This window comes from Mesorhizobium escarrei (assembly GCF_935825525.1).
GTDB lineage: Bacteria > Pseudomonadota > Alphaproteobacteria > Rhizobiales > Rhizobiaceae > Mesorhizobium > Mesorhizobium escarrei.
This window is the reverse complement of the sequence record NZ_CAKXZT010000174.1, coordinates 1-55611: the sequence shown is the minus strand read 5'-3', so window position 1 is coordinate 55611 and position 55611 is coordinate 1. Positions and strand designations below refer to the sequence as shown.

The 55611-nt window shown below is 63.3% G+C and carries 57 protein-coding genes, 1 tRNA gene and 1 pseudogene (1 of these 59 only partly in view); 29 read left to right on the top strand and 30 right to left on the bottom strand.

Translation table 11 applies throughout. The features are described from left to right. The 5 genes from NMG80_RS34020 to NMG80_RS34000 all read left to right on the top strand — a co-directional run. Positions 1 to 603, top strand: partial view of an ABC transporter substrate-binding protein gene (locus NMG80_RS34020; protein WP_254022192.1) — the 3' end only. 702 nt of this gene lie to the left of the window's left edge; the window shows 603 of its 1305 coding nt (coding positions 703-1305); its start codon lies beyond the left edge, outside the window; the stop codon is at positions 601 to 603. Between the two features lie 232 nt (positions 604 to 835). Continuing rightward, positions 836 to 1717 carry a branched-chain amino acid ABC transporter permease gene (locus NMG80_RS34015; RefSeq protein WP_254022191.1) on the top strand — a complete coding sequence of 294 codons (882 nt, stop codon included), beginning with the start codon at positions 836 to 838 and terminating at the stop codon, positions 1715 to 1717. Then, positions 1714 to 2676 (top strand): branched-chain amino acid ABC transporter permease, encoded by a 963-nt coding sequence (locus tag NMG80_RS34010; RefSeq protein WP_254022190.1) that lies wholly within the window; start codon positions 1714 to 1716, stop codon positions 2674 to 2676. The genes NMG80_RS34015 and NMG80_RS34010 overlap by 4 nt, the downstream gene beginning before the upstream one ends. Continuing rightward, positions 2673 to 3398 (top strand): ABC transporter ATP-binding protein, encoded by a 726-nt coding sequence (locus NMG80_RS34005; protein WP_254022189.1) that lies wholly within the window; start codon positions 2673 to 2675, stop codon positions 3396 to 3398. The genes NMG80_RS34010 and NMG80_RS34005 overlap by 4 nt, the downstream gene beginning before the upstream one ends. Continuing rightward, positions 3395 to 4114, top strand: a complete 720-nt coding sequence (locus tag NMG80_RS34000) for an ABC transporter ATP-binding protein (protein ID WP_254022188.1) — start codon at positions 3395 to 3397, stop codon at positions 4112 to 4114. The genes NMG80_RS34005 and NMG80_RS34000 overlap by 4 nt, the downstream gene beginning before the upstream one ends. On the opposite strand, the gene NMG80_RS33995 is transcribed toward NMG80_RS34000, so the two are convergent. After that, positions 4115 to 5509 carry a sodium:proton antiporter gene (locus tag NMG80_RS33995; protein WP_254022187.1) on the bottom strand — a complete coding sequence of 465 codons (1395 nt, stop codon included), beginning with the start codon at positions 5507 to 5509 and terminating at the stop codon, positions 4115 to 4117. Between the two features lie 77 nt (positions 5510 to 5586). After that, positions 5587 to 6186 (bottom strand): bifunctional nicotinamidase/pyrazinamidase, encoded by a 600-nt coding sequence (pncA, locus tag NMG80_RS33990; RefSeq protein ID WP_254022186.1) that lies wholly within the window; start codon positions 6184 to 6186, stop codon positions 5587 to 5589. Positions 6187 to 6527: 341 nt separating this feature from the next. Between pncA and NMG80_RS33985 the strand changes: the two genes are divergently transcribed. The 6 genes from NMG80_RS33985 to NMG80_RS33960 all read left to right on the top strand — a co-directional run bounded on the left by NMG80_RS33985 (position 6528) and on the right by NMG80_RS33960 (position 13784). Beyond that, positions 6528 to 7391: an FAD binding domain-containing protein gene (locus NMG80_RS33985; protein WP_254022185.1), complete on the top strand. Its 864-nt coding sequence runs from the start codon at positions 6528 to 6530 to the stop codon at positions 7389 to 7391. Between the two features lie 80 nt (positions 7392 to 7471). Further along, entirely contained in the window at positions 7472 to 10330 is a 2859-nt protein-coding gene (locus NMG80_RS33980) for a molybdopterin-dependent oxidoreductase (RefSeq protein ID WP_254022184.1), read from the top strand. Continuing rightward, positions 10327 to 11868 carry a 6-hydroxynicotinate reductase gene (locus NMG80_RS33975; protein WP_254022183.1) on the top strand — a complete coding sequence of 514 codons (1542 nt, stop codon included), beginning with the start codon at positions 10327 to 10329 and terminating at the stop codon, positions 11866 to 11868. Before NMG80_RS33980 ends, NMG80_RS33975 begins: the two co-directional genes overlap by 4 nt. Next, the gene (locus tag NMG80_RS33970; protein ID WP_254022182.1) at positions 11868 to 12749 is read left to right on the top strand and encodes a UPF0280 family protein; all 882 of its coding nucleotides are present in this window, start codon (positions 11868 to 11870) and stop codon (positions 12747 to 12749) included. Before NMG80_RS33975 ends, NMG80_RS33970 begins: the two co-directional genes overlap by 1 nt. Continuing rightward, entirely contained in the window at positions 12742 to 13326 is a 585-nt protein-coding gene (locus tag NMG80_RS33965) for an amino acid synthesis family protein (RefSeq protein ID WP_254022181.1), read from the top strand. Before NMG80_RS33970 ends, NMG80_RS33965 begins: the two co-directional genes overlap by 8 nt. Continuing rightward, positions 13323 to 13784 (top strand): MarR family winged helix-turn-helix transcriptional regulator, encoded by a 462-nt coding sequence (locus NMG80_RS33960; RefSeq protein WP_254022246.1) that lies wholly within the window; start codon positions 13323 to 13325, stop codon positions 13782 to 13784. The genes NMG80_RS33965 and NMG80_RS33960 overlap by 4 nt, the downstream gene beginning before the upstream one ends. Before the next feature lie 131 nt (positions 13785 to 13915). Here NMG80_RS33960 and NMG80_RS33955 read toward each other — a convergent pair whose 3' ends face one another. The 3 genes and pseudogenes from NMG80_RS33955 to NMG80_RS33945 all read right to left on the bottom strand — a co-directional run bounded on the left by NMG80_RS33955 (position 13916) and on the right by NMG80_RS33945 (position 17785). Beyond that, complete coding sequence (locus NMG80_RS33955) at positions 13916 to 14884, bottom strand: substrate-binding domain-containing protein (RefSeq protein ID WP_254022180.1); 969 nt, start codon at positions 14882 to 14884, stop codon at positions 13916 to 13918. Further along, positions 14881 to 16205, bottom strand: a pseudogene (locus NMG80_RS33950) (ABC transporter permease). Before NMG80_RS33950 ends, NMG80_RS33955 begins: the two are co-directional and overlap by 4 nt. Further along, the gene (locus NMG80_RS33945) at positions 16202 to 17785 is read right to left on the bottom strand and encodes a sugar ABC transporter ATP-binding protein (RefSeq protein WP_254022245.1); all 1584 of its coding nucleotides are present in this window, start codon (positions 17783 to 17785) and stop codon (positions 16202 to 16204) included. Before NMG80_RS33945 ends, NMG80_RS33950 begins: the two are co-directional and overlap by 4 nt. A 219-nt stretch (positions 17786 to 18004) precedes the next feature. Here NMG80_RS33945 and NMG80_RS33940 point away from each other — a divergent pair, with 219 nt between their 5' ends. Next, the gene (locus NMG80_RS33940; protein WP_254022179.1) at positions 18005 to 19036 is read left to right on the top strand and encodes a LacI family DNA-binding transcriptional regulator; all 1032 of its coding nucleotides are present in this window, start codon (positions 18005 to 18007) and stop codon (positions 19034 to 19036) included. A 101-nt stretch (positions 19037 to 19137) separates the two neighbouring features. Here NMG80_RS33940 and NMG80_RS33935 read toward each other — a convergent pair whose 3' ends face one another. The 3 genes from NMG80_RS33935 to NMG80_RS33925 all read right to left on the bottom strand — a co-directional run bounded on the left by NMG80_RS33935 (position 19138) and on the right by NMG80_RS33925 (position 22750). Then, the gene (locus NMG80_RS33935; RefSeq protein ID WP_254022178.1) at positions 19138 to 20139 is read right to left on the bottom strand and encodes an LLM class flavin-dependent oxidoreductase; all 1002 of its coding nucleotides are present in this window, start codon (positions 20137 to 20139) and stop codon (positions 19138 to 19140) included. Positions 20140 to 20294: 155 nt separating this feature from the next. After that, positions 20295 to 21464, bottom strand: coding sequence for an AI-2E family transporter (locus NMG80_RS33930; protein ID WP_254022177.1), 1170 nt, complete (start codon positions 21462 to 21464; stop codon positions 20295 to 20297). A gap of 224 nt (positions 21465 to 21688) precedes the next feature. Then, entirely contained in the window at positions 21689 to 22750 is a 1062-nt protein-coding gene (locus tag NMG80_RS33925) for an LLM class flavin-dependent oxidoreductase (protein WP_254022244.1), read from the bottom strand. A gap of 231 nt (positions 22751 to 22981) precedes the next feature. Between NMG80_RS33925 and NMG80_RS33920 the strand changes: the two genes are divergently transcribed. Next, positions 22982 to 23410: a DUF6481 family protein gene (locus NMG80_RS33920; RefSeq protein ID WP_023801556.1), complete on the top strand. Its 429-nt coding sequence runs from the start codon at positions 22982 to 22984 to the stop codon at positions 23408 to 23410. 203 nt (positions 23411 to 23613) lie between these two features. On the opposite strand, the gene sugE is transcribed toward NMG80_RS33920, so the two are convergent. Both sugE and NMG80_RS37125 read right to left on the bottom strand, forming a co-directional pair. Further along, on the bottom strand, positions 23614 to 23928 hold the full coding sequence (gene sugE / locus NMG80_RS33915) for a quaternary ammonium compound efflux SMR transporter SugE (protein WP_254022176.1): 315 nt from the start codon (positions 23926 to 23928) through the stop codon (positions 23614 to 23616). A 188-nt stretch (positions 23929 to 24116) separates the two neighbouring features. Next, positions 24117 to 24242 (bottom strand): hypothetical protein, encoded by a 126-nt coding sequence (locus NMG80_RS37125; protein ID WP_023801558.1) that lies wholly within the window; start codon positions 24240 to 24242, stop codon positions 24117 to 24119. A gap of 212 nt (positions 24243 to 24454) precedes the next feature. Here NMG80_RS37125 and NMG80_RS33910 point away from each other — a divergent pair, with 212 nt between their 5' ends. Together NMG80_RS33910 and NMG80_RS33905 are read left to right on the top strand one after the other, a co-directional pair. Continuing rightward, on the top strand, positions 24455 to 25285 hold the full coding sequence (locus NMG80_RS33910) for a transglutaminase-like domain-containing protein (protein ID WP_254022175.1): 831 nt from the start codon (positions 24455 to 24457) through the stop codon (positions 25283 to 25285). 100 nt (positions 25286 to 25385) lie between these two features. Beyond that, positions 25386 to 25790, top strand: coding sequence for a GFA family protein (locus tag NMG80_RS33905; protein ID WP_254022174.1), 405 nt, complete (start codon positions 25386 to 25388; stop codon positions 25788 to 25790). A 4-nt stretch (positions 25791 to 25794) separates the two neighbouring features. Here the strand turns inward: NMG80_RS33905 and NMG80_RS33900 are convergent, their stop codons facing one another. Then, positions 25795 to 27069, bottom strand: coding sequence for a DNA recombination protein RmuC (locus NMG80_RS33900; RefSeq protein ID WP_254022243.1), 1275 nt, complete (start codon positions 27067 to 27069; stop codon positions 25795 to 25797). 105 nt (positions 27070 to 27174) lie between these two features. Between NMG80_RS33900 and def the strand changes: the two genes are divergently transcribed. The 4 genes from def to truA are packed head-to-tail and all read left to right on the top strand — an operon-like array spanning position 27175 to position 29948. Further along, a complete protein-coding gene (gene def / locus NMG80_RS33895; protein ID WP_128184966.1) occupies positions 27175 to 27720 on the top strand; it encodes a peptide deformylase in 546 nt (181 codons plus the stop codon). Positions 27721 to 27730: 10 nt separating this feature from the next. Then, positions 27731 to 28666 carry a methionyl-tRNA formyltransferase gene (gene fmt, locus NMG80_RS33890; protein ID WP_254022173.1) on the top strand — a complete coding sequence of 312 codons (936 nt, stop codon included), beginning with the start codon at positions 27731 to 27733 and terminating at the stop codon, positions 28664 to 28666. Further along, positions 28663 to 29172 carry a GNAT family N-acetyltransferase gene (locus NMG80_RS33885; RefSeq protein WP_254022172.1) on the top strand — a complete coding sequence of 170 codons (510 nt, stop codon included), beginning with the start codon at positions 28663 to 28665 and terminating at the stop codon, positions 29170 to 29172. The genes fmt and NMG80_RS33885 overlap by 4 nt, the downstream gene beginning before the upstream one ends. Before the next feature lie 17 nt (positions 29173 to 29189). Further along, positions 29190 to 29948, top strand: coding sequence for a tRNA pseudouridine(38-40) synthase TruA (gene truA, locus NMG80_RS33880; protein WP_254022171.1), 759 nt, complete (start codon positions 29190 to 29192; stop codon positions 29946 to 29948). Between the two features lie 5 nt (positions 29949 to 29953). On the opposite strand, the gene NMG80_RS33875 is transcribed toward truA, so the two are convergent. The 8 genes from NMG80_RS33875 to dapD form a co-directional block, all read right to left on the bottom strand. Next, a complete protein-coding gene (locus NMG80_RS33875) occupies positions 29954 to 30283 on the bottom strand; it encodes a type II toxin-antitoxin system RelE/ParE family toxin (protein WP_367186054.1) in 330 nt (109 codons plus the stop codon). Next, complete coding sequence (locus NMG80_RS33870) at positions 30280 to 30561, bottom strand: type II toxin-antitoxin system ParD family antitoxin (protein ID WP_254022170.1); 282 nt, start codon at positions 30559 to 30561, stop codon at positions 30280 to 30282. The genes NMG80_RS33875 and NMG80_RS33870 overlap by 4 nt, the downstream gene beginning before the upstream one ends. An 85-nt stretch (positions 30562 to 30646) precedes the next feature. Further along, positions 30647 to 31252 carry a transporter gene (locus NMG80_RS33865; protein WP_254022169.1) on the bottom strand — a complete coding sequence of 202 codons (606 nt, stop codon included), beginning with the start codon at positions 31250 to 31252 and terminating at the stop codon, positions 30647 to 30649. Between the two features lie 2 nt (positions 31253 to 31254). Continuing rightward, on the bottom strand, positions 31255 to 32454 hold the full coding sequence (gene dapE / locus NMG80_RS33860) for a succinyl-diaminopimelate desuccinylase (protein WP_254022168.1): 1200 nt from the start codon (positions 32452 to 32454) through the stop codon (positions 31255 to 31257). 225 nt (positions 32455 to 32679) lie between these two features. After that, on the bottom strand, positions 32680 to 33744 hold the full coding sequence (locus NMG80_RS33855) for a GGDEF domain-containing protein (RefSeq protein WP_254022167.1): 1065 nt from the start codon (positions 33742 to 33744) through the stop codon (positions 32680 to 32682). A 247-nt stretch (positions 33745 to 33991) separates the two neighbouring features. Then, positions 33992 to 34714 carry a hypothetical protein gene (locus NMG80_RS33850; RefSeq protein ID WP_254022166.1) on the bottom strand — a complete coding sequence of 241 codons (723 nt, stop codon included), beginning with the start codon at positions 34712 to 34714 and terminating at the stop codon, positions 33992 to 33994. Positions 34715 to 34735: 21 nt separating this feature from the next. After that, positions 34736 to 35107 carry a DUF805 domain-containing protein gene (locus tag NMG80_RS33845; RefSeq protein ID WP_301943413.1) on the bottom strand — a complete coding sequence of 124 codons (372 nt, stop codon included), beginning with the start codon at positions 35105 to 35107 and terminating at the stop codon, positions 34736 to 34738. 27 nt (positions 35108 to 35134) lie between these two features. Further along, positions 35135 to 35989: a 2,3,4,5-tetrahydropyridine-2,6-dicarboxylate N-succinyltransferase gene (gene dapD / locus NMG80_RS33840; protein WP_254022164.1), complete on the bottom strand. Its 855-nt coding sequence runs from the start codon at positions 35987 to 35989 to the stop codon at positions 35135 to 35137. 158 nt (positions 35990 to 36147) lie between these two features. Between dapD and NMG80_RS33835 the strand changes: the two genes are divergently transcribed. Continuing rightward, positions 36148 to 36987 carry an LOG family protein gene (locus NMG80_RS33835; RefSeq protein ID WP_254022163.1) on the top strand — a complete coding sequence of 280 codons (840 nt, stop codon included), beginning with the start codon at positions 36148 to 36150 and terminating at the stop codon, positions 36985 to 36987. A gap of 42 nt (positions 36988 to 37029) precedes the next feature. On the opposite strand, the gene NMG80_RS33830 is transcribed toward NMG80_RS33835, so the two are convergent. Next, positions 37030 to 37737 (bottom strand): pyrimidine 5'-nucleotidase, encoded by a 708-nt coding sequence (locus tag NMG80_RS33830; protein ID WP_254022162.1) that lies wholly within the window; start codon positions 37735 to 37737, stop codon positions 37030 to 37032. Between the two features lie 163 nt (positions 37738 to 37900). Here NMG80_RS33830 and NMG80_RS33825 point away from each other — a divergent pair, with 163 nt between their 5' ends. Then, positions 37901 to 38662 (top strand): GGDEF domain-containing protein, encoded by a 762-nt coding sequence (locus tag NMG80_RS33825; protein WP_254022161.1) that lies wholly within the window; start codon positions 37901 to 37903, stop codon positions 38660 to 38662. 290 nt (positions 38663 to 38952) lie between these two features. On the opposite strand, the gene phhA is transcribed toward NMG80_RS33825, so the two are convergent. Next, entirely contained in the window at positions 38953 to 39789 is an 837-nt protein-coding gene (gene phhA, locus NMG80_RS33820) for a phenylalanine 4-monooxygenase (RefSeq protein ID WP_254022160.1), read from the bottom strand. A gap of 135 nt (positions 39790 to 39924) precedes the next feature. Here phhA and NMG80_RS33815 point away from each other — a divergent pair, with 135 nt between their 5' ends. Then, entirely contained in the window at positions 39925 to 40401 is a 477-nt protein-coding gene (locus tag NMG80_RS33815) for an Lrp/AsnC family transcriptional regulator (protein ID WP_254022159.1), read from the top strand. A 57-nt stretch (positions 40402 to 40458) separates the two neighbouring features. Here the strand turns inward: NMG80_RS33815 and argB are convergent, their stop codons facing one another. Both argB and NMG80_RS33805 read right to left on the bottom strand, forming a co-directional pair. Further along, positions 40459 to 41352 (bottom strand): acetylglutamate kinase, encoded by an 894-nt coding sequence (argB, locus tag NMG80_RS33810; RefSeq protein WP_077374521.1) that lies wholly within the window; start codon positions 41350 to 41352, stop codon positions 40459 to 40461. Between the two features lie 101 nt (positions 41353 to 41453). Then, the gene (locus NMG80_RS33805; protein WP_254022158.1) at positions 41454 to 42950 is read right to left on the bottom strand and encodes an amidase; all 1497 of its coding nucleotides are present in this window, start codon (positions 42948 to 42950) and stop codon (positions 41454 to 41456) included. Between the two features lie 218 nt (positions 42951 to 43168). On the opposite strand from NMG80_RS33805, the gene NMG80_RS33800 reads away from it, so the two are divergent. The 4 genes from NMG80_RS33800 (at position 43169) to msrB (ending at position 45900) form a co-directional block, all read left to right on the top strand. Next, positions 43169 to 43708, top strand: coding sequence for a sigma-70 family RNA polymerase sigma factor (locus tag NMG80_RS33800; RefSeq protein WP_254022242.1), 540 nt, complete (start codon positions 43169 to 43171; stop codon positions 43706 to 43708). Continuing rightward, entirely contained in the window at positions 43705 to 44403 is a 699-nt protein-coding gene (locus NMG80_RS33795) for an anti-sigma factor (RefSeq protein WP_254022157.1), read from the top strand. Before NMG80_RS33800 ends, NMG80_RS33795 begins: the two co-directional genes overlap by 4 nt. 217 nt (positions 44404 to 44620) lie before the next feature. Beyond that, positions 44621 to 45178 carry a fasciclin domain-containing protein gene (locus tag NMG80_RS33790; protein WP_254022156.1) on the top strand — a complete coding sequence of 186 codons (558 nt, stop codon included), beginning with the start codon at positions 44621 to 44623 and terminating at the stop codon, positions 45176 to 45178. A gap of 221 nt (positions 45179 to 45399) precedes the next feature. After that, the gene (msrB, locus tag NMG80_RS33785) at positions 45400 to 45900 is read left to right on the top strand and encodes a peptide-methionine (R)-S-oxide reductase MsrB (RefSeq protein ID WP_254022155.1); all 501 of its coding nucleotides are present in this window, start codon (positions 45400 to 45402) and stop codon (positions 45898 to 45900) included. A gap of 41 nt (positions 45901 to 45941) precedes the next feature. Here msrB and NMG80_RS33780 read toward each other — a convergent pair whose 3' ends face one another. Both NMG80_RS33780 and NMG80_RS33775 read right to left on the bottom strand, forming a co-directional pair. Continuing rightward, positions 45942 to 47528, bottom strand: coding sequence for a DHA2 family efflux MFS transporter permease subunit (locus NMG80_RS33780; protein ID WP_254022154.1), 1587 nt, complete (start codon positions 47526 to 47528; stop codon positions 45942 to 45944). 21 nt (positions 47529 to 47549) lie between these two features. Continuing rightward, the gene (locus NMG80_RS33775) at positions 47550 to 48731 is read right to left on the bottom strand and encodes an HlyD family secretion protein (protein WP_254022153.1); all 1182 of its coding nucleotides are present in this window, start codon (positions 48729 to 48731) and stop codon (positions 47550 to 47552) included. A 156-nt stretch (positions 48732 to 48887) separates the two neighbouring features. On the opposite strand from NMG80_RS33775, the gene NMG80_RS33770 reads away from it, so the two are divergent. Beyond that, on the top strand, positions 48888 to 49607 hold the full coding sequence (locus tag NMG80_RS33770) for a TetR/AcrR family transcriptional regulator (RefSeq protein ID WP_254022152.1): 720 nt from the start codon (positions 48888 to 48890) through the stop codon (positions 49605 to 49607). A 103-nt stretch (positions 49608 to 49710) separates the two neighbouring features. Here the strand turns inward: NMG80_RS33770 and yihA are convergent, their stop codons facing one another. From yihA to rpmH, 5 genes are all read right to left on the bottom strand, one after another. After that, complete coding sequence (gene yihA, locus NMG80_RS33765; protein WP_254022151.1) at positions 49711 to 50370, bottom strand: ribosome biogenesis GTP-binding protein YihA/YsxC; 660 nt, start codon at positions 50368 to 50370, stop codon at positions 49711 to 49713. Next, complete coding sequence (locus NMG80_RS33760) at positions 50367 to 51005, bottom strand: CatB-related O-acetyltransferase (protein ID WP_254022150.1); 639 nt, start codon at positions 51003 to 51005, stop codon at positions 50367 to 50369. Before NMG80_RS33760 ends, yihA begins: the two co-directional genes overlap by 4 nt. Before the next feature lie 189 nt (positions 51006 to 51194). Further along, a complete protein-coding gene (gene yidC / locus NMG80_RS33755; RefSeq protein WP_254022149.1) occupies positions 51195 to 53018 on the bottom strand; it encodes a membrane protein insertase YidC in 1824 nt (607 codons plus the stop codon). Positions 53019 to 53031: 13 nt separating this feature from the next. Further along, positions 53032 to 53385 (bottom strand): ribonuclease P protein component, encoded by a 354-nt coding sequence (rnpA, locus tag NMG80_RS33750; protein ID WP_023801590.1) that lies wholly within the window; start codon positions 53383 to 53385, stop codon positions 53032 to 53034. 16 nt (positions 53386 to 53401) lie between these two features. Then, positions 53402 to 53536 (bottom strand): 50S ribosomal protein L34, encoded by a 135-nt coding sequence (gene rpmH, locus NMG80_RS33745; RefSeq protein WP_008833937.1) that lies wholly within the window; start codon positions 53534 to 53536, stop codon positions 53402 to 53404. Between the two features lie 302 nt (positions 53537 to 53838). On the opposite strand from rpmH, the gene NMG80_RS33740 reads away from it, so the two are divergent. Both NMG80_RS33740 and NMG80_RS33735 read left to right on the top strand, forming a co-directional pair. Further along, positions 53839 to 55326 (top strand): sensor histidine kinase, encoded by a 1488-nt coding sequence (locus NMG80_RS33740; RefSeq protein WP_254022148.1) that lies wholly within the window; start codon positions 53839 to 53841, stop codon positions 55324 to 55326. A gap of 150 nt (positions 55327 to 55476) precedes the next feature. Then, positions 55477 to 55553 (top strand) — tRNA-Arg (locus tag NMG80_RS33735). The last annotated feature ends 58 nt before the right edge of the window (positions 55554 to 55611 follow it).

Below are 55611 nucleotides of genomic sequence, written 5' to 3'. Positions count from 1 at the left end.
ATCCCGGCCGAAACCGAGGTGATCTACCACGTCATGGTCGGGCCGGCGGTGCTCACCTTCGTCAAGGAACTCGGCGAGTTCTACGGCTCCAGCCGGCCGCAGCTGTTCGGCTTCATCGATTCGCTCGAAGCCACCGACATCAACAGCCCCGGCCTCGAATTCCTCGACGGCAGCCATTTCTGGGAGGGTTCGCCGCGCTACGCGCAGCCCGATGATTCCGCTACGCAGAAGGCCTATCGCGCCGCCGTCGGCATCGACGACAACGGCGCCGCCGTCGGCGATCCGAAGGACGTCTCCACCGCCGCGCACATGTTCGGATGCTGGGAAACGCTCTATGTCGTCAAGAAGGCGATGGAGGATGCCGGCTACAAGGGTCCGGAAGACCGCGCCAAGCTGGTCGAGGCGACCGAGGCTTTGACCGAGTTCGCCGAAGGTCCCGAACATCCGCAGGGGCCGAAGACCTTCAACGGCAAGATCCACCAGTGTTTTGGCATCCAGAACATCTCCAAGGTCGAAGGCGGCCGGCTAAACGTCGTCCACAAGACCAAGATCGAGGACGGCCTCTACGAGCCGGAAGGGGATTACACGACCCAGCCGCTGTGAACTTGGTTCTTTAAGCACAGTGCGCTTCGAGCCACCCCCCTCTGTCCTGCCGGACATCTCCCCCTCAAGGGGGGAGATTGGCTGTCATGACTGCTTTCGCCAATCACCAAAGACAGTGAGTGGCCGCCTTCGTACGAACTGCCAATCTCCCCCCTTCAGGGGGAGATGCCAAGTCTTTGCAAAGAGGGCAGGCCAGAGGGGGGTGCTTCGCGCACCCGCTGGTGCTTAGCCGATGCACTTCGGACCTCACCTTCTCCTCGCCGCCCTCGAAGGCCTCGTCACCTCCGCCGTGCTGGCGCTGACGGCGCTCGGCCTGTCGCTTGTGTTCGGCGTCATGCGCGTCGTCAATGTCGCCCATGGCGAGTTCTTCATGCTCGGCGCGGTGCTTGCCTGGGCGATCTCCACGGCGATATCAGGCCATCCGGCGCTCGGCTTCCTGGCGGCGCTGGTGCTGGCGCCGCTGATCGTCGGCCTGATCGCGCTGGTCTCTGAACGGCTGGTGCTGAGCCGGCTGAATTACAATCCGGAAGCCACCATCGTCGCCACCATCGGCATGCTCTACATCATCCAACAACTGGCGCTGACCTTCTACGGTCCGGAGGCGCGGCCAGTGGAGCCGCCGTTCAGCTACCGCATCCTTTTGCCGTGGTTCGGCTACTCCGGCTACAAGCTGTCGATCATCGCCGCATCCGCGCTTCTGCTGATGGCGACCTGGTTCGTGCTGACCCGTACGAAAATCGGCCTCGTCATGCGCGCCACGCAATATGACAGCGAGACGGCGCAGGCCTTTGGCATTCCGGTCGACCGCGTCTATGCCGGCGTCTTCGCGCTCGGCGCCATGCTGGCGGCGGTGGCCGCGGTGCTGATCGTGCCGATCAGCCAGGCGCATTATCTGATGGGACAGGACCCGCTGCTCTTGTCCTTTATCGTCGTCATCATCGGCGGGCTCGGCTCGCTGCGCGGCACCGTCGTCGCTGCCGTGTTCATCGGCCTGTCGGACGGCATCATCTCGGTGTTCTTCTCGCCGACGCTGGCCAAGATCATCGCCACGCTGCTGGTGGCCATGGTGCTGGTGTTCCGGCCGCAAGGCCTGTTCGGGACGGCATCGCGATGAAGGAGGCCTCACCGGCAAAAGCCTATGCGTTGCATCTGGGCGTTATCGCGCTGCTTTTCGCCCTAAGCTTCGTCCTGCTGGAATATCACCACGGGCTGCTCGCCCGCATCATGGTGCTGGCGGTTTTCGCCATGGGCTACAATATGCTGTTCGGCTATGTCGGGCTGCTCAGCCTCGGCCATGCCATGTTCTTTTCGGCTGGGCTCTATGGCGCAGGCCTTGCCGTCATCCATCTCGGCTGGAGCGTGCCGGCCGCCTTCGCCGCCGGCCTTGCCTGCGGCGCGCTTCTGGCGCTGGTGATCGGTCTGCTGGCGCTGCGCACTTCCGGCGTCGCCTTCATGATCGTCACCATGATGTTCGCGCAGGTGTTCTATCTCATAATCCTCTATTTCGCGGCCTGGACCGGCGGCGACCAAGGCCTGGTGGTGCCGCAGTCGGGACGTGTGCTTGTTTTGGGCGACACCTCGCTCGGCCTCACCAACCCGACCGTGCGCTACATGAGCGCGCTGGTCCTGTTCTCGATCGTGCTGCTGGTGACGCTCGGCACAGTCCGCTCCAGGTATGGCCGTGTGCTGGTCGCCATTCGCGAAAACGACGAGCGGACCAAAATGCTTGGCTACGACATTTTTTCCAACAAGCTTGTCGCGGTCGTTGTCTCCGGCACCATCTGCGCGGCTTCGGGCGCCGCCTACGCGCTGCTGTTCGGTTATGTCGGCTCGACCTTCGCCTCGGTGCAATATTCCATCCTGCCGCTGCTCTGGGTGCTGCTCGGCGGTGCTGCGACCACGCTCGGTCCGCTGATCGGCACGCTGTTCATGTACTATGTCGTCGACATCACCAGCGGCTACACCTCGGCCTATCTGCTGATCGTCGGCATCGCCCTCATCCTGCTGGTGCTGTTCTTCCCCAGGGGCATTCTCGGCACCATCCGCCAGCGCTGGCTCGGATGGCTGCCATGATGCCGCTGCTGACGACCAAGGGCCTGTCCCGCAATTTCGGCGGCCTGCGCGCCGTCGACGGCGTCGACTTCGCCATCATGCCGGGCGAGATTCGCGCCGTCATCGGCCCCAATGGCGCCGGCAAGACCACCTTCGTCAGTCTGGTCAGCGGCCGCATCCAGCCGTCGTCGGGCATGATCGTCTTCGACGGCGCCGACATTACCAACCTGCCGGCCTACGCCAGGGTCCGCCTTGGCATCGCCTACACCTTCCAGATCACCAGCGTCTTTGCCAATCTCACCGCTTACGACAACGTCGTACTGCCGGTGCAGCGCACGCTGACCGACGGCCGCTCGAAAGGTGCCGTGCATGTCGGCGTCATGGCGGCGCTGGAGCGCACCGGCCTTGCCGGCCGCGCCCACATGCCGGCCGGGCAATTGTCCTATGGCCATCAGCGCCTGCTCGAAGTGGCGATGGGATTGGCGCTAAAACCGCGCCTGCTGATTCTCGACGAGCCGACGCAGGGGCTGGCCGACGGCGAGATCGACAATTTCATCGGGCTGGTGCGCGAGATCGCCAAAAGCGCCACCGTGCTTCTGATCGAACACAACATGCCGGTGGTCATGCAGGTTGCCGACCGCATCACCGTCTTCAACGCCGGCAAGATCCTGGCCGAAGGCACGCCCGAGCAGGTCCGTGCCAATGCCGAGGTGCAGGACGCCTATCTGGGGACGACCCCATGACGCAGCCGCGGGCTGAAGCCCTGACCATCTCCGGGCTCGATTGCTTCTATGGCGAGGTCCAGGTGCTCTACGGCCTCGACCTCGTGCTGAACAAGGGCGAGGTGCTTTGCCTGTTCGGCCGCAACGGCGCCGGCAAGACGACGACGCTGAAAGCGATCATGGGCCTCGTTCCCTCACGCGCCGGCTCGATCAGGCTCGACGGCAAGGAGTTGACCGGCCTGCCGGCGCATGACGTGCCAAAGGCCGGCGTCGCCTATGTGCCGCAGGGCCGGCGGCTGTTCGCCGAGATGACGGTGGCGGAAAACATCGAGATCGGCCTGATGGCCCGCGGCAGGGGCAAGACGACGCGCGAAATCGTGCTCGACCTTTTTCCGCTGCTGCGCCAGCGGCTCAGACAACGCTCCGGCACGCTGTCGGGCGGCGAGCAGCAGATGCTGGCCATGGCGCGGGCCCTGTGTCTCGAGCCGCAGGTGCTTCTGCTCGACGAGCCGACCGAAGGGCTGATGCCGTCGATGATCGCAAAAATCCGCGAGACGGTCGCGAAGCTGCGCGAGCTTGGCGTCTCGACGATCCTGGTCGAGCAGCGCGTCGATGCCGTGCTGTCCGTCGCCGACCGGGTCGCGTTCATCGAGAACGGCCGCAACCGCGAGACCGTCGACGTCGAGGAGCTTCGCGCCGATCCGTCGGCGGTCCGCCGCTATGTCGGAGTAGGGTAGTCACCCGAAGAACAAAAAGCCGGCAAGCAAAAATATCGGGATCAGCACCGCGCCTGACCACGCCATGTAGCCGAAGAAGCCCGGCATCTTCACGCCGCGATGCCTGGCAATGGCGTAAACCATGAAATTCGGCGCATTGCCGATATAGGTGTTGGCGCCCATGAACACCGCGCCGGTCGAGATCGCCGCCAGCGTCGAGGCGAAGGTGGTCATCAGATGCTGCGGATCGCCGCCGGCGAGCTCGAAGAACACCAGATAGGTCGGCGCATTGTCGAGGAAGGAAGACAGCGCTCCGGTCATCCAGAAATACGCCAGGTCGTTGGGCTCACCCGTTGGCGAACTCACCAGCGAGACCAGCGGCGCCAGCGCGCCGTCGACACCGGCCCGGAGAATGGCGATGACCGGCACGATGCAGATGAAGATGCCGGCGAAAAGTTTCGCCACCTCGGCGATCGGCTCCCAGTGGAAGTTGTTCGCCTGCCTGTGGCTCTTGTGCGAGACGCCGAGCGAAAGCAAGGCAAGCGCCAGGATGATGGCGTCGCGCACGAGGTTCTGCAATTCAAGGCTCACGCCCTGGACGGAGAAAGCCACGCCCGGTTTCCAGGTCGCCGAAAGCAGGATCGCGCCGATCACCCCGGCCAGCAGCGGGAGGTTGGCCAGGCCTCGGATGCGCACTTTCGTGTCCGGTGTCGGGTCCTTGATCTTCGGCGCGCCGGCCTCGCGGCGATGCAGGATGATGTCCATGGCCAGGAAGACGGCCAGCACCAGGCCGCCGACGAACAATGTCTCCTGATAGAGATTGGCAGCGGTCCAGAAGAAATCGACGCCGCGCAGGAAGCCGACGAACAGCGGCGGATCGCCGAGCGGCGTCAGCGAGCCGCCGATGTTGGACACCAGGAAAATGAAGAAGATGACGACATGGGCGTTGAACGGCCGGTTGTCGTTGGCGCGCAGGATCGGCCGGATCAGAATCATCGAGGCGCCGGTCGTGCCGATGACCGAGGCGAGCATCGCCCCGATCAGCAGCAGTCCGGCATTCACCAGCGGAGTGCCGTGGATGTTACCGGCGACAAGGATGCCGCCCGAAATGGTGAACAGCGCAAACAGGAGAATGATGAACGACATGTATTCGGTGAGCAGCGCATGCAGCACCGCCTCCGTGGCCGAAGCCATGCCGAACGCAACAGCCAGTGGCACGACCGCAAGCGCCGCCCAGAGAAGGGTGATCTTGCCGTAGTGATGCTCCCAGACACGGTGGAAGAGCAGTGGCCCGGTGGCGATCGACAGAAGCAGGCCGGCAAAGGGCAGCGCCCACCACAGCGACATTGTTTCGCCCGGCAACTCGTGGGCCTCGGCTGCGAGCGCCATTCCTGGAAACAGGGTGGCGACTGCCATCCCGGCGCCCGCCGTCAAAGCCGCCGCAAACCGCATAAAGCCCCCTCTGGAAGTGTGTCGAATGCGATTGGTGATGTTCAAGCCAGCGTTACGCCGGCATCGCGCATTCGGTTCAGCATCGTCTCGAGTGAGCCATTGAGATTGATGCCGCGGCAGGCGTCGAGCCGCACTGTCGTGTAAAAGCCGTGCTTGACCGCATCGAGCGCCGAGAAGGCTACGCAATAATCGGTCGCCAGGCCGACCAGGGTCAGTGTGTCGATGCCGCGCTCCTTGAGATACCCGGCAAGGCCAGTCGGCGTCGCATGGTCGTTCTCGAAGAAAGCCGAATAGCTGTCGATCTCCGGGCGGAAACCCTTGCGGATCACCAGTTCGGCCCTGGTCCAGGCAAGACCCGAATGGAAATCCGAACCCAGGCTGCCCTGGATGCAGTGGTCGGGCCACAGCGTCTGCGGGCCGTAGGGCATCTCAATGGTTTCGAACGGCTGCTTGCCGGGATGACTGGAGGCAAAGCTCGAATGGCCGGCGGGATGCCAGTCCTGCGTCAGCACGACATGTTCGGTCCGCCGGATCAGGTCGTTGACCAGCGGCACGATCTCGTCGCCGCCGGCCACCGCCAGCGCGCCGCCCGGGCAGAAATCGTTCTGCAGGTCGATGATGACAAGCGCTTCGTCGGCCATCCAGCCTCCCTCTTGTTTGTCGCGGAGGCATGACCCGAACCGAAAATCTCCGGTGTTCGATCCTGCCGAAAATGCCGCTGGCGCGACCGATGCCGAAACTTGACCAGATGGCCGGCTGCGTCAACTCCAAGGGCGTAACAAATGCGTGCCGTCGCGCCGATGCCGGCGCTGGCGCCAAAACTCCGGCTTTGACAATTCCTGCTGGCTTGATATCATTTGCATACGAATGAATTTGCCGGTTTCGGATGCCGGTAGCATCCGTCTGGAACCCTTTTCTGGGAAGGCCCATTTTTGAGAAGGCCCTTTTTCTGGGAAGGCCATTGTTTCTGGGAAGGCAAAGCGTGATCCGTTACGCGAAACCCACCACGGTCGACGAGGCGCTCGCTTTGCTTGGCGAGGCTCGGTGGCGCATCCTTGCCGGCGGCACCGATTTCTATCCGGCACAAGGAGCCAAGCCTTTCCGCGAAAACGTCCTCGACATCAACGGCCTGGCGACGCTGCGCGGTATTGCTGAAACCGACAGCCATTGGGTCATCGGCGCGCGCACGACCTGGACCGATCTTGTCCGTCATCCGCTGCCGACGGCTTTCGATGCGCTGAAACAGGCGGCGCGGGAAGTCGGCTCCGTCCAGATCCAGAACGTCGCCTCCATCGCCGGCAATCTCTGCAACGCCTCGCCGGCGGCCGACGGCGTGCCGGCGCTGCTGGTTCTCGACGCCGAGGTCGAGCTGCGCTCGGTGGCGATGGTCCGCCATCTGCCGCTGGAAAAGTTCATCCTGGGGAACCGCCGCACGGAATTGCAGCCGGGCGAAATGGTCACCGCCATCCGCGTACCGAAAGAAGCGGCCACCGGCAGGTCGGCTTTCGTAAAACTCGGCGCGCGCCGCTATCTCGTCATTTCCATAGCCATGGCGGCCGCCCGCCTGACAATTGAGGATGGCATCGTCGGCAACGCTGCCGTCGCCGTCGGCTCCTGTTCGGTGGTCGCCAAGCGTCTTGCAAGTGTCGAAGCAGCCTTGCGCGGCCTCCCGGTCGACGACGCTCTCGTCGCTGCGATCCGGTCCGCAGCGATGGACGAGCTTTCGCCGATCGACGACGTGCGCGGCAGCGCCGAATACCGGCTAGACGCCGCGCGCGAGATCGTCGCCCGCGCCGTGCTCGGCGCCGCGGGTCACGCGTCGAATGACAAGGCGGTGGCCGCATGAGCATGGCTCAGCCTGGCATGACCGAAGTGCAGTCTGACGTGACTGAAGCTCAGTCTGGCATGAGCGGAGCTCAGCCTGGCATGACCATGGAGCGCGCCGACATCGCCTTCGAGGTCAACGGCGCCGCCGTTTCTGTCTGCGTGCCGCCGGTTCGCCGTCTCTCTTCGGTGCTGCGTGACGAACTGCGCCTGACCGGCACCAAGGTCGGCTGCGACGCCGGCGACTGCGGCGCCTGCACGGTGCTTGTCGACGGCGAACCCGTCTGCGCCTGCCTGATGTCTGCGGCTTCTGCCGCCGGCACCGTGGTGACCACGGTCGAGGGTCTCGCCAACGGCAGATTGTCGGCGCTGCAGGCCTCGTTCCTCGACCATGGCGCGGCGCAATGCGGCATCTGCACCCCCGGCCTGCTGATCGCGGCAACCGCACTGCTGGAGAGGACGCCCAATCCCACCGAGGCCGAAACCCAGGATGCGCTCGGCGGCGTCCTCTGCCGCTGCACCGGCTACCGCAAGATCGTCGCCGCGGTGATGGATGCGGGACGCTTCGCGAGCGAATTTTCGAAGGACGGCGCAGCCCCTCATCCGCCTGCCGGCACCTTCTCCCCGTATAGTGACGGGGAGAAGCGACAAGCTCCAGCGCCGGCGTTTCCCTCTCCCCGTTCTGACCGCAGAATGCCAATCTCGGGCCACGCCGTCGGCTCCTCTCCAATCCGGCTCGACGGCCTGCCTAAAATCACCGGCGGCGAAAAATTCGGCGGCGATTCCTTCCCGGCCGAAGCGTTGGCGGTGCTGGTGGTTCGCTCGCCGCATTATCACGCCCGCTTCGCCTTCGGCGATCTCGACTCCTGGGTGAAAGCCCATCCCGGCATCGTTGGCGTCTTCACCGCTGCCGATATTCCGGGCAAGAACTGCTTCGGCGTCATTGCGCCTTTTGCCGACCAGCCGGCGCTGGCCGAAAATTTTTCGCGCTTTCGTGGCGAGGCGGTGGCGCTGGTTGCTGGCGAGCGCGAGGCCATCCTCGATCTCGATCTTGCGGATTTCCCCGTTCGTTGGACCGAGTTGCCGCATTTTCTGCAGCCTTGCGAGGCGCAGGCCGGCGGGGCAAAACTGATCCACGAGAATCGGCCGGCAAACCTGCTCACCACTGGCTTCGTCGAGCGCGGTGACCCCGAAGCCGCCCTTGCCGACGCAGCCTTCACCGTTTCCGGCGCCATCGACACATCCTATGTCGAGCACGCCTATATCGAGCCGGAAGCCGGCTATGCCTATATGGACGGCGATACGCTCGTTGTCGTCGCCTGCACGCAGGCGCCGTACATGGACCGCGACGACGTCGCAAAGGTGCTTGGCCTTGCCGTCGACAAGGTGCGTATCGTGCCGACCGCCACCGGCGGCGGCTTCGGCTCAAAGCTTGACGTCTCGTTGCAGCCGCTGATCGGCCTGGTCGCGATGAAGACCGGGCGGCCGGCGGCGCTCGCTTATACCCGCAATGAATCGATGATCTCGACCACCAAGCGTCATCCCGCCGAGATGAAGGCGACCATCGCCGCCGATGCCGATGGCCGCGTCATCGGCATGGTTTTTGCCGGCGATTTCAACACCGGCGCCTATGCGAGCTGGGGACCGACCGTCGCCAACCGCGTGCCGGTGCACGCCTCCGGTCCCTATGCGACGCCGAACTATCGCGCCGAAGGCCGCGCCATCCACACCAATGGGCCGATCTCCGGCGCCTTCCGCGGTTTCGGCGTGCCGCAGGCGACGATCATGCAGGAAACGCTCTATGACGAGTTGGCCGAAAAGCTTGGGCTGGATCGGCTTGATTTTCGCCTGAATAACTGCCTTCGTAACGGATCCGAAACGGTCACCGGCCAGAGGCTGGAATCGGGCGTCGGCATCGCCGAGTGCCTTGAAGCGCTGCGGCCGCACTGGAAGCGCGCGCTTGCCGATGCCGATACATTCAACAGTGCAAATGAGACCCGGAAACGTGGTGTCGGTGTCGCCTCGTGCTGGTATGGCTGCGGCAACACCTCGCTGCCCAATCCGTCGACCATCAGGGTCGGCATCTCCGCCTCTGGCGATGTCGTCCTGCATCAGGGTGCGGTCGATATCGGTCAAGGTTCGAACACGGTCATTGCCCAGATCTGCGCCGACGCGGTCGGCCTGCCGCTGGAAAAATTCCGCCTGAAAAGCGCCGACACGGCGATCACGCCGGACGCCGGCAAGACGTCCGCCTCGCGCCAGACCTTCGTGACCGGCAAGGCCGCCGAAAAGGCCGGCCGCGCCTTGCGCGAGACCATGCTGCGGTTTGCCAATGTATCGGAGAAGGCGGCGGTCGCTCTCGATGGCACAAGCCTGATCATCCGCGAGGGCGAAGCGACACGGCATATCGATTTGTCCACGCTGAAGGCCGATGCCGACGGCTTGGTCTTTCGCGCCGAGGAAAGCTATGACCCGCCGACCCTGCCGCTCGATGCCAAGGGCCAGGGCAAGCCCTATGCCGTCTATGGCTACGGCGCGCAGATCGCAGAACTGGAGGTCGACCTCAAGCTCGGCACGGTGAAGCTGATCAAGATCACCGCCGCGCATGATGTCGGCAAGGCGATCAATCCGCTGCTTGCCGAAGGCCAGATCGAGGGCGGCATCGCACAAGGCATCGGCATGGCGCTGATGGAGGAGTACATCCCCGGCCGCACCGAGAATTTGCACGATTACCTAATCCCGACGATCGGCGACGTGCCGCCGATTGAGACCATCCTGATCGAAGTTCCGGATCCGGAAGGACCCTGTGGCGCCAAGGGTTTGGGCGAGCATGTGCTGATCCCGACGGCGCCGGCGATCCTCAATGCCATCCGTCATGCCACCGGCGTCCTGGTCGCCAAACTTCCGGCGACGCCGAGCCGCATCCGCGCCGCCATCCGCGACAAGGAGGCACGCCGATGAGCGAGCTTGCCGAACGTTTCGAGACGCATGATCCCGGCGAGAAGCAAGTGGCGGAAAAGATCCGCTGCGATGCCTGCCCGGTCATGTGCTACATAGCGGATGGCCGCACAGGCGCCTGTGATCGCTACGGCAATGTCGGCGGCAGGATCGTGCGGACGGATCCGCTGACCATCCTCGACCACGCGACCGAGGCCGGCGGCGCGGTCGTGCCGTTTGTCGCCGAGGGCGAAGAATGGGACGGCGAACTGGTCAACACCGGCCGCCGCTTCGTCACCGCGATCGGCGCCGGCACCACCTATCCCGACTACAAGCCGGCGCCTTTCGTCGTCAGCCAGGAGGTCGAAGGCGTCGATCTCGTCACCGTCGTCACCGAGGGCATCTTCTCCTACTGCGGCGTCAAGGTGAAGATCGACACCGACCGGCATATCGGTCCCGAAACGGCGACGGTTCGCGCCGGAGGCGAGGCGATCGGCCATGTCACGACAGGCGAATATGGTTCGCAGATGCTGTCGCTGGGCGGCGTGCATCATCTGACCGGCGGTTCGAAAGCCGAAGGCCGCGCCACCTGCGATGCGCTGCTCAATCTGTGCAACCGCAAGCCGGTCGAACTCACAATCGACGGCGGTGCCGCGGTCGTCGTCGAGGCCGGCAAGCCGCCGGTCATCGACGGCAAGCTCGAACAGCGGATGCGCGTCGGCTGCGGCTCGGCCACCATCGGCATGTTCGCCACCCAGTGGCGCGGACTGGTCGACGAGGTGGTGGTGGTGGACGACCACATCACCGGCGTCGTCTCCGAGCATCAGGCGGGCAAGGTGCTCGGCTGGCAGGACACCGGCATAAAAATCATCGGCCGCCGTTCGACGCCGGGCCGCTATTTCAAGGTGTCGGAACCCGGCCTCGGCTGGGGCGGCACCAGCATTTCCGACCCGCTGTCGATCCTTGGTGAGTGGAATGCAAAGAAGGGCGCGCGTCCCGGCCTGTCGCTGCTGATGGTCTCGACCACCGGCGAGCAGTTCGCCTATTACGAGCTCGACGACGCGTTGAAGCCGGTGCAGAAACCGTTCCCCGAGCGGCTGCAGAAATCCGTCGGCCTGATCGAGGACAATTGCGAGCCGGCGCTGTGCACCGTGCTGTTCGTCGGCGGCGCCGGCGGCTCGCTGCGCGCCGGCGTCACCGAGAACCCGGTCAATCTGACCCGCTCGGTGCAGGGCCTGACGACGTATGTGACCGTCGGCGGCGCGCCGGCCTATGTCTGGCCGGGCGGCGGCATCACGCTGATGGTCGACGTCACCCGCGTGCCGGAAGGCGCCTTCGGCTATGTGCCGACGCCGGCGCTGGTGGCGCCGATCGAGTTCACCCTGCGCCGCGACGATTATATCAGGCTCGGCGGCTACGAAGCCGAGATCCGCAGCGTTGACGACATTCTCGCCAGAGGTGGCGAGTATCTCAACCCGCGCCGCGGCACGGCTGCGCCGGCCCGCAATCCGTGGCCGCCGCTGGCGCAGTTGCGGCGTGCAGCCGGCAACGGGGCCGGGTGATGAACGGGCCGCAGGCACATTGGCTTGAGGACGGCAGGCGGCTGCATCTCAATTATGGCCCGATCGACCTGATCATCGAGGCCTTTGGCGATGTCGACGAATGCCGCGCCGCCTATGGCCAGGCGGTGGCGCGGTTCCGGACAATCCTGCCGCAGCTCGTCGACGAACTGCCGGAACTGCGCCGGCCTGCCTCGTCGCGGCCCCGTGCTTTCGCTGGCCCGACGGCGCGACGCATGGAAGCGGCTGTTGTTCCGCTAGCGAAACAATTCATCACGCCAATGGCTGCGGTCGCCGGTTCGGTAGCCGACGAAATGCTTGGTGCGCTGCTGGCCGGCCGCCGGCTCGATCGCGCCTATGTCAACAATGGCGGCGACAGCGCGATCCATCTCGGCAATGGCCGGTCCATGACGCTTGCCATTGCCGGGACAGGCCATGGACTGGCAGACCGTATCACGATCCGCGCCGAAGACGGGATCCGCGGCATCGCGACAAGCGGCTGGCGCGGCCGTTCCTTTTCGCTCGGCATCGCCGACGCAGTCACCGTGCTGGCGCGGACCGGTGCTGAAGCCGACGCCGCTGCGACCCTGATCGCCAACGCCGTCGACCTGCCCGGTCACCCCGCCATCGAGCGCATGCCGGCGCGCGATCTGGCGCCGGACAGCGATCTCGGCGATCGTTTGGTCACCCAAGCCGTCGGCGCGCTTTCATCAGGCGAAATCGCCGCCGCGCTCGACAGTGGGATCGCTGTCGCCGAAGATTTTCGGCGACATGGCCTGATTGCCGCTTCAGCCTTGTTCCTTGCCGGTCAGGCACGGATCGCCGGCCCCATGGCGCTCGTTGCGCCCAACGAGAAATCAAGGAAGGAAATTGCCCATGCCTGAGTTTGCGATCCGCAAGGTTGCGGTGCTGACCGAAGAGATATTTCACGAAGGCGGGCCGGTGGCGAAGGTGCCACGCCGCCGCGCCGCCGCCATGGCGGTGGTGAAGAACCCATTCGCCGGCCGTTACGTGGAAGACCTCCGGAGCGCCATGGACGATCTGAAGCCGCTCGGGCTGCTGCTCTCCGACAAGCTGATCACCGCATTGGGCGGCGACGTGAAACAGATCGACGGCTACGGCAAGGGCGCCATCGTCGGTATTGCCGGCGAACTGGAGCATGGCGCGCTGTGGCATGTGCCTGGCGGCTATGCCATGCGCGAGCGGCTCGGCGACGCCAAGGCAATCGTGCCATCGGCAAAGAAGGTCGGCGCCTTCGGCGCGCGGCTCGATGTGCCGCTCGGCCATATCAACGCCGCCTATGTGCGCAGTCATTTCGATGCCATGGAGGTCGGCATTAGCGACGGGCCTCGTCCCGACGAGATCCTGTTCTGCCTCGCCATGACCTGCGGCCCGCGCGTGCACGACCGCATGGGCGGCCTCGCGGCAAAGGACATCAAGGCATGGGACGGACTGCGGTGAGCGCCGAAGACGTCAAGCTCAAGCTTGTCGAGGCCGAGGAGCCCGACGAGAACGATTACCGCCTGCAGGAGCAGGTCGGCTTCATCCTGCGCAAGGCGCACCAGCGCCATGTCTCGATCTTCGCCGCGCACATTGCCGACCTGACACCGCCGCAATTCGCCACCCTGGCCAAATTGCACGATGTCGGCGAGACCTCGCAGAACCAGCTTGGCAGCCTGATCGCCATGGACGCGGCGACGGTGAAAGGCGTCATCGACCGGCTCAAGGCGCGCGGCCTGGTCGAGCTTTCCAAGCATGAGGTCGACAAAAGGCGCCTGCTGGTCAATCTGACCGCTGAAGGCCGCAATGCCGTCGAGCGGCTGATCCCGATCGCCCGCGACATCACGCAGGAAACTTTGGCGCCGCTTTCCGCCAAGGAGGCCGCGATTTTCATGAAGCTTTTGGCCAAGCTGGCGTGAGCGCGGCCTTGGTCAGCGCTGCCCCTCACCTGCCTGCCGGCATCCTCTCCTCACTATACGGGGAGAACGTGCCGGCAGGCGGATGAGGGGCGGCGCTACGCTATGCCTCTCATGCCACCGTCTCCGGTGTCTCAGAGCCCGTGCTCCTTCAGGATCTGGGCGGCATTTTCCTTGGTGATCTTCTGCGTCGGCAGCGTGATGGTCTTTTCGACCCTCTCGCCGTTCAGAAACTTGATCGCCTGCCGCAGCCCTTCGGCACCCGGCGTCACATAGGTGAACGTCGCCGTCAGTTCACCATTGGCAACAAGCTGCACGCCTTCATTGGGCAGGCCGTCGATGCCGATGAACTTGATGTCCTTCTCGCGTCCGACATCCTTGGCGGCAAGGTAGGCGCCGTAGGCCATCGGATCGTTGTGGCCATAGACGAGGTCGATCTTCTCGTTGTTGCGCAGTGCCGTGGCCATGATGTTGTAGGCCTGGTCCTGTTTCCAGTCGCCCGACTGCTTGTCGAGCAGGTACTTGATGCCCGGCTCCTTGTCGGTGAATTCATGGAAGCCTTCATGGCGGTCATGTGCCGGCTGGGTGCCCATGCCGCCCCAGATCTCTACGACATTGCCTGATGCCTTGCCCTTGCCGCCGAGCAGCTCGACGGCATATTCACCGGCAGCCCGGCCGATCAGCTTGTTGTCGCCGCCGACGAACTGCGTATAGTCCTTGGTCTCGACGTTGCGGTCGAGCACGAAGACCGGGATCTTGGCGTCGATCGCCTGCTGCACGACGCCGGTCAACCCCGCGGATTCTTTCGGCGACACCAGCAGCGCATCGACCTCCTGACGGATCAGGTTCTCGACATCGGCGACCTGCTTTTCCGTCTTGTCCTCGCCGTCGGTGATGATCAGCTCGACTTCCGGATGCTTGGCGGCTTCGGCCAGGATGTCCTTGTTGAACTGGGCGCGCCACGGCTCGATGGTCGTCACCTGGGAGAAGCCGATCTTCCACTTCTTGTCCTGCGCGTAGGCGTTGCCGTTGGTTAAAAGGGCGGTCGTGGTCAGCAGCGCCGCGGTGACAGCGGCAAGCTTCAACAATTCACGTCGTTTCATTTCTTGTTTCCTCCAAGATTTAGAGACGGGGTCTCTTTTGACGGCCGCTTTGCCGCGGTCGTTTCCTTGTGCGCCTGCCCGCCCCAGAGAGGCGCAAATACCAGGCGCAGATAGAAGAGAAGATCAAAGGCATTGCGCTCCTGCACGAGCACGGTGCCGATGATGATCATCCCCTTCAGTACGAGCTGAAGGTTCGAATTGATGTTGTGCAATTGCAGGATATTCGAGAGCAGTCCGAAAATCAGCACGCCGCAGAATGTGCCGATGAGGCTGCCGCGTCCGCCCATCAGGCTGGTGCCGCCGATGACCACGGCGGCGATGGCATCGAGCTCCAGCCCGGCGCCGGCATCCGGCTTGCCTTGCCTGTATTGCGCGACATAGAGCACCGCCGCCACGCCGGCCAGCAGCCCGGACACGGCGTAGGTGGCGATCTTGACGCGGCCCGCGGCAATGCCGGACAGCCGCGCCGCCTCTTCATTGCCGCCGATGGCGTAGACATAGCGGCCGAACGGGGTGAAACGCAGCACCGCGCCGTAGATCAGGATCGCTGCGAGGAAGAACAGGCCCGGCATCGGGATCACGCCGAACACCAGCGAGCGCAGCATTTCGAAATCGGCGGTGGCGTTTGACCCGGTGTAGACCGGCAGTACTGCATTGTTCTGGCCGGCGGTCAGCCGGGCAATGCCGAGCGCCGTCACCATCATCGCCAGTGTGACGATGAAGGGCTGCAGCCGCCCGGCAACGATGATGAAGCCGTTGAGCGCGCCGAACAGCAAGCCGACGCAAGGCGCCACCAGCCGCCGAGCACGCCGAATTTGGAGCCGACCTGCGGCAGCAGGTACCACAGCACGAGACTGCAGAGGATCACCCCGACAATGCCGGGCGTGACCAGCCCACGAATGCTATCCAGCCTGATGGCGTGGGTGGCCTGCGGGCCGGCGCGGGATTTTTCGATGTTCAGGAGGATGAAGCGGGTGACCAGGATGCCGAGGCAAAGGGCGACTACGGCAACTGTCGGCACCCCCAGCACCACCGCCGGCGTGACGCCCGGAACCGTCAGCAGCATGGCGCAGACCACGGTGCAGATCGCCATCAGCGAGCCGACGGAAAGATCGATGCCGCCGGTGATGATCACCGCCGTCATGCCGGTGGCGATCAGGCCGGTGGTCGACACCTGGCGCAGCACATCGAGCAGATTGCCGTAGGACAGAAAAATGTTGTTGCCCTTGGAGCTGATCGGCGAGCCCAGCACGCCGATCAGGAAGATGGCGATCAGGCCCCAATAGAGCTTCGTCCGGGACAGGATGTTCAAGATGCTCATGCGGCAGGCCTCGTCATGGTCCGGCGCGGCGCCGCGAGCCGCATGATGGCCTCCTCGCTGGCTTGCGCGCGCGACAGGATCCCCGTCTGGCGACCATCGGCCATGACCAGGATGCGATCGGAGAGATGCAGCAGCTCCGGTAATTCCGAGCTGATGACGGCGATGGCGAGCCCGTCTCGCGCCAGTTTGAAGATGAGGTCGTAGATCTCCCGCTTGGCGCCGACATCGATGCCGCGTGTCGGCTCGTCCAGCAGCAGCACCCGCGGCCGCGTCGCCAGCCATTTGCCGATCACGACCTTCTGCTGGTTGCCGCCGGACAGTGTGCCGGCCGGCTGCTCGATGGTCCCGCAGCGAATGCCAAGCGCCTTGACTGCGTGCCGCGCCAGACCTTGCTCGCCAGACAGTGAGCGGAGGCCGAACCGCGCCAGCGCGCCGACCAGCGGCAGCGCGACATTGTCGGTGATCGAGGCCTGAAGATGCAGGCCTTGCGTCTTGCGGTCCTCCGTCACCAGGGCGATGCCGAGCCGGCGAGCGTCGCGCGGCGAACGAATTTCCACCGGCTCGCCGTCGAGCCGGATTTCGCCGCCGGCACGGCCGCCGCTGGAACCGAAGATGGTCTCCAGGATTTCAGTGCGCCCCGAGCCGAGCAGCCCGCCTATCCCCAGAATTTCGCCTTCGGCAAGATCGAAGCCGACGCCGTCGAGCGCGGTGCGCCAGCCGTGGCGGTCTGGTTTCGACAGCGATAGGCCGCTTACGGAGAGGACGACCTTGCCGCTGGTACCACGCTCTTCCTGGGAAGAGGCAAGCAGGTTTCGCCCGACCATCGCCGAAATGATGGTGTCTTCATCGAGCTTTGCCATCGCCTCGGTCAGCACGCGGCGTCCATCGCGAAAAACGGTGACTCGGCTGGCCAGATGCATGACCTCGTCGATGCGGTGCGAGATATAGACGATCGCCACCCCGTTGTCGGCGAGCTGGCGGATGATCCGGAACAGCCTCTGGCATTCGGCCGGCGAAAGCGCGGAAGTCGGCTCGTCCATGATCAGGATGCGCGCCGACATCGACAGTGCCTTGGCGATCTCGACCAGCTGCTGCTCGCCGACACGCAGGCTGCCGACCCGCGCTTCCGGGTTGAGCTCGATGCCGAGCCTCTGCAGCAGCGCGCCGGCGGCATGGCTGCTTGCCTTGCGGTCGACGATAAGTCCGGCGATCAGCTTCTCGCGCCCCAGGAAGATGTTATCCGCAACGCTGAGCTCGGGGACGAGATTGAGTTCCTGGTGGATGATGGCGATGCCGGCATGCTCGGCGTCGCGGACGCCGGCGAAACGGACCGAATGGGCATCGACGTTCACCGTTCCGTCATAATCCGTATAGATGCCGGAGAGGATTTTCATCAGCGTCGACTTGCCGGCGCCGTTTTCCCCCATCAGCGCATGGATCTCGCCGCGCCGCAGCTCGAAGCCGACATCGACGAGTGCGGCGATGCCACCGAACGCCTTGGAGATGTGCTCGGCGCTCAGAACGACAGCCGAGCGGTCGGCGGCGGCATCTCCGGACGGGATGGAATTGCCATGCTCCATGACAAGAACGGCCTCCCTTCCGTTGTCGTCGAACATCTCAAACGCTAATCTAAACGTTTCGAACATGTCAAGTCGCTATCTGACGAGGCGGGATTGATGCATTTCAATTCTTGCGCAAATCTGCAGGATTCCGTAGGTATTGCAGCCAGAGGACGATGAAACGTTTCGAAAATGATGGCGTCAGGGCGAAAAAAGCAGCGAAAGTCCACGGCCCCGACCATGCTGCACGTCGCTGAAGCGGCGCGTGTTTCGGTCGCCACCGTCTCGGCGCTGATCAACGGCACCGCAACCGTCAGTCCCGAGCTCAGCCAGCGCATCGAACAGGCGATCCTCGACATCGGCTACAAGCGCAACGCGATCGCCCGCAGCCTGAAGATGGGCACGACCCGCACCATCGGGCTGACCGTTCCCCACATCACCAACCCGTTCTTCACCGATGTCGTTTCGGTCATCCAGCAGGCATTCGACCGCGCCGGCTATGCCGTCATGCTGTGCTGCACGGACGAGGACCTGAACACGCAGGACGACCAGATCAGGCTGCTGCTCGACCGAATGGTCGACGGACTGATCGTTGCGCGCGTCGGCGACGGCGCGATCCTGAAGAGAATTGTCGACGACGCCAACGTGCCGGTGGTGCTGCTCGACCGCGTTTGCGAAGGCGTCGATACCGACTCAGTCGTTCTCGACAACCAGCGCGCGGTGTTCGACGCCATCACCTATCTGATCGATCTCGGCCATCGGCGGATCGGCTACATCTCCGGATCGTTCGACATCTCGCCCATGCATGACCGCATGACGGGATATCGCGAGGCGCTCCAGGCTGCCGGCCTGCCGATCGAGAGCGAGCTTGTCCGCTTCGGCAATTTCCATGAAGTCGACGGCTACAACGCGACGATGCAGCTGCTTTCGCTGCACGACCGCCCGAGCGCGATCTTCTCGGCCAACAACCCGATGGTGATCGGCACCATGAAAGCGATCCGCGATATCGGGCTGTCCTGCCCCGAGGACATTTCGGTTGCCTGCTTCGACGATTTTCCGTGGTCGGACGTGTTCCAGCCGCAACTGACCACGGTCGCACAACCGGTCAAGGCGATCGGCGAGCAGGCGGCCAATCTGCTGCTTGACCGCCTCGCCGGAAACAGGGATGCGCCGCCGCGCAAGCTGACGCTCAAGGGACGCCTGATGATCCGCAATTCATGCCGGCCACTGGGGGCGCCCATGGGGGCGATCGTGCAAAGCGTCAGCGCCTGATGCATGTCGCCCAAGCATGCCCTCCGGTTTGACCCTAGGGTGTGCAGCGGTTTGGTGTGCAGCGGTTTTGGGATAGTGACATGCATCAAATAAGAAGCCTGTCAGGCCGCTTCCGACAGCGATTTGTGGACGTCGGCCAGGATCTCGAAGGATCGCACCCGCGCTGCGTGGTCGAAAATCTGCGCGGTAACCATCAGCTCGTCGGCGCCGGTGCGCTGCACGAACGCCTCGATGCCTTGCCTGACCGTTTCAGGGGCGCCGACGACGGCGCAGGACAGCGCCTGGCCAAGCATGGTTTTGGCGATCGGGTCGAGGTCGCGCTCATATCCCTCGACCGGCGGCGGCAATCGGCCGGGCCGGCCGGTGCGCAGATTGACGAAGGCCTGCTGCAGCGAGGTGAACAACAGCCGCGCCTCGGCGTCGGAGGGCGCCGCGAACACGTTGAGACCGAGCATGACGTAGGGCCTGTCGAGCTGTTTCGACGGCTGGAAGCGCGAGCGGTAGATCTCCAGTGCGTGGTCGAGTTCGGTCGGTGCGAAATGCGAGGCGAAGGCGTAAGGCAGGCCGAGCATGGCGGCTAGCTGCGCGCCATAGAGGCTTGAGCCCAGAATCCAGATCGGCACCTGCTCGCCCTCGCCGGGCACGGCGCGGATACGCTGACCGTCTTCGGCCGGCTGGAAATAGCCCATCAGCTCGACGACATCCTGCGGGAAACTGTCGGCGCCGGCCTCGAGGTTGCGGCGCAGCGCGCGCGCCGTGCCCATGTCGGTGCCCGGCGCCCGGCCGAGGCCAAGGTCGATACGGCCTGGATGCAACGCGTTAAGTGTGCCGAACTGCTCGGCGATGACCAGCGGCGAATGGTTCGGCAGCATGATGCCTCCGGCGCCGACGCGTATCGTCCTGGTGCCGCCGGCGACGTGGGCAATGACGACGGAGGTGGCGGCGCTGGCGATGCCCGGCATGTTGTGATGCTCGGCCAGCCAGTAGCGCCTGTATCCCAGCCGCTCGGCATGGCGGGCAAGATCGAGCGAATTGGCGAGCGATTGCGAAGCGTTGCTGCCTTCAACGATCGGCGACAGGTCGAGAACGGAAAGAGCGGTCATGGGCGGGGATCCTGTGGACGGGAGGGATGTAGGAACCGACTGCCACCGCCGCAAATTCAAAAAATTGAACAGACGCCGTGCGTCAAAGCAGGCGCAAAGGACGCCTGGCATTTTGAATTCGAGGATCCGTTGCGGAACTTATCCGGGTTCCCGGATCATGCGCCTGCCGCTTTCTCGGTGTCGGAAATCTCTTCGACATCAACCGCCGTATGCTGCGCCGCCAGGAAATTGCCGACAGGGCTGAGCCCGTCGAAGTGATCGCAGAACACCTTGATGACGACCAGCAGCGGCACCGCCATCAGTGCGCCGACGAAACCCCACAACCAGGACCAGAAGGCGATGGCGATGAGAATTGCCACTGCATTGATCTCGAGGCGGCGGCCAACCACCGTCGGCGTCACGAACTGGCCTTCGATGACGTCGCACAAAATGACGAAGGCTGGCGCCAGCAGCGCGTAGGAGATCGTCTCGAAGCTGATCAGCGCGATGACGGTGACCAGTGTGATCGTAATCAGCGCACCGATATAGGGCAGGAAATTGAGCAGAGCCGCTGCCGCGCCCCAGACCTGCGCGTTGGGCACGCCGAGGGCCCACAGGCCGAGCCCGATAACCGTGCCGAGACCCGCGTTGATGACCGTGACGGTGAGCAGATAGTGCGAGATTTCACGTTCGACATCGTAGACGACGCGCAGCGCCCGCTTCTTTTCGCTGAGACTGGGGAAGGATTGGACAATCTTCTCATAGAACATCGTGCCGGAGGCGAGTAGGAACAGCGAAAGGACGAAGACGATGGTGATGCTGGTGCCCGCCGACAGCACATTGCCGGCGGCTTGCGAGAGGATGCCGGATGGCGCCATGGCCACCCTCTGAATGCCGGGCTGCTGGGATGTCTGCGTCAGTCCCTCTATCTGACGCGAAATCTCCACGATCCTTTCGAACGGGCGGCGCAGCTGCGCCAGACGTTCCGCAAGCTGCTGGCCGATCACCGAGGTGTTATTGATGAGGTCGATGACCGGGCCGCTGAGCAGATACCCTGCGACGGCGATGACGCAGAACGACAGCAGCACCAGCAACGTCGCCGACATGGGATCGGGCATGCCATGCTTGCGCAGGAAGCGGACGATCGGCGTCAGCGTCAGTGCCAGCAGGAAAGCCAGAATGACCGGCATGAAGAAGGCGCGGGCGAAGTAGAGCGCGTAGATCGCCATAAGGATGAAGATGCCAACGAGCAGCGAACGCATCAGATGGGTATCCGCACGCGCCTCGGCGCGCGGATCCGGGCTATCGGCATCGCCTGCGCCCGGAGCGGCTGGTTCGGCTTTCATTCTGGCCCTCGGCGGCACACCGCGATTGGCGTAGACCGTGGGCGGAAACGCCTTTGCGGCTTCAAAGTTCCGTTAGAGCGACATGCGTCCAATTGGGCGCGGCGCACAACGTACGCTCCAACACTTATGTCCACGCATCGTGCTTCCGAAAATCGATTCCGATTTCGGGCCGATGCGTTAGCCGGCGTCGATGATGCCCCTAATCCTACGGCCTGGCTGGCGAATCAGGCGGCCGGCGCTGCCACGGCAGGGATGGCCTTCGCCGTTTCCTTGCGCACGATCGGCGCCACCTTGGTGCCGTAGAGCTCGATCGCCTTCATGATCTTGGCGTGCGCCATAGTGCCGATCGCCATTTGCAGCAGGAAGCGGTCGTTGCCGAATATCCTGTGCTGGGCAACGATCTTTTCGGCCACCTGTTCGGGATTGCCGACGAACAGCGCGCCGTTCGGGCCGCGCGATTGATCGAAATGCGCTCTTGACGTCGGGCCCCAGCCGCGCTCGCGCCCGATGCGGTTCATCACCTCGGCCTGCGGCCCATAAAAATCGTTAGCCGCCTGATCGGTGGTCGCGGCGATGAAGCCGTGCACGTTGAGGCTGGTGGCGAGACCCGCTGGGTCGTTGCCCGCCCGTTTGGCCGCCTCCTTGTAAATATCGAACAGCGGCGCGAATCGCGCCGGCTCGCCGCCGATGATGGCCAGCGCCAGCGGCAGGCCCAGCGCACCGGCCCGCGCGGCGGATTGCGGGGTGCCGCCGATCGCGATCCAGATCGGCAATCTGTTCTGGAACGGGCGGGGATAGACGCCGCGATCGTTGATCGGAGCGCGCAGCCTGCCCGACCAGCTCACCTTGACATGATCGCGAACGGCAAGCAGCAGATCGAGCTTTTCGGCAAAGAGCTCGTCATAGTCTTCGAGATTGTAGCCGAACAGCGGAAAGGACTCGATGAACGAGCCGCGCCCAGCCATGATCTCGGCCCGGCCACTGGATAGAAGGTCGAGTGTCGCAAACTGCTGGAACACGCGGACCGGATCGTCGGAGGATAGCACGGTGACCGCGCTGGTCAGCTTTATGCGCCGGGTGCGTTCGGCCGCCGCGGCCAAGGCTACGACCGGCGCTGAAGCCGCATAATCGGGACGGTGATGCTCGCCCAACCCAAACACGTCGAGGCCGACCTGGTCGGCCAGCTCGATCTCCTCGATCAGGTTGCGCAGACGCTCATGCGCACCGATGGCGCCTAGGCCTGGTTCCGGGCTGACGTCGGCGAAGGTGTAGAGACCGAGTTCCATCATGTGTCATCCTGGTGTTTTGTTTTTCGCGCTACACGTAGCGACCAGTCCGCCGCGCCGCCAGAGGGTCGGATGGTGAACAGTGCATGTCCGTTTCGGCCGAATTCAGCCGAAAAGGCGTCTCCCGACTGCAACAGCTCAGAATTTCATGGCTGGCATACCGTTTTGGCGCTTGAACTCTGGGTTTTCACGCGTATGTAAGCCTCGCAAATTGACTTCAGGGAAGTGGACTTGGCTATCTATAGGGAAAAAGACGTTTTCGAGCGGCGCAATGCCGCAAACGAGGCAAAGAAGGCGCTTCTCGAGCGCTTCAAGGCAAAGCCGGCAGCAGACGATCCGGCAGTGCTGGCACGACAGGCCGAACGCAAGGCGATCCTCGAAGCTCGTGCGATACGTGAGGCCGAAAAGGCCAGGCTGAAGCAGGAGAAGCTGGCGCGCGAAGCGGCCGAAAAGGCCGAGCGCGAAGCTGCTGCCGAAGCGGCGCGTATCGCTGCGGAAGAAGCGGCACAGGCGGAAGCGAAGATCCGGGAAGCCGAAGAGAACGAGCGCATCGCTCGTTTGCTTGCCGACGAGGCCGAGCGCAAAGCCAAGCGCGACGCGCGCTATGCGGCGCGCAAGCAGCGCACCGGCAGGACGCCTCCAGGCTTTTCCGCTCGCTAGCGCTCCTACAGCGCGATTCACTAATCAAATTCAGGGCCGCCTTGCAGCGGCCCCCGAAGGCGTTTGGGTTGCGGCCTTGCAGCAAACTAATGCATGTCGCGCAAAAGCATGCGCTCGGGCCTGACCAGAGAGTGCGCAGCGGTTTTGCGATAACGACATGCCTTAAAACAGGAACCGGAAGCGCGTCGCATGTATTCGACGCGTTAGGTCGCGAGCTTCAATCCCATGATGCCGCAGACGATGAGTGCGATGCAGGCCAGCCTGATCGCGGTCGCAGGCTCACCGAGCAGCCAGATGCCGAGCAGCGCCGTGCCGACGGTGCCGATGCCGGTCCACACCGCGTAGGCCGTGCCGACCGGCAGCGTCTTCAGCGCCAGTCCGAGCAAGGCGAGACTGACGACCATCGAAACAACCGTCAGGACGGTCGGAAGCGGCTTCGAAAAGCCGTCAGTGTATTTGAGGCCGATCGCCCAGCCGATCTCGAACAGCCCAGCGAAGAAGAGAAGAATCCACGACATCGGAACGCTCCATTGGATTGCGGGTCGTCCCGGTCTTTTCGCAAAGCGCGAAGTCGTCTTCGCCGCATTGATATGGAAATTTCGGGTGCTCAATCAACAGCAGCGCCGACGGCACTTCAGGACCAATCGCTGAATGTCGATGGTCCTGAAATGCCGTCGGTCATGACCTTGCGCCGAAACGCCGAGGCTCACTTGTCTTTGAGTTTGGTCGCCTTGACGGGCGGCGCTTTCAGGGTCGGGGCAGCGGCAGGTTTCTTCGCGTCCTTCTTCGGCTTGCGGGCTTCTTTGCCCGCCTTCATCGCACCTTTAGCCATGATTCGTTTCCTCCAATTGTGGCAAGCGAAATGAACCAAGAGAAACGCCCGACCGCAAGAGGCATTATCTGGCGCCGAAGCCAGCCGTCGGCTGTCAACCGTTTCTAATTCGCTCGTAAACCGCGCCGGTCCGTGCGATGATCTTTTTTTGCACTGCAGCAACAGCCCGCGCCTTCGCCGGGTGATGATCCGGCAGGCCGGTCAGGACGACAATGCGAATCCATATCGGCTGCGAGATGAGCTTCGACTTTCCGCAGGAAACGCCGCTGATTGCGATGCTCAACGTTCACTATTCCCGCGCGTCCGATCTCGAGCGGCCGGATTTCCTGACTTCGAATCCACCGGTGCCGATCGAGAGCTACCGCGACAGTTTCGGCAATTGGTGCAATCGTCTTGTCGCCCCGCCCGGACGCTTTAGCTTCGGCACGGACGCGGTGATCCGCGATCCCGGAAGCTTCGAGAAGGGTGATTTGATGGCCTGGCAGCACGAGGTGCGCGACCTGCCGTCCGACACGCTGCTGTTCCTGCTGCCGAGCCGCTATTGCGAGAGCGACGTGCTGGCGAACGAAGCGTGGCGGCTGTTCGGCCACTCACCGCTCGGTATGCCACGCGTGCAGGCGGTCTGCGATTTCGTCCACAACCACATCATCTTCAACTACGGCAACGCGCGGCCGACGCGCACCGCAGCAGAGGCCTATCGTGAGCAAAGCGGCGTCTGCCGCGACTTTGCGCATCTCGCCGTCGCCTTCTGCCGCGCCTTGAACATCCCGACGCGCTATTGCACCGGCTACATCAGCGACATCGGCTTGCCGAAACCCTGGTCAGACATGGACTTCGCCGCCTGGATGGAGGTCTATCTCGGCGGTCGCTGGCATGCCTTCGATCCGCGCAACAATGCGCCGCGCATCGGCCGCATCCTGATCGCCTCCGGCCGCGACGCAGCCGATGTGCCGCTGACCCATATTTTCGGGCCGGGCACACTCGCCGGTTTCAAGGTCTGGACTGACGAGATCATCGAACAGGCGGCGGCGCCGCAGTCTTGAACCACCGAATGGTTCGCGTGTTGTGAATGCCTGTGGAGCTTCGACCGGTGCGCCGTTAAGCTCCAACGCATAGAGGCGCGGGCTGGAAGGGAGGAGCGAGATGAAAATCGACGGCGGGTGCCATTGCGGCGCCATCACGTACGAAGCGGAGGTCGATCCGGACAAGACCAGTATTTGTCACTGCATCGATTGCCAGCAGCTGACCGGAACAGCGTTCCGGGTGACCGTTCCGGCACCGCAGGAGCACTACCGGATCACCAAGGGCACGCCGAAGATCTACATCAAGTCCGCATCGAGCGGCGCCAGGCGCGCCCAGGCTTTTTGCGGCGAGTGCGGTTCGCATCTCTATGCCACGTCGGTCGGCAACGGGGCGAAAGTCTACGGCATCAGAGTCGGCACGGCGCGGCAGCGCGAACAACTGATCCCGAGAAAACAGATCTGGCACCGCTCGGCGCTGCATTGGCTGCCGGAATTCGGCGGCATGACGACCGTGGAGGAGCAGTAGCCTCTCAGTCGTCGCCTTCGACCACCCTTAGTCTCAGCTGACCGGTCTTGGAGTCGGCGACGCGCGCACCCGCTTCGGCCCTCGCGCCGGTCCCGTGTAGCGTCTCGGCCGATCCGGCGTCGCCCTCCGTCGGCTGCGCGCCGAACTCCAGCGCCTCGATCTTCTGGCCGCGCTTGGTCACCTTCGACGTCGAGACGAGAATATCGTCGATATCCTTGGCCGACTGGCCGAAATGGCTCTGCAGCTTGCGCACCCGCTCGTCGAGGCGCGAGACGTCCTCCATCAGCCGGATGACTTCGCCCTGGATCAAATGCGCCTGCTCGCGCATGCGGGCGTCCTTGAGAATCGCCTGGATGACCTGGATCGACAGCATCAGGAGCGACGGCGAGACGATGACGATGCGGGCGCGGTGCGCCTTGTGGACAATTCCCTCGAAATTCTCGTGGATCTCGGCGAATACCGATTCCGACGGAACGAACATGAAGGCGGTGTCCTGCGTCTCGCCCTGGATCAGGTATTTTTCGGAAATATCGCGGACATGCACCTCAATATCGCGGCGGAACGCTTGTGCGGCGACCTTCTGCAAATCGGCGCCTTCGGCGGCACGGATGGCATTCCAGGCTTCCAGCGGAAACTTGGCGTCGATGGCAAGTGCAGGCGCGCCGTTCGGCATCTTCACCAGGCAGTCGGGCCGGCTGCCGTTCGACAGGGTCGCCTGGAATTCATAGGCGCCGTGCGGCAGGCCATCGGCGACGATCGCTTCCATGCGCAACTGGCCGAAGGCGCCTCGCGTCTGCTTGTTGGAGAGGATTGCCTGAAGTTGCACGACCTGGCCGGCGAGCGACTGGATGTTGCCTTGCGCGGTATCGATGACCGCCAGCCGCTCCTGCAGTCTGGCTAGGCTCTCATGCGTAGATTTCGTCTGCTCAGTCATGGTCTGGCCGAGACGGCCGGTCATCGCGTCGAGACGCTGGCCGATCGACTGTGTGAGTTCGGCCTGCCGCGCCCCGAACACTTCGGCGATCGCGCCCATGCGGCCCTGCATCTCGGCCTGGCTTGCCAAGATGCCGGCCATTCGCGCCTCGGCGTCGCGGGCGTGGTCGGCGGCTTCCGCGGCAGCCACCGCACGCGCCTTGGCCGAGCGCCAGAGCGCGACGACGAGCGCCACGAACAGGCCCAGGAACAGGACCGCGCCGGATGCCAGCGCGTGGCCGAGCGTGATCGTGGTGGCGCCGAGTCGGGCGATCGGTTCGGATAGGATGGTGGTCAGGTCGTTCATATCGGACAGCATAGATGATTCGGCCTGACGGCACAGATCAAAACGTGAACGGTGCTGGAACTGCCCCGGTTGACGCTTTTCGTGCGAGGTCTTAGGTGAGACGCCATGTCGATCAAGCCGCTCATCATCCTTCCCGATCCCGTCCTGCGCCAGGTTTCGAAACCGGTCGAGCGCGTCGACGGCGCTTTGCGCAAGCTCGCCGATGACATGCTGGACACCATGTATGATGCGCCGGGCATCGGTCTGGCGGCGATCCAGGTCGGCGAACCGCTGCGCATGCTGGTGATCGACCTCGCCAAGGAAGACGAGCCGCCGGCGCCGCATGTCTTCATCAATCCCGAGATCCTTGAGAGCGCCGATCAGCGCTCGGTCTACGAGGAGGGTTGCCTGTCGATCCCGGACTACTATGCCGAGGTCGAACGTCCTGCCGCCGTGCGGGTCAAATATCTCGATCGCGACGGCAAGCTGCAGGAGATCGAGGCCGAAGGGCTGATGGCGACTTGCCTGCAGCATGAGATCGACCATCTCAACGGTGTTCTGTTCATCGACCACATATCGAAGCTGAAGCGCGACATGGTGGTGAAGAAGTTCAAGAAGCTCGCCAGGGACAAACCATCAGGCAGCAAGGCGCCGGGCAAGTTGGTGGGATAGGGCCCAAAAAATGCCCTTGCGCGTCATCTTCATGGGTACGCCCGAATTCTCCGTGCCGACGCTGCGGGCGATCGCGGAAGCCGGACATGAGATAGAGGCCGTCTACACCCAGCCGCCGCGCGCCGCCGGCCGCCGTGGGCTGGAACTGACGCCGTCGCCGGTGCAGCGCGAGGCCGAGCGGCTGGGCCTCGAGGTGCGGACGCCGGTGTCGCTGAAGAACGAGGTTGAGCAGCAGGCGTTCCGCGCCTTGCGGGTCGATGTCGCCGTCGTCGTCGCCTATGGATTGCTGTTGCCCAAACCCATTCTAGAGGCGCCGCAGCTCGGCTGCCTCAATGGTCACGCGTCGCTGCTGCCGCGCTGGCGCGGTGCGGCCCCTATCCAGCGCGCCATCATGGCCGGCGATACCGAGACAGGCATGATGGTGATGCGGATGGAGGAGGGCCTGGACACCGGCCCGGTGGCGATGGTCGAAAAATGCGCCATCGACCCCGATATGACGGCCGGCGAACTGCACGATCGGTTGATGCACATTGGCGCTGCGCTGATGGCGGAAGCGCTGGCGCGGCTGGGACGGGATGCTCTGACATTTACCGCACAGGCGACGGAGGGGGTGACCTATGCCAAAAAGATCGATAAAGCGGAGACGCGCGTGGACTGGACGCGGCCTGCTGTCGAAGTCCACAACCATATTCGCGGCCTGTCGCCCTTTCCCGGCGCATGGTGCGAGATCGAAATTGGCGGCCGCTTGGAGCGGCTGAAATTGCTTCGCTCGACGCTTTCGCAAGGCGCCGGCGAGCCGGGAGGAATTCTCGACGACCGGCTGACGGTCGCCTGCGGGTCAGGCGCGATCAGGTTGGTCGAAGTTCAACGTGCGGGCGGAAGGCCCATTGCCGCGCAGGAGTTTCTGCGCGGGGCCAAGCTCGAAAAAGGAATGGAATTCTCATGAGCATGATGTCGATACGCGCGGCAACGCCGCGGGACCGCGAGGCGATCCGCCTGGTCGAGGAACACGCATTCGGCCAGCAGGCGGAGGCCGGACTGGTCGACGCGCTGGTCACCGGCGGCGATGCCGTCGTCGAACTGGTGGCGGAAGAAGATGGACAGGTGGTCGGCCATATCCTGTTTTCGCGGCTTTTCGTGCAGAACGGCGGCAAGAGCTTTCCGGCGGTGGCGCTGGCGCCTCTGGCGGTCGAGCCGTCATTCCATGGCACCGGCATCGGCGGTGCGCTGGTCCGCGAGGCGCATATCCGCCTGAAGGATGCGGGCGAGGTGCTGGCGGTGGTGCTTGGCGATCCCGCCTATTATGGCCGCTTCGGCTACAGTCATGCGCGCGCCGAAAAATTCGAAAGCGAGTTCCAGGGCGAAGCGCTGCAGGCGCTGGCCTGGGGCGAAGCGCCTGAGACCGGCAAGCTGGTCTACGCTTCGGCTTTCGGCACCGCGCTCGCCGCCTAACCTCATCCTTCTTAGGAATGCCGCGTTTTCGCCTCGACATCGAATATGACGGCAGCCTCTATGCCGGCTGGCAGCGCCAGGCAGACCAGCCTTCGGTGCAGCAGGCGATCGAGCAGGCGATCGAGAAATTCTGCGGCGAACAGGTCTCGCTGCGCGGCGCCGGCCGCACCGATGCCGGCGTCCACGCGACCGCTCAGGTGGCGCATGTCGATCTCGTCAGGGCATGGCCTGACGACAACGTGCGCGATGCCGTCAACGCCCACCTGCAAGCGGCCAAGGCGCGCATCGCCGTCCTCAACGCGGCTGTGGTGCCGGATAGCTTCGATGCGCGTTTCTCAGCGATCGGCCGCCACTATCTCTACCGTATCGTCAACCGGCGCGCGCCGGCGGCGCTCGACAAGGGCAAGATCTGGTGGGTGCCGAAGCGGCTTGATGCCGAGGCCATGCACGAGGCGGCAAAGGTGCTGCTGGGGCGGCATGATTTCACCACGTTCCGCTCGACCCAGTGCCAGGCCGACAGCCCGGTCCGGACGCTCGACCGGCTGGATGTCAGTCGGCTGGGTGACGTGATCGAAGTGCGAGCCTCGGCGCGCTCGTTCCTGCACAATCAGGTGCGCTCGATGGTCGGCTCGCTGAAGCGCGTCGGCGAAGGCGGCTGGACAATTGCCGACCTGAAGGCGGCGCTCGACGCGCGCGACCGTGCAGCGTGCGGCCAGGTGGCGCCGCCCGACGGACTTTTTCTCGTTGGGGTCGATTATTCGAAGGCATCCGGATGACGCGGCTAGATGTGCCGATCAGCCAGCGTCACTAGGCCAGGTCGTCCTGCCAATCGGCCCCGCCGTAGAACACGCGCAAAATTACCACGCGCTCGGACTCTACAATGAAGGCGATGGTGACGCGGCGTTCGAAATCCGATGATGCGAAGCTCCTGCCGCACATCGTGGCGGCGTGTGCCTCGTTCGGAGCCGTATTCGAGGCGTTCGCAGAATGCCCGGATACGCTGGTCATAACGGTCGGCCGTGGTGGCACTGCTGGCTTCCGCAATGATGTCGTAAATCCGATCGAGATCGCCGCCTGCCTCCAGCGCATAAATGACAGCTCGACGCTTCACGCATTTCCCTGCAAGCGGGCCTTGTGGCGCTTGCGCGCCCGTTCGGCCATCTCCTCTGGCGAAATACCCCTACCAGGGTCTGACTTCCAGGCGTCATAAGTCGGCGCGACTTCCTCGCGCAGCCAACGCTCCACGGCGGCATCGCGCTCTTGCAAGGCGCGAAGACCAGCGCGGATGACTTCGCTGCTGGTTGCGTAGGTCCCGGACTGAACGAGCCGATCGATGAAAGCGGCTTGCTCGGCCGGTAGGCTGAAAGTGCGTTTTTCAGTGGCGGACATTATTCCTCCTATCAGGGATCAGTATGATATTATCATACCCATCGCGAAACCACACCAGGAATTCGGATAAATTCAGTTAGATGCTTCAAGTCCCGGTCGCGCTCGGCGCACCGATGCCGAGCAGCGCCTGCAGCACGAACAGAACGACCAGCGACGCCACGAACATTCCGGCGAAGACAGCGCTGCCGACAGCCGCGCCCCTGCCGATGGCGAGGTTTGTCATCCGCCAGGTCAGGGTCATCGACAGCGCAAACAAAAGCAGCGACGCCAGTGCGGCGAACTCGTTGGTGGACGGCAGGAAAAGCCTGATCAACGCCGCTGGCAGCATTATCCAGGCGATGATCGCCGACGCCCAGTTGCTGGCGACGACATAGTGGACGAAACGCCCGCCAATGCCGGCACGCGGCGCGACGAGGGCAAGGCCGACAAGCGGCAACACCCAGACACCGATGTCGACCGTCGCCAGGCGGATCAGCATGCTGAAGCGTCCGGCGAATGCATTCGGATCGCCGATCTCGTTGGCGACGCCGACCCAACCGACGATCAGTGCCGGTGCCGCGACGACGATGGCGAAGAAGGAATTCCAGAAACCGTCGGCCGAAAGGTCGAGCTGGCGCAGCCCATCGGCCTTGCCGAGCATCAGTCGCCAGGCGCCGTTGAGCGAAGCATAGGTTTCGTCCGACGAAAGCATGATTACGATGCGCCTTGCTCGAACCAGTCTTCGATGAAGCGCTGATAGATCTGCGTCAGCGTCTCGAGGTCGGCAAGCGCGACGCGTTCATCGATCATGTGCATGGTTTTACCGACCAGCCCGAACTCGACCACCGGACAATAATCCTTGATGAAGCGTGCGTCGGAGGTGCCGCCGGAGGTGGAAAGCTCCGGCTTCCTGCCGATCACCGCCTTGACCGAACCGATGAGCGCATCGATCAGCCGGTCGTCGCGGGTGAGGAAGACGTGGCTCGGCCGGTCGCGCCATACCAGTTCGTAATCGACCGGCGTCGTCCTGCCGGCCCGGTATTTCTTTCGCTTCGCGGCCCTGTCGAGACGGTTGTGGATTTCCGCCTGGATGGTCTCGGCGGTCCATGTGTCGTTGAAGCGGATGTTGAAGGTGGCGGCCGCCTTTGCCGGAATAACATTGGTGGCCGGATTGCCGACGTCGATCGAGGTCACCTCCAGATTGGTCGGCTGGAAGTCCTTGGTGCCCTTGTCGAAGACTGGCTGCAGCAAGGCTTCGACCAGCGTCATCAGCCCGCGCACCGGATTGTCGGCAAGCTGCGGGTAGGCGGCGTGGCCTTGGCGGCCGTTGACGATGATGCTGCCGGACAAAGAGCCGCGCCGGCCGATCTTGATCATGTCGCCCAGCGCATCGGGATTGGTAGGCTCGCCGATGATGGACGCATCCCATTTCTCGCCCTTGGCGACCGCCCATTCGAGCAGCTTTGTCGTGCCGTTGATGGCCGGCCCTTCCTCGTCGCCGGTGATCAGCAGCGAGACCGAGCCTTTCAGGCCGCCTTTCGATTCGATATGGCGCGCCACGGCGGCGATGAAACAGGCGATGCCCCCCTTCATGTCGACGGCGCCGCGACCGAACATCACGCCCTTGGCGATCTCGGCAGCGAAAGGCGGATGCGTCCATGAGGTCTCGTCGCCGATCGGCACCACGTCGGTATGTCCGGCGAACATCAGGTGCGGACCGTTGCCGGAGCGCCGCGCATAGAGATTTTCGATATCGGGCGTGCCGTCCTCCGAAAACACCGGGCGCTCGACGGAAAAGCCGAGTGGTTTCAGCATTTTTTCCAGCGTGCTCAGGGCCCCGCCCTCACTGGGCGTCACCGAGGGGCAGCGGATGAGGGCGGCGAGATTTCCAGCGGGATCGGTCGGCAACGTCATGGGCAAAAGCGTTAGTCGAAAGCGCAAGGCCTGTCACGGCCAGACATAAGGGCCAGCCATCCCGCCGACATTATGGTTTTCATGTCGGATTGTCGCAGGCCTGGAGCATGTCGCCCAAGGCATGCCCTCGGGCTTGAGCCGTGCGGGCGCAGCGGTTTTGGGCAAATGCGCATAAAACCAACAAGGCTCAAGTGCGTCGCAGGAGTCGCTTCAGACGCGACGGGCTTAGGCGGGATATTGGATGGCCGGATGCGGCAAAAGGCCCCAATAATCGCTGTGGTCGTCAGTTCGCGGCCCGGACATGCGCCCAGTAACGGCCTTGCCGGTGCGCTTGGCTTCATAGAGCGCGTGATCGGACCAGGTGAGAAGAAGTTCCGGCTCGCCGCCGTCGGCAGGCGCGAAGGCACTTCCAATGCTCAACCCGATGGGTATTGCGGTGCCCACGCCAAGTTCGAAAGGTACCGAAATCTTCTCAATGGCGCGCTTTGCCAGGTAGGTGGCTTCGATCTCGGATGTGTCGGGCAGCAGGATGACGAATTCGTCACCGCCGATGCGAAAGACCACGTCCCCCGGTCGGAAAGTGCGTTTCAATCGTTCGGCCACCTTGCGCAGCAGCATGTCGCCGACCGCGTGGCCGAAGCGGTCATTGACGTGTTTGAAGCCGTCGAGGTCCATGCTGAGAACGGCAAACGGCCTGCCGCCGTTTGCTGCCGGCGCCGCAAGCTCGCTGCACATGCCGCGCAGTTTCTCCTGAAGGAAAATGCGGTTTGGCAGGCCGGTCAGCACGTCCTTGATCGCCAGATCGCGATTGTCCAGTTCGGCGCGGATCATGCGGGCGTTGATCGCATGATTTTGAAGCAGCACGATGATGACGCCGGCGACATAGAAAGGCACTTGAAATCCGACGATCGACATTCCGGGCGCCGGAGAAAACAGCGCGCCAACCAGGAAAGGCAGGCTTACGGCCAGCATGACGAATATGGCGTAGCGCGGCGTCGCTGCGTTGCGCGACGACGCCACGCCGACGACGCCTGCGACGTTCAAGGCAGCCAGCACGGCGAGCGCCATATCCCCGCTGACGACGCAGCCATAGCAGCCGAGGCCGAAAATCACCGACCATGACCCACCGGCGGCCATGAGGCCTGCCAGCGGCCCCGTTCCCCCGTGCTTGCGGGCCCGCTCACATTCCCGTATCAGCAGGAAGCGGACGGCAAACAGGACGAGGTCGGCCGCCATCCAGGCGTAGGGCCATCGATCGCCGGTGACGACCGCGGCGCCGACTGCCAGCACCAGGACGCTGATGGTGCCGAACAGGACAGCGAATTTGCGGTCGAAAGTGGTGTCGAGAAGCCGCGCGCGGACCGCTTCCGGTTCCGCTCTGATCGGTGAAGAAAACCAGGCGAACAGCCGCGCGCCGGCGCTTCGCTTTCCGCGCGGTTTCGGGTTGGCCAGGGGTTCGTCGTGTGCCAGTCGAGTGCTCCGTGCCGGTCGACACAGTCTTCACGGGGCATGTTGGACCAAGGTGATTAAGATTAGCTTAGGTAGTTGGACGAGCCGACCGCAAGGGACCGTCGATCAGCGTGATCTTTTGCCAGATCTTCCGCGACAGATTGGAGCCCAGGGACTCGATGTCGTTGACGCCATCGACGACCACATCGTCGTTGACCGATTGCGCGAACAGCGCGGCGATCTTGCCGGTGATCGACAGCATTTCGGAGCAATAGTCGAGATAGCGGGCGAGATCGGCACGGTCAGTTATGCGTGCCGGTGAATGCGATGTCGGCTTGAAATCGGCTGAAAGGGCTGCCGGATCCTTGGTCAGCTGATGCATGTCGATGACATGGATCAGCGATCGCAAGCCATGAAGCTTGCGAAACACCTGCTTGCGCTTGATGCGCTCCTCGGTCCGGATCAGGGCGAGGAAGCCGAGCATCGCGAGGATGATCATGTTGATCAAGGATTCGATGCCTTGCACCGACTGGATGGCATCGTGGGTGCCGGAGATACGGCCGAGCGGCAGGATGGTGCCGACGAACAGGAACGTCAGCGCGCCGGCGGCAATGGCGCTGATGACGACGCCGCGCAGCCACCAGATCGGCGCTTCCAGCGCCTTCGCCGCCTTGGCCAGATCACGCGACAGCGACACAAGTTCGATGGCGACGCCACGCAAGCCTGCATCGGGAAACCGCTCGGCGACGCGTTTTTCCAGTCGCTCGGCGGTTTCGATGATCAGTTTCGCATCAAGCGTGCGGTAGCGCATGGCTAGATACCCGCCCGGCGCTTAGGATTCGGCCGGCGCATTGGTGCGTTTGCCGTAGCGGTTGGGTCCGGGATCACTTTTGAAAAAGGCCAAAATGACAAGCAGAATGGCGCCGACGATGAGAGAGATCAATGCGTAGTAGGTGGGCTTGCCGAAATCATGGAACCGCTTCGCGGTTAGCGCAAAGGTCGACCATGTCGAGACAACCACTGCGATCCACCAGGCGAGGGCCCAGTACTGACTTGCAGCAGTGCCCAGCGGCGTTCGCGAGAATTGGTAGAGCAGAAAAAGCTGAACGAGGAGCGGCAAAAGACCCGCCAAAACATAGGCACTGGGGTTCACTCGCCCGGAAAGGCTGAAGAAAAGCCATAGAAATCGAGGTCTGTCGAGCAAGCGGGTACGTCCGTTTTTTTGAAAAGATCAATCGCGAAGCAGTTCATTGATCGAGGTTTTGGAACGGGTCCTGGCATCGACTCGCTTGACGATGACGGCGCAGTAGAGGCTGGGACCCCAGTTTTCGCCTGGCACGTTCTTGCCCGGCATCGTGCCCGCCACCACCACTGAATTGGCCGGCACTTCGCCGTAGAAAACCTCGCCGGTGGCACGGTCGACAATCTTGGTCGACTGGCCGATGAAGACGCCCATGCCGAGAACCGAGCCCTCGCGCACGATGCAGCCTTCGACCACTTCGGAGCGTGCGCCGATGAAGCAATTGTCCTCGATGATGGTGGGGCCGGCCTGCATCGGCTCCAGCACGCCGCCGATGCCGACGCCGCCCGACAGATGCACATTCTTGCCGATCTGGGCACAGGAGCCGACCGAGGCCCATGTGTCGACCATGGTGCCGCTGTCGACATAGGCTCCGACATTGACGAAGGACGGCATCAGCACGGCACCTGGCGCGACGTAGGCGGAGCGCCGCACGATCGATGACGGCACGGCGCGGAAACCTGCTTTCTCGAAATCGATGGCGCTCCAGCCGTCGAATTTCGACGGCACCTTGTCCCACCACACGGCCTGGCCCGGACCACCCTTGATGATCTCCATCGGGTTGAGCCGGAACGACAGCAGCACCGCTTTCTTCAGCCACTGGTTGACATGCCATGTGCCGTCGGCCTGGCGCTCGGCAACGCGGGCGACACCCCGGTCGAGCAGGTCGAGCGCCGACTGGATGGCGTCGCGGGTCGCGCCTCGGGTTGCCGTCGAAATCGTCTCGCGTTCCTCGAAGGCGGTTTCGATGGTCTTTTCGAGGCTCGCCAGATCGGGCTTCGACATGAATTCGCTCCATTACCAAGCTGTTAAGAGGCCGCACCTTAACCTGTTTTGAAAGTCGCCGGACCCTATGTGAAGGCTTGGTGAGGGTCAATCGCGGCTGCGTCACGGGACGGCGCAAGTTAATAACTGGCAAGTGAATAATTGGACGGGTAGGCAATATGACTCCTATGGAAAAGGCGGGGTGGACGCCGCTGCCGCATTCGGACGAGGATCTGGAGCGGTCGAAAAGCGTGCCGGACACGCCACAGACGCGTGCCGAGACCTACCGGTTGGCCTGGAACGATCCCGACTTCATGACACGGCGCGAACTGCGCGCGGTCAGGCTGCAGCTCGAACTGTTGAAGCCGGAGATGATCCTGGCCGAGCGCGGCATCCGCTCGACCGTCATCCTGTTCGGCGGGGCGCGCATCCCCGAGCCGGGCGGTGAAGCCTGGGCGGCCAAGAACGAGACGCAGAAGAAGAGCCTCGAGAAAAACAGTAAATACTACGAGGAAGCGCGAAAATTCGCCCGCCTCTGCTCGCAGCAGTCGGCCACCTCTTATTATCGCGAATTCGTCGTGGTGACAGGCGGCGGGCCTGGCGTGATGGAAGCCGGCAACCGGGGCGCCGACGATGTCGGCGCCCCGTCGATCGGCCTCAACATCGTGTTGCCGCACGAGCAGGCGCCGAATGCCTATGTGACGCCGGAACTCTGTTTCAACTTCCACTATTTCGCGGTCCGCAAGATGCATTTCGTCATGCGCGCCAAGGCTGTCGCGGTGTTTCCGGGCGGCTTCGGCACGATGGACGAATTCTTCGAGACGCTAACCCTGATCCAGACCGGCCGCATGGAGCGCGTGCCGGTGATCCTGTTCGGCAAGGCTTTCTGGAAACGGGCGATCGATCTCGATTTCCTCGCCGAGCAAGGCACGATCACCCCCGGCGACCAGGACATCATCGATTTCGTCGACACCGCCGACGAAGCCTGGGGGATCATCAGCCGCTTCTATCAGCTTTAGGCCGCGGACTGCGGTATCGGTCCGGCTTTACAAAGCAACGGCTCAAGCGGTGACGTCGACGATCGCGGTGAGGAATTCGGCAAGATCGTCGGTGACGAAATCTACATCGTCCTCGTTGGCCGTGTCACGTTCCCAGATTTCCGAGAAGGTCGGCTCGAAGTTGCGCGGCACGACCAGCACCGTGGTCATGCCCAGCGATTTCGGCACGGACAGGTTGCGGGCCAGATCCTCGAACATCACCGCATTGTGGCCGGTGACCGCGTGGAGTTCCGCGAACTTTTCGTAGGTGCGGCGCGCTGGCTTGGGGTTCAGCCCGGCGGCGACGATATCGAAGATGTCATCGAAGTGATCGAGGATGCCGAGTTGGCGCGCGGTGCGTTCGGCATGCCTGCGGTCGCCATTGGTGAAGATGAACTTGCGGCCGGGAAGCTGGCGTATGGCGGTGCCGAGAACGGGATCGGGGACCAGCCAGGAATAGTCGATATCATGGACCTTCTCGAGAAAGTCGTCGGGATCGATGCCGTGGCGCGCCATCAGGCCGTTCAACGTCGTGCCATATTCCCGGTAGAGTTCCTTCTGCAGCTTGCGGGCATCGTCGCGTGGCAGCGTCAGCAGCTCTCCGACATAGGCGGTCATCTTTACGTCGATCTGCGAGAACAGGTTCGAATGGTGCGGATAGAGCGTGTTGTCGAGGTCGAACACCCAGTCGGTGACATGGGTAAAGCGGGCGGGATCCGGGAGTGTGGTCATGCAACCTTTTATGGCACGAAACAATGCTTTTGGCAGAGGCTTTATCCACAACTTATGCGCGTCACGAGTGGCGAAAATGGCGCGATGATTCAAATTTTAGGCATCGCCGAAAGGTGCCATTCAGGGCTTGCTGGCAAACAGACGGTCCAGGGGGGAACCAGCGATGAGCCGCATATTTCTGAAGTCTGCCGCCGTCGCTTTCGCCTCCCTCGCAGTCTCGCTTTTGTTGACGCTGATCGTCGTTCCGGCAATGGGCTTTCCGATCAACCGCACGATCTGGCTGACATCCACGGTCTGCCCGCTGGCGCTCGCCTGGATCGCCAGCGCCTACACGTTCTGGCAGGGCGAGAGGTTGAAAAGTGCCCATCGCGACCTCGCCCGCGCTCATGCCCAGCTCGCCGCAGCGCATCGGCGCCTGTCGGAGAAGGCAAGCCGCGACGACATGACCGGCATGCTCAACCGAGAGAGCTTCTTTGCGGCGCTCGACGCCTCCCGGCGTAAATCCGATCGCGGTGCTTTGCTGATCATCGATGCCGACCACTTCAAGCTCATCAACGACAGCTACGGCCATCTGACCGGCGACGATGCGCTGCTCCTGATTGCAAGCGCGATCGAGCGCGGCGTGCGCAGCGGCGACGTGATCGGCCGCATCGGCGGCGAGGAATTCGGTGCGTTTCTGGTCGGCGCCACCGAACAGGAAGCCAAACGCGTCGCTGAACGCATTCGCCGTGAAGTCGAGATGATCCGCTTCCGTCCCGTCGATGAGCGGGTCATACCCCTCACCGTCAGCATCGGCGGGGTCACCTGCGGCGAGGATGCCGGCGTATCGGATCTGATGCGTGCCGCCGACCGCCGCCTTTACCAGGCCAAGGATCGCGGCCGCAATCTGACCATCCTGGACAGGGACGTTTCCGAAGCGGCCTGAACGGTCCCATCTTCTCGGCTTCCGGCCTGCCGAGCGATCATCTCGGCAAGGCCATCGGGCGTCTAATGCATGTCGCGCAAAAGCATGCCCTCGGGCCCTGACCCGAGGGTGTGCAGCGGTTTTGCGATAACGACATGCATAAACAACAACCTAAAGCGCGTCGCATGCGGCCGGTCAAACACGACGCGCTTTAGAAGCCGGCTCACCCGGCCTGCCGATGGATCGTCATCACAGCGCGCCACCAGTAACGCCCGCGCCCATTGGCTGCATCGTGCGAGCCTGGCCAGCGTCTAAAGTTTCGCCGGGTCGAGCGCCGGCTTGCCCTTGTGGCGTCCGATGATCGCTGCCATGTCGGCGACGTTCTGGAAGGCATCGCGCAAAACGTCGAATGACGGCAGCACGAAATAGGCGCGCTGGAACTTGTCGATCTCATAGCTGGTGCGCATTACCGTTTCCAGATCGAAGGGAACATGATGCGCGTCCTTGCTTTCAACCGCGAATTGAAGTTCCGCGAAGGACGACATCAGCCCGGCCCCGAAAGCCTTCAACGGTTGGCCGGCTTCCTGGATCAGCCCGTATTCGACGGTGTACCAGTAGAGGCGGCTGATCATCTCGTCGCCGCCGAGTGCGATCAGATGCTCGGCCTTCTCGCCATACATCTGCATGAAATCGGCAAAGACCGGCTGGGTCAGCACCGGCACATGGCCGAAGAAGTCGTGGAACATATCCGGCTCGACGATGTAGTCGAGCTCTTGGTTCGTCCGCAGCCAGTTGGTCACCGGGAAGCGCCGGGCGGCTAGGTGGACGAAGAAGGCTGGTGCGGGAATGAGGCCCGGCACGGCGACGATTTCCCAACCGGTCAGCTTGCGCAGCTTCTCGCTGACCACACCGAAATCCGGAATCCTGTCGAGCAGGCCCAGCGTGGCGACGCCGTCGAGATAGGACCGGTGTGCCAGCTTTTTAGTCAGCTTCGTCTGGCGGTCGCACAGTGTACGCCAAACCGCCTGCTCGTCAGCAGTGTAGTTGTAGCTCTGCTCAACGGTGAAATCGGCACGGCAGACCGAATAGTCGCCGCGAAGGCCTTGTGCCGCGCATTCGCGGGCGTAATCGGCAACGCTCATCGTCATGGCTGTTCTCCCTGGAAATCACGACTAACATTATAAAAGTTTAGCCGGGTCCGGTGAGGCGAATCCGCTTTGATGATGGCCCGAACCGGCGATTTGAGGTAAAAGCCACCACAGCAAAGGGGCAGGAGAGTGAAAGTGCCTCAGTTTGACGATTTTGAGATCAAGATGCTCGATATCTTGCAGCGTAACGGACGCAAGCCCGTATCCGAACTGGCCCAGGATATCGGCCTTTCGACGACGCCATGCGCGCGTCGCTTCGAGGCTCTTCAGAGCGCCGGCATCATCAAGGGCTTTGCCGCTGTGCTCAGCCGCCGCGCCATCGGCCTGATGGTCGAAGTGTTCATTCAGGTGCGCCTGGTAACCCACAGCGACGGTTCGCCCGAAACCTTTATCGCCGCCGTGCAGCGCATGGACGAGGTGTCGTCGTGCTGGACGATGACGGGCGACTACGATTTCCTGCTGCATGTGATGGTGCCGTCGGTGGACGAGCTCAACGCCTTTGTCATGCACCGGCTGATGCGGCTCGACGGCGTGCGCGACGTCCACACGCAGCTCGTGCTGCAGAACATCAAGGGGCCGGGCCACGTGCCGCTTGGGCACCTCAGGCGATAAGTTCGCCCTGGCGCCTGCTCAACCCTGGGTTCCTCGCCGATAAGTTGCAGCCTGCACCTAGCGCACGATCAGTGTGCCGGCGCCGTGCTCGGTAAACAGTTCGAGCAGCACCGAGTGCGGCGTCTTGCCATTCAGGATGACGACGCCTTCGACGCCGCGCTCGATCGCCTCGATGCAGGTCTCGACCTTGGGGATCATGCCGCCCGACACCGTGCCGTCCTTGATCAAGGCCTTGGCCTCGGCGACGGTCAGCTCGTCGATGAGCTTCTTGTTCCTGTCGAGCACGCCGGGCACGTCGGTGAGGAATAGAAGGCGAGTCGCCTGGCAGGCGCCGGCGATGGCGCCGGCGAAGGTGTCGGCATTTATGTTGTAGGTGTGGCCGTCGCGGCCCGGCGCCACCGGCGCCAGCACCGGGATCATTTCGGACCGAGCCAGAAGGTCGAGCAGGGTGCGGTCGACCTCGACCGGCTCGCCGACGAAGCCGAGATCGAGCACGCGCTCGATGTTGGAGTCCGGGTCGATCATGGTCTTGCGCGCCTTTTCGGCGAAAACCATGTTGCCGTCCTTCCCGCACAGGCCGATTGCCCATTCGCCCTCGGCATTGATCAGCGCGACGATCTCCTTGTTGATCGAGCCGGCCAGCACCATCTCGACGATCTCGACCGTCTTCTGGTCGGTGACGCGCAGGCCGCCCTCGAACTTCGATTCGATGCCCATCTTGCTCAGCATGGCGCCGATCTGCGGCCCGCCGCCATGCACGACGATCGGATTGACGCCGGATTGTTTGAGCAGCGCGATGTCGCGGGCAAAAGCCTTGCCGAGCGCGATGTCGCCCATGGCATGGCCGCCATACTTCACCACGACCGTCTTGTTCTCGTAGCGCTGCATATAGGGCAGCGCCCTCGAAAGCAGCGCGGCCTGCATTTCGGCGGTGGCGGCGAGGTCCGTCATTCGGCTTGGTTCCCAGCTTGGCATGAACGGCGGCGTCTTAGCGGGAATTGGAGCAGGGGGCAAACGGCTTTGCTGTCATATCAGGTGAAATCGGCCCGCTTTCATACCGGCATCTGCAGCGGCGCCCGCCGCGTCAGCCATCCCGAAATCTTTTCCATTTGCGCGGCGAGGGACAACAAGGTCTCCTCGTCGCCGGGGCGGCCGGCGGCCTGGATGCCGAGCGGCAGGCCGGCGTCGGTGACATAAACAGGCAGCGCGATCGACGGCTGGCCGCTGACGTTCTGGATTGCCGGCCAGTGGGTGAACCACAGGCTCTTGTCCATCAACTGGCCGAACAGCGGCTTGAATTTCAGCAGGCGGGCAAGCCGCAGCCTGTCGAGCATGTCTTCCAGGAACGCATCTGCGCCTTTCGTGTCCATCGCGCCGCAGGCGAGCGGCGGGTGCGCGATGACAGGCATCAGCACGGCATCGTACGGCGCGGTCTCAGTGATCAGGCGGCGCGAGGTGGCGTGCAGCCGCTGCAGGCTGGCATAGATCTCGCCGGCCGAAAGGACTTCGCCGAAGCGGCTCATCACACGCGTGGCGCGCTCGACATCGCCCGAAACGGAGCGGCCGACACGCAAGACTTCGCCGCGCATCGTGCCGGCCACCGCCGCGGCGACGGTTCTGGCGAAATCAGCGATGAAATCGCGATCGATATAGGGCAGGTCGATCCGCTCTATCGTATGGCCGCCTTCGCGCGCCAACGCTGTCGCAGTGTCCAGCGCCGCCAGCGTCTCGGCCGATATCGGCAGGCCGAGCGGCGATTTCCGGTAGACGGCCAGTTTCAGCTTGCCGGGGTCACGCACTGCTGCGGCGGCGAAAGTTCCTTTCGGCGGCGCCGCCGCATAGGGCGACAGCGGATCGGGTCCATGGGTCAGGTCGAGCAGCAAGGCCGAATCCCGGACCGAGCGGGAAACGGCGTGGCCGACGACCATGCCGTGCCAGCTTTCGGTGACGAGCGGCGACAGCGGCACACGGCCGCGCGAGGTTTTCAGCCCGACCAGCCCGGTGCAGGCGGCGGGAACGCGGATCGAGCCGCCGCCGTCCGAAGCATGTGCCACCGGCACGACGCCGGCTGCGACCAGCGCCGCCGCACCTCCAGACGAGCCGCCGCTGGTATGGGCTGTATTCCACGGATTGCGAGTGATGCCGAAAGCAGCGGATTCGGTCATCAGCCTCAGCCCATGTTCGGGCGAGGTGCTGGTGGCGATCGGGACAAGGCCGGCGGCCAGATGGCGTTCGGTCATCACCGAGTCGAAATCGGCAACGAAAGCCGGAATGCGGCTGCCGCCGTACGTCGGCACGCCTTTCATGGCGATGCCGAGATCCTTCAGGGCAAAGGGCACACCGGCCAGCGGCAGGTTGCGGTCGATGGTTTTCGCCCGCGTCCGCGCCGCCTCGTAAAGCGGCTCGGCGATGGCATTGATGTCCGTGCGAGTGGCCTCGGCCCGCGCAATCGCCGCATCGACGAGCTCCTGCGGCGAGATTTCTCCTTTGCGCACCAGGCCGGCCAAGCCGGTAGCGTCATGTTCCCACAGGGCCCGTTCGACCGACATTCTTGCTCCCCCCAACTATCGGCAAGCTAGAGCATCGGATCCAAAAGTGGAAACCCGGTTTTGGGAAAATCCGATGCTCAAAAAGGTCGGCTCTTTTCGTGTCAATGAAAGCCCACGGCGCTCCCGGTGCACAGGAACGCTTCCGCCGTTGCAATACAATGCAGTGGAATAAATTGGGGCAATTGCCTAATTTGGGCAATTGCTTAATTTGGCAGCCGATGACGCCGCAGGACATCAGCAACCTGATCGTCCGGACTTCGATGAAGGACCGGGCTGCATTCGATCTGCTCTACCGGCAGACCAGCGCGAAACTTTTCGGCGTCTGCCTTCGTGTATTGAAGGACCGGGGAGAGGCAGAAGAGGCGCTGCAGGAGGTCTTCGTCAAGATATGGACGAAGGCTGACCGTTTCGCCGTCTCGGAGCTAAGCCCGATTTCCTGGCTGGTGGCCATTGCGCGCAATCACGCGATCGATCGGATAAGGGCGCGGCGAGAGCCTGCCGCCTATATCGACGCTGCGCTCGACGTGGCCGATCCGGCGCCGGGGCCGGAGGCTGCGGCTGTTGCGGGCGGTGAATCCGGGCGCATCTATCGTTGTCTCGACGAATTGGAAAAGGACCGGGCGGCGGCCGTCCGGGGCGCTTATCTGGACGGCGAAAGCTATGCCGAACTGGCGGCGCGCCATGGCGTGCCGCTGAACACGATGCGGACCTGGCTGCGGCGTAGCCTGTTGAAGCTCAGGGAGTGTCTGGAAAGATGACGCTGGCAGGGGATGACCGACCGGAATCCGGGGGCGACGACCTGTTCGCCGCCGAATACGTTCTTGGCGTCCTGGCCGCGGACGAACGCGAGATTGCGTCACGCCGCATCGACGCGGACGCCGCTTTCGCGCGCCTTGTCGATGCCTGGGAGGCGCGTCTTTCGCCGATGGCCGACGCCTATCCCGAGACAGTGCCGCCGATCAGGGCCAAGGAAGCATTGGATCGCCGGCTGTTCGTCGCAGAGCCTCGCGCCGGCCTCTGGTCAAGCCTTGCCTTCTGGCGCGGTCTTGCCGCCGCTTCCGTCGCGGCGTTGGCGATCTATATCGCCGTGCCGTACCTCAATCCGCCGGCCGAGCAGCCGCGGCTGATCGCCTCGCTGGCTGCCGATGGCAGCGACGTCAGATACCTTGCCGTCTATGATGCCGCCCGTCGCGAGGTCGGCCTGTCGCATGTCTCCGGCGAGCGCGCCGCCGGCAAGGATTTCGAGCTGTGGATGATCGAGGGCAAGAACGCGCCGGTCTCGATGGGCGTCATCCCGGCCGGTCGGATCACGCATATGATCATCTCCCCGGCCGTGCAGGAAAAACTTGCTCAGGGCGCCGTCCTTGCGGTCAGCCTCGAGCCGGCCGGCGGTTCGCCGACCGGTCAGCCAACCGGCCCTGTGGTCGCTGCGGGCGATTTGAAGAGCATCTGATCGCCCCTGTCTGCCGATTTTCCGAGAAGATTTTAAATCTATCGCCTGTGGTGACTTTAGCGTGGAAGCATGCAGGCTGTAAGAGTCCTGCCCTGAAAATCATGCTCGCCGTTATAAAAAATAAAATTTTCTCCTGAACGGCGAAACTCGGGCATTTATCCCCCGTATCTCCTTGCGCCCCAAAGAGGGGAAGAAATAAACTGAGGAGATAGAAACAATGCGTAAATTCGCCACCCTTTTGCTTGCCGGAACGGTCGCCGTCTCCGCGCTCGCAACCGCCGTCTATGCCCAGAATCCGATGGTCGGCGGCGCCGCCATGTATGCCACCAGGAACATCGTCGAGAACGCCGTCAATTCGAAGGATCACACGACGCTGGTCGCGGCCGTCAAGGCCGGTGGTCTCGTCGACACGCTGCAGAGTGCCGGCCCCTTCACCGTGTTCGCGCCGACCAACGAGGCCTTTGCCGCACTTCCGGCCGGCACCGTCGACACGCTGCTCAAGCCCGAAAACAAGGACAAGCTGGTCAAGATCCTGACCTGCCACGTCATCGGTGCCAAGGCGATGGCCGCCGACGTCGCCAAGATGGCCATGGACGATGGTGGCGCGCACAAGGTCAAGACGGTTGGCGGCTGCGAGCTGACGCTCAAGGCCGACGGCGGCAAGGTTACCGCGACCGACGAGAACGGCAATGTCGCCAATGTGACCGTCGCCGATGTCGAGCAGTCGAACGGCGTTATCCACGTCATCGACAAGGTTCTCCTGCCGAAGATGTAACGAAGGGGTCGTCGCCAGCGAAGATATGGCTGAGGCTCCATGCCGAGTGCGCGGATTTCTGCTTGCGTGACCCGCGCAATCGACAGGCGTACACTCCGCACCGTCCGCCGTCCGCTGTAGGCGGGGCAGGTGCGGAGTGCCCGTTGTCGGGAGCTGGCAAACCGGCTTTTGATTTCCATGTGACGGTCGAGTTTGGCAAACGGACAGAAGGAGGAATGGTGATGATCCGGCGCGACTTTCTTTGGAGCGGTGCCGCTGTGGCATTGTTGGCAGGCACGGCAGCAGCGCTGCGCATGGGCCGGCCGCAGGACGCACACGCGACCGAATCCTTCGAAGTCACCAAGACCGAGGCCGAGTGGCGCGCCATCCTGTCCGACGCGGCTTTCAACGTGCTGCGCAAGGAAGGCACCGAATATCCCGGCACCAGCCCGCTACTCAACGAACATCGCAAGGGCGTCTTCGCCTGCGCCGGCTGCGACCTGCCGCTCTATTCCTCCGAAACCAAGTTCGATTCCGGCACCGGCTGGCCGAGCTTCTGGCAGGAGATTCCCAACGCTGTCGGCATGACCGTGGACAGGTCCCTGGGCATGACCCGAACCGAGGTCCACTGCCGCCGTTGCGGCGGTCATCTCGGCCATGTCTTTGACGACGGTCCGCCGCCGACCGGCTTGCGTCATTGCATCAACGGCGTCGCCTTAACTTTTAAGCCGGCCACGGCCTGACCCATAGCGCCGCGTCCCTTTTTGCGCGCAAAGTTGCGCGATCAGTGTCCGCCATCTCCGCCAGCCTGCTCGGCCGGCTTGCGGATGACCATGGTGAAGATCGCCAGCGTCGCGAATAGCGCCGTCAAGAGATAGAACACGTCCATGAAGGACAGCAGCGAAGCCTGCTGCTGGACCATGCCAGACAGTTTGGAGATCGCCGCCTTGGAGGCGTCGAGGCCAGCATTCTGCTGGAAGTCGAGCGTCATGTTCTGCAGCGTGGTCTGCGCCTTGGCGCTGCCCCATTGCACGTGCTCGGCCAGCCTTGCGTAGTGGAAGGCGCTGCGATCGATCAGCACGGTGTTGATGACGGCAAGGCCGACGGCGCCACCGAGATTGCGGGTGAGGTTGAACAGGCCGGATGCATTCTTAAGCCGGTCAGGCGGCAGGGTTCCCAGCGCGATGTTGTTGATCGGCACCATGCACAGCATCATCGAGGCGCCGCGCAGGATCTGCGGCACCAAAAGCTCCCAGAAATCCCAGTCGGCGGTCAAATAGGTCATCCGCCAGGTGCCGGCAGCGAAGCCGAAGAAGCCGATCATCATCATCAGCCGCGGATCCATCCTGCGCGACAGGATGCCGGAAATCGGTGCGGTGACGAACATCGCCAGGCCGCTGACGAACAGCGCCTCGCCGATCATCAGGGAGTCGTAGCCGCGGATGCGACCGAGATACACCGGATAGAGATAGGTCAGGCCGTAGAGGCCGATGCCGATGACGAAGGAGAACAGCGAGCCGAAAGCGAAGTTGGCGTTGGTGAAGGCTTTCAGGTCGACGATCGGCTCCTCTGCGGTGAAGGCGCGCCAGAAGAACAGCACCGCGCCGGCGGTCATCAGGATGGCGCAGACGAACACGGCCTGGTCCTGGAGCCAGTCGTTGTTGGGACCTTCCTCAAGCACATATTCCAGGGAGCCGAGGAAGGCCGCCATGCCGGCAAGGCCCCACCAGTCGAACTTGCGGAACAGGCTGAGATTGGGCTTGTCGAAGTCGATCAGCGACCATGCCGCGGCCGTCACCATGATGCCGGGCACCACATTGATCAGGAACAGCCAGTGCCAGGACGTGGCATGGCTGATATAGCCGCCGACGGTCGGGCCGATGGTCGGCGCCAGCGTCGCCACCAGGCCGATCATCGGCGACACCATGGCGCGGCGCGACGGCGGGAAGATGGTGAAGGCGGCAGCGAACACGCTTGGAATCATGCCGCCGCCGATGAAGCCCTGGACGGCGCGGTAGACGATCATCTGGTCGATGTTGGTGGCGGTCGCCGCCAGCGCACTCGCGGCGGTGAAGCCGGCCGCAGAGACGGTGAACAGCACACGCGTCGACAGCATCCGGCTGAGAAAACCGGACAGCGGGATCATGATGACTTCGGCGATCAGATAGGCGGTCTGCACCCACGGAATTTCGTCGGAGCTGGCGCTCAAGCCCGCCTGGATCTCGGCCAGCGAGGCCGAAACAATCTGGATGTCGAGGATCGCCATGAACATGCCGAACACCATCGCCAGGAAGGCGATGATGCGGCGCGGCTCGATGTGATCGACCGGCTTGGCCGGCGCCGATCCCGCGGTCAGAGTTGCGGTCGCCATGACGTTGCTCCAGGCGCCGGCCTATTTCGATGCCGAAGGTGCGGTGCGGCTGTCGACGGCGACGATGACGCTGAGGCCGGCGCGCAGCTTGCCTGTCTTCAGCACATCCGCCGGCACGTCGATGCGAACCGGGACGCGCTGCACGACCTTGGTGAAATTGCCGGTGGCGTTTTCCGGCGGCAGCAGCGAGAACACCGCGCCGGATGCCGGCGCCAACGACGAGACGGTGCCTTCGAAATCCTGGCCGTCGATCGCGTCGACCGAAATCCTGACCTTTTCACCAGGCACCAGCCGGGCAAGCTGGGTCTCCTTGAAATTGGCGACGATATAGAGCTTGTCCATTGGCACGATGACCGCGAGCTTCTGTCCGGGGCTGATCAGGTCGCCCTGCTCGACCGAGCGGTTGCCGACGACACCGTCATAGGGCGCGCGGAGCACGGTGAACGACAGGTCCCGCGCGGCCTTGTCCCTGGCAAGCTGCAGCGACGCCAGTGTGCTTGCCGTCTCCGCGCGCTGCGCCTGAAGCACACCGATATTGGCCTCAGCCGCCGCGATCTGGGCGTCGGCGCCGACAAGGGCGGCATTGGCCTGCTCGACCGCGGTCTGGGCATCGTCCAGTTGGGCCTGGGTGCCGACATGTGTCTTGAGCAATTGGGCGGCGCGCGCTTGAACCCGCGCCGCATTGGCGGCGGCGGCCTGGTCGGCGGTCTTCTGCGCCTGCGCCTGCTCGAGCGAGGCGCGCGCCGCCTCGGTCTGGGCGTCGATACGGTCGAGCGTCTTGCTCAAGGTGGCGATCTGCGCCTCGGCCTGGGCGACCGCTATTTTGTAGTCGCCATTGTCGACGACCAGCAACGGGTCGCCGGCCTTGACCTGCTGGTTCTCGGTCACCTTGACCTGATCGACATAGCCGGAAATTTTCGGCGAAATGAACGCCATGTCGGCTTGGACATAGGCGTCGTCGGTGGAGATCATGAAACGCCCGTCGGTCCAGTAATCGTAGCCATACCAGGCGCCTGCGCCCAGCAAGCCAAGCGCAATGATCGGCAACAGAAAGGAGCGTGCCGAGCGTTTCTTTTTGGCCGGCGCCTCGGCCGGAGGACTTATTGCGGGCTCAGTCGGTCCGTTCGGCGCTTCGGCTGGCGGCGCGACCTTGGCGTTGGGGAAGGAACGGACTTCGGCGGTGGGGGTCGCGTTCGAGGACATGGCATCTCTCTTGGCATTGCTAAAGGCTGGGCATCTCTCGGGAAATCAGTCAGACTGAACCGTTCGGTTCGATACTGCCGTTGACTTAGCGCGGAGAGAGGGCCATATCAAGGATGATCGAACCGATCGGTTCGAATTTTTTCGAGGTGTGACGTTTTGACCGAGCCCGACAAGGACCAGTGCGACCTGCTGGATGGCCTGCGTCGCGGCCGCCCGGCGGCCGGACAGGACCCGGTCAAGCGCAGCCAGATCATCGAGGGCGCGCGTCGTGTCTTCATCGACAAGGGCTTCGAAGCGGCGTCGATGAACGACATCACCCGCGAGGCCGGCGTTTCCAAGGGAACAATCTATGTCTACTTCGCCAACAAGGAAGAGCTGTTCGAGGCGCTGATCGAGGAAGAGCGCGGCACGATCTTCAAGAACATGTACGAGATGCTTGACCGCGCCGACGACCTTCGCGAGACGCTGGTGAAGTTCGGCAAAGTGCTGTCCCTCAAGATCACGTCGGCCAAGGTCGTCCAGGCGCAGCGCACCGTAATCGGCGCGTCCGACAGGATGCCCGAGCTTGGCGCGCGTTTTTACGAAGGCGGCCCGAAACGCGGCCACGACAAGGTCGTTGCTTTTCTCAATGCCGCCATCGAGCGCGGCCTGCTCAAGATCGACGATGTCGATCTTGCCGCCTATCAGTTCACCGAACTGTGCCTGGCGGGCCTTTTCCGTCAGTGCATATTTGCCTACCGCACCAAGGCGCCGAGCCAGGATGAAATCGACCACATCGTCAGGTCGGGCGTCGGCATGTTCCTGAAGGCTTACGGCACCGAAAGGCTCGCCACGGAAGAAAGCACCCAGACGATTGCGCTGGAGGCAAAGTCCTAAAGCGCGTCGCGTTTGACCGGCCTGACCCGACGCGTTTAGGCTGTTGTTTTATGCAATGCATGTCGTTCTCGCAAAGCCGCTGCACTTTTTTGCGCGACATGCATTAGCCGCCATTGGCCGCCAGCACGATCGCCGCGCGCAATTCCTCGAGGCCCTCGCTCTTTTCCGCAGACGTGGCGAGAACGAACGGAAACGCGGCCGGCCGCTTCTTGATCTTCTGCAGTGTCTCTTCGATCAATCGCGGCACGCCGGCCGCTTTGATCTTATCGGTCTTGGTCAGCACGATCTGATAGGACACCGCCGCCTTGTCGAGCAGCGACAGCACTTCGTCATCCTTGGCCTTGATGCCATGGCGGGCGTCGATCAGCAGGTAGACGCGCTTCAGCGTGACGCGGCCCTTGAGATAGTCGAAGACGAGTTTCGTCCAGTCGTCGACCTTTTCCTTGGGCGCGGTGGCGTAGCCGTAGCCCGGCATGTCGACCAGCGCCATCGGCGGCAGGTCGGCGCCTTCGCCGGAAAACCCGCCCGGAACGAAATAGTTGAGTTCCTGCGTCCGCCCCGGCGTATTGGACGTGCGCGCCAGTCCCTTCTGATTGACCAGCGCGTTGATCAGCGACGATTTGCCGACATTCGAGCGGCCGGCAAAGGCGATCTCCGGCGGTCCTTCCGGCGGCAGGAACTTCATCGCCGGCACGCCGCGGATGAAGATCCACGGCCGCGTGAACAGCTCGATGCCGATCACGGACTTGTTCAACGCGTTCAAACCGCTGCCTCCAGAACAGAAATATCGGCGCCACGAATGGCATTGAGGTTGCGGCTGATCTTTTCCACCGGCCAATCCCACCACGCCGCCGCCAAAAGCCGCCGGATGGTCCTGTCGTCGAAACGCATCTTCACCACCTTGGCCGCATTGCCGGCGACGATCGCATAGGGCGGCACGTCATGCGTCACCACCGACTTTGCCGCAACGATGGCGCCATGGCCGATCGCCACGCCGGGCAGGATCGCCGCTTCCATGCCGATCCATACATCATTGCCGATCACTGTGTCGCCGCGCAATTCCTTCGACCAGGTCGCCGGATCGAAACCCTCTTCCCAGCCATGACCGAAGATGTTGAACGGATAGGTCGAAAAGCCGGACATGGCATGATTGGCGCCGTTCATGATAAAGCGCGCCCCCTCGGCGATGGCGCAGAACTTGCCGATGATCAGCCGGTCGCCAATGAATGGATAGTGATGCAGCACGCATCGCTCGGCGAATTTGTCCGGCCCGTCCGGATCGTCATAATAGGTGAAGTCGCCGATCTCGATGTTCGGCGCCGTGACCAGCCCCTTCAGGAAGCCGACGCGGGTATGCATCGGGATCGGGTGCTTGATGTTAGGGTTGGGTCCGATCATGGTCTGGCTCCAGCGACGAAATAACAGGTCAAATAGTGCGATCCGCCCGGCAGCGCCAACCGCGTGCACGGCGGATCATCCTTACCTGTTCATCGCGGAGCGCTCCTGAAACGACAGCGGAGCTTATAGGTCGCGGAGGCGTCTACCGCCGCGCCGGGGCTTCCTGGATTCGGCGGAAAGGGGCTCCTTCTATTCCGCCGGCGACGGTTTCTTCCGGAACAGCGCGACCAGATTGTCCCACAATTCGATCTTGGCGCCCTGCCGCTTCATGATCACGCCTTGCTGGATGATCGAAAGCAAATTGTTCCAAGCCCAGTAGATGACGAGGCCGGCCGGAAAACCCGCCATCATGAACGTGAAGACCACCGGCATCCAGGTGAAGATCATGGCCTGCGTTGGGTCCGGCGGCGTCGGGTTCATGCGCATCTGCAGGAACATGGTCAGGCCCATGATCAGCGGCCAGACGCCGATCATCAACATATCCGGAAGCGCGATCGGAATGAGGCCGAACAGGTTGAAGATCGAGGTCGGATCGGGCGCCGCCAGATCCTGAATCCAGCCGAAGAACGGTGCGTGCCGCATCTCGATGGTGATGTAGAGTACCTTGTAGAGCGCAAAGAAGACCGGGATCTGCAGCGCCACCGGCCAGCAGCCGGCGAGCGGATTGATCTTCTCGGTCTTATAGAGCTCCATCATCGCCTGTTGCTGCTTCATCTTGTCGTCCGCGTACTTCTCGCGGATCTCGAGCATCTTGGGCTGCACCTTCTTCATGTTCGCCATCGACGCGTAGGACTTGTTGGCGAGCGGATAGAAGAGGGCCTTGACGACGACGGTGGTGGCCAGGATGGCCAGGCCGAAATTGCCGAAAAATTTGTACATCGTGTCGATCAGATAGAACATCGGCTTGGTGATCCAGATGAACCATCCCCAGTCGATCAAACGGTCGAACAGCCTGATGTTGCGGTCTTCCGCATAGGCGTTGACCTTGGCGACTTCCTTTGCGCCGGCGAAGATTTCGCTCTCGACTGTCGCCGACTGGCCGGCATCGACGGTGATCGGGTCGGTGAGGAAGTCGGCCTGGTAACGCGGGCGGCCGTCCTCAAAATAGGCGTAACGCGGCTGGAACGGCTGCTTCTCGGTTGGCACCAGCGTCACCGCCCAGTATTTGTCGGTGATGCCCAGCCAGCCATCGGTCGACTTGCCCGGCGTGTACTGCTTGTCCTCCTCGACGGCCGCGTATTTGTGTTCCTGCAAACCTTCGGTGCCGGTGACGCCGATCAGCCCCTCATGCAGCACATAGATGCTGGCAACGGCAGGCTTGTCGAAGCGGGTGACACGGCCGTAATTCGACAGGGTGACAGCAGCTGAACCCAAATTCTGCACCATGTCCGAGACCGTGAACATGTAGTCGCTGTCGACGGAGAAGGTGCGCTTGAAGGTCAGGCCCTTGTCGTTGGTGAAGCTCAGCGTGACCGGGGTCGCCGGTGTCAGCGTCGCATTGCCGTCGACGGTCCACACGGTTTCCGGGCCCGGCACCGTGCCGGTCTTGTCGCTGCCGACAAAGCCGATCTCGGCATAGTAGCCAGTGGGCAGCGCCGCCGGGTTGAGCAGCTCGATCTCGGGCGAGTTCTTGTCGACCGTCAGCCTGTAGTGCTTGAGCTTGAGGTCGTCGAGACGGGCGCCGGTGAGATTGATCGAGCCCTCCAGGCTCGGTGTGTCAATCCTGACGCGCTTCGTCGACGCCAGCGCCTGCTCGCGGCTGGCCAGCGTCGTGCCGTCGGTTCCCGATGCATTGGGTGCATTAGGAATGGCGCCTTGCTGCGGCACCGGCGTTTCGCTGCCGCCCGGACTGGCGGCTTCGGCCGCCTTCTTCTGCTCCGCTAGCCGCTGCTCTTCGATACGGGCCGCCTCGCGTTGCGCCTCGCTGTGCGGCAGCACGTAAAAATACTGCCAAAGCGACAGGATCAGCACCGACAGCGCGATGGTGATGAAGAAGTTCCGGTTGTTTTCCATCGAAAGCCTTAGCCTATCGTGTTCCGCGCAGTCGGCGTGAGAGTTCGGCCTTCAACTGACCGAACGGGATGGCAAGCACATCTTCGCGCCCGACGATGACATAGTCATTGCCTGGCTTCATGTCACCCGCGGCATGCGTGCGCACGGCTTCTCTCAGCCGCCGCCGGATGCGGTTGCGGACGACTGCGTTGCCGACCTTCTTGGTGACCGTGTAGCCGACGCGAGGCGCCTCTGCGTCGCTGCGGTCGAGAACCTCGACGAGAAAAAGCCGCCCGCGGCGCTTTTCGCCACGCCGGACGGCCAGGAATTCCGCGCGCTTCAGAAGCCGCTTGGGATGTGCTCCCACTGGCTTGCCGGTTGCGGGCAACGATCTCGTCTTCCGTTCAGGCGCTGAGCCGCTTGCGGCCGCGGTTGCGGCGGGCTGCGACGACGCCACGACCACCCTTGGTGGCCATGCGGGCACGAAAACCGTGCCGGCGTTTGCGGACGAGTTTGGACGGTTGGTAGGTACGCTTCATTTGTTTTAATACCGCGGGGTGCGGCCCTTCTTGATTCTGTCACTCTGTAACAGGAGCTTTGCCCGGCCGGCTTTGGCGCGATCGAAACCGCGCCGGGACGAATGGCCCGAGCGTGAGCGGGCTTATAGAAAGAAGGGTTTTGGAAGTCAATCCGGCGCCGACATTCCGGCGTCTCTGGTCAACGCTGGAGTGATGGCCGAAGTCTGGGCGGTCTTGCCCGTATTGGGACGAAGGATGAAATTGGCAAAAAAGCCGCAATGGCCTAATCTTGGCTTATCAAGTGATCGTGAAGAAAAGGCAGCATGAGTGAAATCCCATCCGGGGACGAAAGGACCGATCGGGCGACCGCAGCCGCCCGCAGGGTGCCCTTGTCGCGTGGATTGTCGACAAAGCTCCTGCTGCTCACCATCGTCTTCGTGCTCCTGGCCGAGATCCTCATCTTTCTGCCCTGGATCGCCAGCTACCGGCTGAGCTGGCTGAAGGAAAGGCTGAGCACCGCCGCGGCTGTCTCGATCGTGCTGGTGCAGGGAGAACCCGCCTCGCTGTCGCGCGCCGCCCAGAACGATGTGCTGATGGCCATCGGCGCCAAGGCGATCGCCGTGCGCGACGGCGGCGTCTCGCGGCTTCTGGTCGTGGCTGAGATGCCGCCGCATGTCGACGAGCATATCGACATTGCCAATGTCGGCCTGATCGAGGGCATGACCGGCGCCTTGGACACGCTGTTTTTCGGCGGCGAGCGGATGCTGCGCGTTTTCGGGCCGGTCGGCGACAGCGACAAGGAATTCGAGCTGATCATGCCCGACTACAGCCTGCGCAATGCCATGCTCATCTATTCGCGCAACGTCGCCTTCGTCTCGCTGCTGATCTCGCTGTTCACCGCCATGCTGGTCTATGCCGCCATAGACCTGATCATGATCGGCCCGATACGGACAATGACGCGCTCGATGCTGGCTTTTTCGGAGGCGCCCGACGACCCCGGCCGGATCATCCGCCCTGCTGCCCGCGCCGACGAGATCGGCGTTGCGGAGCGCGAGCTCTCGCAGATGCAGGAGCGGCTGCAAAAGATGCTCTCCGAGCAGAAGCATCTCGCCGACCTTGGCCTCGCCGTGTCGAAGATCAACCATGACATGCGCAATATCCTGGCGTCGGCGCAGCTGATGTCGGACCGTCTGCGCCAGGTCAAGGATCCGACCGTGCAGGCCTTCGCGCCAAAACTGCTGCGCGCGCTCGATCGTGCCGTATCCTATTCGGAAGGTGTGCTTGCCTATGGCCGGACCCAGGAGCCGCCGCCCTCGCGCCGCAGGCTCAGGCTGCGCCAGCTGGTCGACGACGTCCACGGTCTGCTCGACACCGAAGGCGGCATCGAATTCGTCAATGCCGTCGATCTGGCTTTCGAGGTGGATGCCGATTCCGATCAGCTTTTTCGCGTGCTCACCAATCTTTGCCGCAACGCCGTCCAGGCGATGGCGGCGGACGCGGAAAGCGCGGTGGTGCGCCGGCTGGAAGTGTCGGCCGAGCGCGTCGGCAGCGTCAGCCGCATCACCGTCACCGACACCGGACCCGGCCTGCCGCCGAAGGCGCGCGAGAACCTGTTCGCGGCGTTCCGCGGCTCGGCCCGCAGCGGCGGCACCGGCCTTGGCCTGGCCATCGCCTATGAATTGATCCGCGCCCATGGCGGCACGGTGGAGCTTGTAGAAAGCAGAGGCGGCCGCACCACATTCGCGGTCACCATTCCCGACCAGCCGGTCCGGCTCGACCAGGCCCGCAACGGCCTGCGCCGCCCGGCCTGATCGTCGCCCGCCCGATCCTCGCCAGGCACAACAGCAAAACTTTTGCCGGATCGGCTTGCTTTTCGGAAATTCAGTCGCTAGGGAACACGTCACATCGCGGCCGGTCGTTGAGGATCGGATCGCGGGGCCATGTAAAGCATGGCCTGTTGCGCGCCCGTAGCTCAGCTGGATAGAGCACCAGACTACGAATCTGGGGGTCAGGAGTTCGAATCTCTTCGGGCGCGCCATTTGTGATATACATTCCAAAATCGTGTGGCGCGACGTCCGGTTCTGTGAAGGGTTACG

Coding starts and splice junctions, on each gene's coding strand:
- NMG80_RS34015 (WP_254022191.1), top strand. CDS start 836: ATGCACTTCGGACCTCACCTTCTCCTCGCCGCCCTCGAAGGCCTCGTC.
- NMG80_RS34010 (WP_254022190.1), top strand. CDS start 1,714: ATGAAGGAGGCCTCACCGGCAAAAGCCTATGCGTTGCATCTGGGCGTT.
- NMG80_RS34005 (WP_254022189.1), top strand. CDS start 2,673: ATGATGCCGCTGCTGACGACCAAGGGCCTGTCCCGCAATTTCGGCGGC.
- NMG80_RS34000 (WP_254022188.1), top strand. CDS start 3,395: ATGACGCAGCCGCGGGCTGAAGCCCTGACCATCTCCGGGCTCGATTGC.
- NMG80_RS33995 (WP_254022187.1), bottom strand. CDS start 5,509: ATGGCAGTCGCCACCCTGTTTCCAGGAATGGCGCTCGCAGCCGAGGCC.
- pncA (WP_254022186.1), bottom strand. CDS start 6,186: ATGGCCGACGAAGCGCTTGTCATCATCGACCTGCAGAACGATTTCTGC.
- NMG80_RS33980 (WP_254022184.1), top strand. CDS start 7,472: ATGACCATGGAGCGCGCCGACATCGCCTTCGAGGTCAACGGCGCCGCC.
- NMG80_RS33975 (WP_254022183.1), top strand. CDS start 10,327: ATGAGCGAGCTTGCCGAACGTTTCGAGACGCATGATCCCGGCGAGAAG.
- NMG80_RS33970 (WP_254022182.1), top strand. CDS start 11,868: ATGAACGGGCCGCAGGCACATTGGCTTGAGGACGGCAGGCGGCTGCAT.
- NMG80_RS33965 (WP_254022181.1), top strand. CDS start 12,742: ATGCCTGAGTTTGCGATCCGCAAGGTTGCGGTGCTGACCGAAGAGATA.
- NMG80_RS33955 (WP_254022180.1), bottom strand. CDS start 14,884: ATGAAACGACGTGAATTGTTGAAGCTTGCCGCTGTCACCGCGGCGCTG.
- NMG80_RS33945 (WP_254022245.1), bottom strand. CDS start 17,785: ATGGAGCATGGCAATTCCATCCCGTCCGGAGATGCCGCCGCCGACCGC.
- NMG80_RS33940 (WP_254022179.1), top strand. CDS start 18,005: ATGCTGCACGTCGCTGAAGCGGCGCGTGTTTCGGTCGCCACCGTCTCG.
- NMG80_RS33935 (WP_254022178.1), bottom strand. CDS start 20,139: ATGACCGCTCTTTCCGTTCTCGACCTGTCGCCGATCGTTGAAGGCAGC.
- NMG80_RS33930 (WP_254022177.1), bottom strand. CDS start 21,464: ATGAAAGCCGAACCAGCCGCTCCGGGCGCAGGCGATGCCGATAGCCCG.
- NMG80_RS33925 (WP_254022244.1), bottom strand. CDS start 22,750: ATGGAACTCGGTCTCTACACCTTCGCCGACGTCAGCCCGGAACCAGGC.
- sugE (WP_254022176.1), bottom strand. CDS start 23,928: ATGTCGTGGATTCTTCTCTTCTTCGCTGGGCTGTTCGAGATCGGCTGG.
- NMG80_RS37125 (WP_023801558.1), bottom strand. CDS start 24,242: ATGGCTAAAGGTGCGATGAAGGCGGGCAAAGAAGCCCGCAAGCCGAAG.
- NMG80_RS33910 (WP_254022175.1), top strand. CDS start 24,455: ATGCGAATCCATATCGGCTGCGAGATGAGCTTCGACTTTCCGCAGGAA.
- NMG80_RS33905 (WP_254022174.1), top strand. CDS start 25,386: ATGAAAATCGACGGCGGGTGCCATTGCGGCGCCATCACGTACGAAGCG.
- NMG80_RS33900 (WP_254022243.1), bottom strand. CDS start 27,069: ATGAACGACCTGACCACCATCCTATCCGAACCGATCGCCCGACTCGGC.
- def (WP_128184966.1), top strand. CDS start 27,175: ATGTCGATCAAGCCGCTCATCATCCTTCCCGATCCCGTCCTGCGCCAG.
- fmt (WP_254022173.1), top strand. CDS start 27,731: ATGCCCTTGCGCGTCATCTTCATGGGTACGCCCGAATTCTCCGTGCCG.
- NMG80_RS33885 (WP_254022172.1), top strand. CDS start 28,663: ATGAGCATGATGTCGATACGCGCGGCAACGCCGCGGGACCGCGAGGCG.
- truA (WP_254022171.1), top strand. CDS start 29,190: ATGCCGCGTTTTCGCCTCGACATCGAATATGACGGCAGCCTCTATGCC.
- NMG80_RS33870 (WP_254022170.1), bottom strand. CDS start 30,561: ATGTCCGCCACTGAAAAACGCACTTTCAGCCTACCGGCCGAGCAAGCC.
- NMG80_RS33865 (WP_254022169.1), bottom strand. CDS start 31,252: ATGCTTTCGTCGGACGAAACCTATGCTTCGCTCAACGGCGCCTGGCGA.
- dapE (WP_254022168.1), bottom strand. CDS start 32,454: ATGACGTTGCCGACCGATCCCGCTGGAAATCTCGCCGCCCTCATCCGC.
- NMG80_RS33850 (WP_254022166.1), bottom strand. CDS start 34,714: ATGCGCTACCGCACGCTTGATGCGAAACTGATCATCGAAACCGCCGAG.
- dapD (WP_254022164.1), bottom strand. CDS start 35,989: ATGTCGAAGCCCGATCTGGCGAGCCTCGAAAAGACCATCGAAACCGCC.
- NMG80_RS33835 (WP_254022163.1), top strand. CDS start 36,148: ATGACTCCTATGGAAAAGGCGGGGTGGACGCCGCTGCCGCATTCGGAC.
- NMG80_RS33830 (WP_254022162.1), bottom strand. CDS start 37,737: ATGACCACACTCCCGGATCCCGCCCGCTTTACCCATGTCACCGACTGG.
- NMG80_RS33825 (WP_254022161.1), top strand. CDS start 37,901: ATGAGCCGCATATTTCTGAAGTCTGCCGCCGTCGCTTTCGCCTCCCTC.
- phhA (WP_254022160.1), bottom strand. CDS start 39,789: ATGACGATGAGCGTTGCCGATTACGCCCGCGAATGCGCGGCACAAGGC.
- argB (WP_077374521.1), bottom strand. CDS start 41,352: ATGACGGACCTCGCCGCCACCGCCGAAATGCAGGCCGCGCTGCTTTCG.
- NMG80_RS33805 (WP_254022158.1), bottom strand. CDS start 42,950: ATGTCGGTCGAACGGGCCCTGTGGGAACATGACGCTACCGGCTTGGCC.
- NMG80_RS33800 (WP_254022242.1), top strand. CDS start 43,169: ATGACGCCGCAGGACATCAGCAACCTGATCGTCCGGACTTCGATGAAG.
- NMG80_RS33795 (WP_254022157.1), top strand. CDS start 43,705: ATGACGCTGGCAGGGGATGACCGACCGGAATCCGGGGGCGACGACCTG.
- NMG80_RS33790 (WP_254022156.1), top strand. CDS start 44,621: ATGCGTAAATTCGCCACCCTTTTGCTTGCCGGAACGGTCGCCGTCTCC.
- msrB (WP_254022155.1), top strand. CDS start 45,400: ATGATCCGGCGCGACTTTCTTTGGAGCGGTGCCGCTGTGGCATTGTTG.
- NMG80_RS33780 (WP_254022154.1), bottom strand. CDS start 47,528: ATGGCGACCGCAACTCTGACCGCGGGATCGGCGCCGGCCAAGCCGGTC.
- NMG80_RS33775 (WP_254022153.1), bottom strand. CDS start 48,731: ATGTCCTCGAACGCGACCCCCACCGCCGAAGTCCGTTCCTTCCCCAAC.
- NMG80_RS33760 (WP_254022150.1), bottom strand. CDS start 51,005: ATGATCGGACCCAACCCTAACATCAAGCACCCGATCCCGATGCATACC.
- yidC (WP_254022149.1), bottom strand. CDS start 53,018: ATGGAAAACAACCGGAACTTCTTCATCACCATCGCGCTGTCGGTGCTG.
- rpmH (WP_008833937.1), bottom strand. CDS start 53,536: ATGAAGCGTACCTACCAACCGTCCAAACTCGTCCGCAAACGCCGGCAC.
- NMG80_RS33740 (WP_254022148.1), top strand. CDS start 53,839: ATGAGTGAAATCCCATCCGGGGACGAAAGGACCGATCGGGCGACCGCA.